Origin of the sequence: Cytobacillus sp. FSL K6-0129, assembly GCF_038007625.1 — a bacterium.
Lineage (GTDB): Bacteria > Bacillota > Bacilli > Bacillales > Cytobacillaceae > Cytobacillus > Cytobacillus kochii.
The window spans coordinates 4,208,006-4,265,676 of sequence record NZ_JBBOXM010000001.1; the positions used below are offsets into that span (position 1 = coordinate 4,208,006).

Below are 57,671 nucleotides of genomic sequence, written 5' to 3' on the forward strand. Positions count from 1 at the left end.
GACGGTTTTTCCTTTTATTTTACGTGGGGTGAGTCTCTTGGGAGTTGATTCCGTTTTTTGTCCAATGGAGATGAGGAAAGAAGCTTGGGAACTATTAGCGGAAGAAAGTGATAAACTTCCGTTTGATCAGTTTATTTTTCAAGAAGTTTCATTGAGTGAAGTTGAGCATGTCTTGCCATTGCTTTTAAAAGGAGAAACGAGAGGAAGAGTACTTGTACACATATAGTATCTACTCACAATAACTTATAAAAAGGCGGTCCTAATTTCTGATAGAATGGAGCGAAAGACATGCAGTTGAAAAGTAACCGTCTCGTCATTCGATCGTATATGTATGAAGATTACGAAGCTTGGATAGCGGGATTAAAGAACCGTTTAGTATCGCAATCACGTCATGATGAAGGACGCCCACAAGATTTACCTGCTTATACTAAAGAAAAATTCAAGAAGAAAATCGAGCAATGGAGCAAGCAAGATGATGCCTGGCAATTATCTGAGTTTGGTATATTTAGAGAAAATGATGGTGCACATATAGGAAAAATAGAATTGTATCGAACACAGAGGAATGGCAAGGAGTTAGTACTACTTGGTTATGCAATTCACAATCAATATTGGCGAAAAGGATATGGAAAAGAAAGCGTAGTAACGATCATACCTTTTATTTTTGAATATTTACAACCTGAAAGAATAGAATTACATATTGATAGTGATAACCTCGCCTCCATTCATTTAGCAGAATCTATTGGTTTTAAATATGAAGAGAAACAGTCTCAATTTTCATTTGATAGTGGAGAATGGAGCGAATTTTTTATCTATTATTTAGAGAAATAAGGAGAGGCCCCCGATTATGAAGGAGCCTCCCTGATATTAAGCGTTCAATTTTTCTTTCTCGTAAACAGGTACCCAACCTTCTGGTGTAACAAACAGGCGAATAGCAACAACTTTTCGATCATCAGATAAAGTAAAATAGTGGCGCGTGTTTACGGGTACAGAAATTAAATCACCTGGATCTAAATGGACTTCAAAAAACGATTCATCTTTTCCTTGGATAATAAAGACTCCATGCCCACTTACGATGAAGCGGACTTCATCATCGGTATGATGGTGTTCTCTTTGAAAGTTAATTAATAATTCATCTAAATTTGGCGTACTGTCTGAAAGTGAAATAACATCTGCAGCTTTGTAGCCGCGCTTTTCAGAAATGGTTTTGATTTCAGTTGAAAATGCATCTAGTATGGCTTGCTTTTCATCATCAGATAAATCGTATTTTTCGTGTAATGTCACTTCTAATTGCTCAATGTTCCAATTTTCATAGATGACTTCTTGTGCAGTTAAAAATGTAGATACCTCTTGTTGATCAGTAATCACTTTTTCTTCGTTTTTGAATTTAATAATGGCCATGTAAAACGCCTCCTTTTAATTGAATAAGAGATAATTTATATTGAAATAAAAATTCGCAAGCCTCTAATAATTTTTTCGCTTCAAACCCATCGACTCCCCAAACAGTAATCCCGTGGTTGTGAATTAAGACTGCACCTTTCTCTTTGCTGACGTAAGCAGAAAAGTGATCCGCTAATGTAGGGATATCCGCATCATTGCGAATGATCGGGATGGTGAGTATATCATCTTCTCCCCATAGTCCAAATGCTTTAATTAACTCTTGATGCTGAAAAGATACTACACCTTCTTGATAGAAAAGCTCAGAAATAACATTATTAGCAACTGTATGAACATGAAGACTTGCTCCTGATGACGTTTTCTTATAAATTTCACAATGTAATAAAGTCTCAGCTGAAGGTTTAGATGACGTGTTTTCTAGGGGCTTTCCTTCTAAGTCTACTAATAAAAAATCATTAGCTGTTCTCTTTCTTTTATCAAGTCCGCTTGAAGTGACTAAAAAGCTGTTTTCATCTACGCGAATGGATAAATTACCACTAGTACCCATAAACCAATCTCTGGCTGCTAATTCATCTTTAATATCAGCTAATGTATCCCACTTTGTTTCATACGTTGTCATGATTTCGCACCAACTAGTTCATCGAGGTATTCAATGCAATCATGGAAGGTTTCGAAAGGTGTATAAGAAATACCAGTTTCTTCACATTTTTGAATTAAGAAATCTCTAGCAAGTACGGCATCTGCTATTTTGGCTGCTTCAAAGTCTGTAATCGAATCTCCAATAAGAATATTAAAGTGTTCAGGAGAAGAGTGTTTTCTAATAATGGTTGGTTTACAACAGCCGCAACCTTGTGAAGAACATAGTTCATCACACTGGTGTGGATAGTGAATATCTATTGTTTCTAAAGCAAAGCTTGCGTGATTGCAAAATACTTTCGTAAATGGCCCATAAGGTTCAAGTACTGGTTCTAAAAAAAAGTCAATCCCACCACTAACAATATAAAGAGGGATACCGTTTTCATGTGTATATCTAACAAAAGCTGAAAATCCTTCACGAATTTCTGCACTATTTAATACAAAATGGATAATCTCTTCTTTTTTACTTGTTGGTAAAAGTGAGAAGAGATTTTTAACACCCTCTTGGATAGAGATATTTTGAGCTAAAATATCTTCCTTGATCTGTTTTGCCTCAATAGGACCGAAATGCTCCATAATCTTTACAATGTTGTCGTTATTCGTAATTGTTCCATCGAAATCACAAAAAATCATTGGTTTTGTCATCTTTTATGACGTACCTCCCCATTTTGCTAATGCTGCTTCTAATTCTTGCGCTTTTGTTGCACGATGAGTATTTTGTTGTATGACGTGATCAATGGCTTGCCTAAAAGCTCTCACGCCAGCTGCTGCTCCTTCAGGATGACCATGGACCCCGCCGCCAGCATTAATTATACAATCATTGCCAAAGTCATGATAAAGCAACGGCACTAAACCTGGATGAATGCCTGCTGAAGGGACCGGGAATGCCTGATTCAAGCCATTTTCTTCGGTTAACTGTCTAGCGATAGCTAAGGTTTTTTCTTTTTCCATGGCAACAGAACCATATGGAGAAGGAAATAAAGAGAAATCTGCGCCTGCTAAGCGAGTAAGATTACCGAGTAATAAATCAGGAGCCACACCATAGAAGTTTGAAGAAGTATAGGCCCCACTATATGCAGGATGTGCCATGATAGGTAACTGCACTTCATTGTTTTCAGCTAGTGTTTGGAGCATATCTAGACCGTAAGTGTGAACATTGAATAATAATGCATCCGCACCTAATTCGCTCGCATGTTTTGCTTTATCTACTAAATCCATTGTTCTCCCAGATAAATTGACTGCATAAAGTGTCCTTTTTCCAGTCTTTTCATAGACTTCATCTAGTATTTCTTTACCTGCGATAATTCGGTCTTCAAAAGAGATGTTGACATCAAAAAGAATTTCATCATCTTTTACAATATCAACGCCCCCCATAGCCTGGTCTCTTAACTGTTCTCTTAAAAAGTGAATATCCCTGCCGATAATGCCTTTAAATATACTCATAAGTAATGGGCGGTCTTGAATATTTAGTTTCGATCTTATATTTTTTATACCGAATTTTGGTCCAGGAAAACGGGAAAGATCCTCATTATCAAATTCCAGATTTAATAATTTTACTTCACCATCTAGAGATAACTTTCCAAATACAGTTGTTAAGATTGCTGGAATATCAAATGTGAAATTATATGTAGGGTAGGCGATACTAATTTCGCACCTTACTTCACCGAATCGATTGGGATGTTCATCATCATAAAATTCTTGTAGTGCAGTGACTCTGCCTTTATGTTTTAGTAATTGTTTTTGCTCAAGTAATGGTAACGCTGTCCACGAGCCTATCGTTAATCCTAAAGCGATATCCTCTGCTTTTTTCTCTAATGAACCGGGTCTTGCGTATACTTGATAAGTTGCAATTACATCTCCCATATGAGAACCCTCCCTGATGATTTCGAATTAACATTGACAATAAAAAACCCTCTTCTTAATCAATAAGAAGAGGGTTAGTTCGCAGTGATAGAACCTTCTCCTTATCTGTCAGCATGATTGCTGCAAGAATTAGCACCGTGTTCATTTAGAATCGGTTGCCGGGCTTCATCGGGCTCGTCCCTCCGCCTGCTCTTGATAAGAAAATTTATGATTATCGTTTTAAATTTTTGCACAATTGTATTATGTCACCAGGTGTTTTATCTGTCAACAGAGAATTTTTTACGTTATATGACAAAATTCTTTTAACCTTAAAAAGATGAAAAGTTTTAAAAAAAAGATTGACACTTTTTTATAAACGGTGCTAGTATTTGCTCAAGATATTTCAAAAAATGAATCTTTTATACTCTTATCAAGAGCAGGTGGAGGGAAATATGGCCCGATGAAACCCAGCAACCGACCGTAATATCGTTGTGAAACGAGGCGCAGCTAGAGAATTTCTGCGCCTAATGTAAGGCACGGTGCTAATTCCATTCAGAAGTTATTCTGAAAGATGAGAGGCAAAATCGTAATGACGAATGCCTCTTTCTGTAAAGGAAAGGGGCATTTTTGTTTCTGTAATGACAAAGCAGGTCCGACTACATCTCTTCATGTAGTCACCCCTGTTTTGTGCCACAGATAAATAAAGAAATAAGGGGGAAGAGATATGGCTGTTTTAGATAATATAGGTTATCGCGCTTTGACAGAGGAATCAGCGTGTGAATACGTGAAGAGTTTAAAACTGTTTTTACCGGATGAAAAAATGACGGTGGAAGAGATTGGTGATGGTAATTTGAATTATGTTTACCGTATTACTTCTAATCATAAAAGTGTAATTATTAAGCAAGCACTCCCTTATGCAAAAGTAGTCGGAGAAAGCTGGCCTCTAACACTTAAACGTGCAAAACTGGAGGCAGAAGTGCTTAAGAAGCATGGTGAATTCGTTCCTCACCTCCTCCCAGCAGTACTAGCATCAGATGAAGAGCTAGCATTAACTGTGATGGAGGATCTTTCCCATTTGACAATTGTAAGAGACGGATTGATTCAAGGGGATCATTATCCGAATTTATCAGCTCATATTGGTGAGTACTTAGCAAAGACATTGTTTTCAACTTCAGATTTTGCTCTTCATCCGTTTGAGAAAAAGAAATTGGTCGCTAAATTTTCAAATCCTGAACTATGTAAAATCACTGAGGATTTAGTATTCACCGATCCATTTTTTGATGTGGAAACGAATGATTTTGAAGCTGAGTTGGCTGAAGTGGTTCAGCAACTATGGGCTAATGACAAGTTGAAACTTGAAGTAGCCAAAATAAAATATGCTTTTCTCACAGAAGCAGAGAGCTTACTACATGGTGACCTACATACAGGGAGTATATTTGCGAGTAAGAGTGAGACGAAGGTGATCGATCCTGAGTTCGGCTTTTATGGTCCGATTGGATTTGATGTCGGTCAATATATTGCCCATCTCATTTTCCAAGTACTTGTACGAAACGAAAACGATAGAATCGTTATTCTTCAACAGATAGAAGAAGTATGGGATGTGTTTTCTCAATATTTTTCAGAAGCTTGGCAAAATTCTGTTGTTAATCCTTTTACGAAAGTACCAGGCGCTCTAGAGTCTTTTCTAGCTAAAGTATTTAAAGATGCTATCGGAGTAGTAGGGTGTGAATTAATTCGGAGAACAATCGGATTGTCGCATGTGAAGGATCTTGATGGAATAGAAGATAGTTCAATTAGATTATATGTGAAGAAGGCAACGATTCAATTAGGTTCATCCTTGATTATTAATCGCAAAAACATAGTAACAATCTCGCAACTTCTTAAGGAACTGGAGGCGTATACATCATGAGTATACCAACACCAATTGAATGGCAAGAAGGTAGATTGAAAATTCTTGATCAAACCTTATTACCCCATCAAACAAGATGGATAGAACTCGAAACCATTGAAGATGTCTTTGAGGCAATTATTCAGTTGAAAGTAAGAGGGGCGCCAGCTATTGGAATTACTGCTGCTTATGGTTTAGCGATTGCTGCAAAAAAATACGAAGGGGTCGACATTGAAACTTTCCATCTTAGAATTCATGAAGATTATCTTTATCTAGCGGGCTCTAGACCGACAGCTGTTAATTTGTTCTGGGCTTTGGATCGAATGATGAAAGTAATAGAAACGCTGTATTCAACAGAGGAGACAATTATCAGTTTGGAGCAAGAAGCAAAGAAAATACATCAAGAAGACGAGGAGATTTGTCGCCAAATTGGTGAAAATGCACTAAGTCTATTGAATGGAAGGAAAAAGGTATTAACGATTTGCAATGCGGGGACGATTGCTACGGGAAAATATGGTACAGCGCTAGCGCCGTTTCATTTAGGCAAGGAGAAGGGTGTTGACTTTCAAGTATATGCTTGTGAAACGAGACCGGTTCTTCAGGGAGCGCGCCTAACTGCTTGGGAGCTTCAACAGTCCAATGTGGATGTGACGGTCATTACTGATAATATGGCTGCTCATACCATAGCAACCAAGGGGATTGAAGCGATTATAGTCGGGGCCGATCGTATTGCCAGCAATGGAGATACAGCGAATAAAATCGGTACATGGCAACTAGCTATTTTAGCAAACTATTTTCAAATTCCTTTCTATGTAGCTGCGCCATTATCGACATTTGACTTTTCTATCGCATCAGGGGCAGATATTCCGATTGAGGAGAGGTTGGCAGAAGAGGTGACTCATATTGGGCCAAACCAGATCACACCAGAAGGAACGAAAGTGTTTAATCCGGCGTTTGATGTGACAACGGCTAATTTAATTACTGCAATTATTACTGAAAAAGGCATTTTTGAAGCTGATCGAAACAAATTGGCACAATTGAATAAAGCAGAAGAGGGAGTTAGGGCATGAAGAACAATCGTATACTATTAGCGTTTCTTATTATTTTTATTTTAATTTTGGCAGGCTGCCAGCCAAAAGGAAGCAATTCAAGTAGTGAAGCAACTGCATCAACTAAAGAGAATAGTGTACATCCGTTAGCTAATAAAAAGATCGCACTAATCATGCAAATTAATTTAGGAACTTTTTCTGCACAATATATTGAAGGGGTAAAAGAGCAGGTAGAAAAGTTTGGTGGAACCGTTCAAGTATTTACTTCTGAAGGTGACTTAGCAAAAATGGCTTCCAATTTAGATGCAGCGATTAATCAAAAATTTGATGGGATATTAATTGATCATGGAACGAAGGAAGCGTTAACGCAAGGAGTAGAAAAAGCGGCTGCACAAAATATACCTGTAGTGGTCTTTGATGCTGATATTGCAGTGAAAGATGTAACTGTACTTCAACAAGGCGATGAAGAAATGGCGAAGTTGACATTAACCAAGCTTGCTGCAGATGCAGGAGGGAAAGCAAATATTGTTAAGATTTGGGTAGCTGGATTTGCACCGATGGAAAGAAGACAAGTAGCTTATGAACAATTTTTAAAAGAGAATACAGATATTAAGGAAGTAGCAGCATTTGGTGCTGCCACCGATAATACAGCATTAGATACTCAAGCACAAATGGAAGCAATCCTAAAACAATATCCAAATGAAGGTGAAATAACAGCAGTTTGGGCAGCTTGGGATGAGTTTGCTAAAGGAGCTGTCAGAGCGCTAGAGCAGGCAGGAAGAGAAGATATTAAAGTCTACGGGATTGATATGAGTGACGAAGACCTGCAACTGATACAAAAAGAAAACAGTTCATGGGAAGCGACAGCTGCCGTTGATCCAAAAGATATTGGTCGTATTCAAGTTCGATATTTGTACCAAAAATTAAACGGTGATTCGCCTAAAGAAAAAGTTATCCTTGATCCTGTTTTTGTAGAGAAAAGTCAATTACCTGATGAGGCAATTACAACAAACGAACTGCATGAATATATAGATGGTTGGGGAGAAAGTGAACAAGGCTATACGGAAGAATTAAAAGCACTTGAGGGCAATTGAATGAAATGGTTTGTAGCTAGTCAACCGACTTTTAGAGAGTCGGTTTTTGTATCTATGAAGGAGGTCTCCTTTAAGTGAGTGAAGTTGTTTTGGAAATGAAAAAGATTAGTAAGAGTTTTGGAAAAGTTACGGCATTAAAGAACGGGGAGTTAGTGGTTCATAAAGGAGAAATACATGCCTTGCTTGGAGCAAATGGAGCTGGAAAAAGTACATTAATGAAAATTCTCTCTGGGGTATATAGACAAGACCAAGGAGAAATTTTGATTAACCACGAAAAAGCAACTTTTCAACACCCTAGTGACGCGAAAGAAAAAGGAATATTTTGCGTTTATCAGGAGGTTGATACAGCCATTGTTCCACAGCTTACTGTAGCGGAAAATATTATGCTTGATCGCTTTTCACAAGAGAAAGGGTGGTACTTCTCTCGTAAGGATCTACATCGTCAGGCACAGGAAGCATTAACATTACTCGAGGTGAATGATATTGAGCTAAATCAAGCAGCTTCAAATCTAAGTCTTGCTAAAAAGCAATTGGTTCTCATAGCTCGGGCGTTAGTGCAAACGACTAAAGTCATTATTTTTGATGAGCCAACCGCTCCATTATCACATATAGAAGCAGAGAAATTATTTCATGTAATTAGGCAACTGAGAGTAAAGGGAATTGGTTGTATTTTTATTACACATCGATTACCTGAAGTATTCGCCATTGCAGATGTGGTAACGGTTATGAGAGACGGATGTCGGATTTCAACCGTACCAATTGCTCAGATAACGCAGGAAATGGTAATTGAACAAATGCTTGGAGAAGTATGGCATGAGGAAAGAAACGTTATGCACAGTTATAAACGAGGGGAAGAGGTTTTAGCACTTAAGAATATCAATCTAGGAAAGTTACAAAATATTAGTTTAAATGTATATGAAGGTGAAGTTGTAGGAATTGCGGGCTTGGTAGGTGCTGGAAAAACAGAACTAGCGAAAACAATATTTGGAAATACACCAGCCACTTCAGGAGAAATCAGAGTCTCTGGTAAGAAGATACAGGTGAAGCATCCAAAAACAGCTATTGCTTGTGGTATCACTCATATTCCTGAAGAAAGGCGGAAAGAAGGTCTATTCATTAATGAAACGATATCGAAGAATGTAACTTTCCCACAGCTGAAAAAGTACGTAAAAGGGGGTTTTATTAACAGAAAGGCTGAGAGAAAAGCTACTGAAGAAGTGATTTCCACTTTGCAGGTGAAAGCAAATGATGTGGACGTAGAGGTGAATCATTTAAGTGGGGGAAATCAGCAAAAGATCGTTATCGGTAAGTGGTTATCAAGTGAAGCGAAGGTTTATTTATTTGATGAGCCTACTAAAGGCGTGGACATCGGTGCGAAAAGAGAGATTCTTAAACTAATTCAACAGCTTGCAAAGGAAGGCAAGGCCATTTTGTATTTTAGTAGTGAAATCCAAGAATTATTAACAGTTTGCCATAGAGTATTAGTGATGTATGATGGCAAAATCGTGAAAGAATTTACGCAAAAAGAGGCAACGCAAGAAAAGATTCTGTTATATGCAAGTGGTGGAAAGGAAGTCAATCATGAAGGACCAATTGATCGCATTTCTATTTAAATACGGGGCAATTACTTTACTTATTCTTATTATTTTTTATTTTACAAGTGTGAGCCCATTCTTTTTAACCTATGATAATTTTTCGGATATATTACGTTCCATTTCGATTGTCACTGTGCTCGCGCTCGGGGTCACATTTACATTAGTAGTTGACGGTTTTGATTTATCTGTTGGCTCCACGATGTCATTAGCAACTGTTTTTACAGCTTCATTGATGGTTTGGTATGATTTACCGCTATGGTTAGTTCTACTATTACCAATTATCGTTGGAGTGGCAGTTGGATTATTTAATTCGTTCTTAATTGTTGTGATAGGTATTCCCGATTTATTAGCAACATTGAGCAGTATGTACATCGTAGCGGGATTACATCGGACTTATACAGAAGGATACTCAATTTATAACCATATGCCACTGACTTCTGGTGGGACAGCAATTGGTGAGTTTTCTAATGCCTTTCTATGGATTGGTCAAGGCCATTTATTAGGTATCCCTGTACCTGTATGGATCATGATCATTCTAGTGTTAGCTTCCTACTGTTTTTTGAATTATACGAGATGGGGTAGAATCTTTTATATGACAGGAGGGAATGCCGAAGCTGCGACCTTATCTGGTGTAAAAGTAAAGAAAATCAAATGCATGGCTTATGTAATTTCAGGAATTTTTGCTAGCATAGCAGGCATTTTATTTACTGCTAGGGTAGGATCAGGGCAAATCGATGCAGGTGCACCACTACTGATGGAGGCTGTTGCAGCTGTATTTGTTGGCTACTCGGTACTAGGGGCTGGAAAACCAAATGCGTTAGGTACATTTTTTGGCGCAGCAGTCATCGGCGTATTATTAAATGGTTTAACTATTTTGAATCTACCTTATTATGGTTTTGATATTATTAAAGGGACTGTACTCGTTTTAGCATTGGCAGTGACTTATATGTATGCGAAAAATAAGTTTTCAACAAATAGCTTATAGAAGTAGTAGTAGTGGGTGAGGCACTTTTGTAGTTGCAGGTAGGCTAATCGCTTACTTTGGAAGATACAAATATTTGTTTTAGTTGATAAGGCAAAGGTGGTTTGTGTCTCATTTAAACGGAGAAATAGTGATGAAAGTTTTAGCAAATGCCGTTTACGAGTGGCTCAGATGAGAAAAAGGAGATGAGAGGAGAGCAATGGCGATAGCGAGTCGCTCAGATGGAAAATAGGAGACGAGAGGAGAGCAAATGGCATTTGCAAGTCGCTTAGATGGAAAACAGGAAACGAGAGGAGAGCAAATGGTGTTTGCGAATCGCTCAGATGGAAAACAGGAAACGAGAGGAGAGCAAATGGTGTTTGCGAGTCACTCAGGTGGAAAACAGGAGACGAGAGGAGAGCAAATGGTGTTTTGTGAGTCACTCAGGTGGAAAACAGGAAATGAGAGGAGAGCAAATGGTGTTTGTGAGTCACTCAGATGAGAGACAGGAAACGAGAGGAGAGCAAATGGCGATAGCGAGTCGCTCAGATGGAAAACAGGAACCGAGAGGAGAGCAAATAGCGATAGCGAGTCGCTCAGATGGAAAACAGGAACCGAGAGGAGAGCAAATGGTGTTTGTGAGTCACTCAGGTGGAAAACAGGAAATGAGAGGAGAGCAATGGCGATAGCGAGTCGCTCAGATGGAAAATAGGAAACGAGAGGAGAGCAAATGGCGATAGCGAGTCGCTCAGATGGAAAACAGGAACCGAGAGGAGAGCAAATAGCGATAGCGAGTCGCTCAGGTAGAAAACAGGAACCGAGAGGAGAGCAAATAGCGATAGCGAGTCGCTCAGATGGAAAACAGGAACCGAGAGGAGAGCAAATAGCGATAGCGAGTCACTCAGATGGAAAACAGGAACCGAGAGGAGAGCAAATGGCGATAGCGAGTCGCTCAGGTAGAAAACAGGAACCGAGAGGAGAGCAAATGGCGATAGCGAGTCGCTCAGGTAGAAAACAGGAACCGAGAGGAGAGCAAATGGCGATAGCGAGTCGTTCAGATAGAAAATAGTAAACGAAAGCAGAGCAAAAGTCATTTGCACATTAAGTTGACCGGAAACCGGTGCTTGAAATAAGAAAACAGATAAGACAACATAGAGGTGAGAATAGATACAGAGGAGTTCGCTGGAGGTAAGTATTTGTCCTAGTTTTAACTGGAGCAACTTTTTCTTGTTACCTCTCTTAATAGGTGCAGATATTTACTTTGAAGATTCTCCACCAAGTGAACGAGCAAACGGGTTACCATAGCTCACCATTTTAGAATCTGCACCCGAGAAAACACAAGTCGTTTCTTCTATATTTTTTATCGGAATTTCACTCTCCACAATGGTTCAACAATTAGCATGCAGCTGATATAAAAAAGGCCGCTGAACATTTTTGGGTTCAGCGGCACTTTGTTGATTATTTTTCTTCTATGGATGCTTCAATATAGTTATTCATTTCTGTTTCGATTAGCTCAGCTAGTGATTCTGCCCCTGTTTTTCCTACATGGACGCCATCACCTCCGAAGTATTCGGGATGATTTTCTCCGAGTTTGTGCCAATCGACTAGTGTGACATGGTCTTCAACTTCCGCTTTTTCCAATAAAGCTTTATTTACATCTTCTTCCCATGAACGTGGTACCTTTGTATTTACAAGGTAAATATCTGCTTCACTAAATAAATCAACCAGTTCATCTAAATGCTTTTCACGGAAAAAGCCGTTTGTACCTAGCATGAAAATGATCGCATTTCCTTTTTGGTTAAAGGAAGTGTATTGCTGGCTAACATCGACTGCTTGATGAACTTGACGCCCTACCTTTGCATCAATCGTAATAGCAGGAAAGCGTAACTGTAGACTTGGTGCAACATCAAGCATTAATGAATCACCAATGGCAAGAATTTGGTTATAATGCTCAGCGGCAGGGAGTGGCTCTGCCTGTTTTTCTGCTTCATTCTCAACTTCTTCCGTACCTTCTGTATTCTCCTCTGGAGCTTCTTCAGAGGAGTCATTTTTCTCTGGAACATTCGAAGCTTCTTCTTTCGTTTCTTCTTTCGGTTGATCTTCACTATTTTCTTGGGAAATAACTAACTCTGTTGGTTTCTCTTCTTGCTCTTCTCCCTTGACAACTCCCGTCATACCAGCAATAAAGATAATAGCTACTAATGGGACAAAAGCTGCACCAACTCTACATTGTACATTTAAACTTTTCCATTTGAGCGGATTTATTTTCTTGAAATTTTTAAAGAATGCTCTAAAACCATACTTTCTAATCGGTTGCTCTAAGAATCGGTAGGAAACTTCTGCTATTGCAAAAATAGCAATGAGCTGTAATAGCACTCTCCATAACTGCGGTGCCGCTATTTGGTCGAGAGGCGTTGTTAAAATAATAATTGGATAATGCCATAAATAAATACCATATGAGCGAGTACCAATCCACCTAAGGGGTTTCCATGATAGCCATTTGCTTAATATACTTGATGGGTGACAGACACAAGCAATAACAACCGCTGATAGGAGTGCAATAAGGAACAAGCCCCCAATATATAGAAACGGATTATATTCATTAATGGTAAACATGCATAGTAACAAAATCACTAGCGCACCGACACTGGTTACATTAAGTGTTTGTTTTAGTTGGGGTGATAGCTTTTTAGCTGATAGCCTTTTCATTGGCCAAACAAGTGCTAGCCAACAACCAATTAATAATTCAAATGAACGTGTATCAGTCCCATAATAAACTCTGCTAGGATCACCATTGGGATCATATTGTAATGACATCCATAAACAAGATAATAAAGCACCTAAAAAGATAATCTTTGAAACAGTTGCTCGATGCTTGAAGATATAAATTAGAGCCGTTAGGGCAAGTGGCCATAATAGATAGAATTGTTCTTCAATTGCCAGTGACCATAGGTTTTTTATTGGAGATGGAGCAGCAAAACTATCAAAATAGGAAACCTCGTGGAAAATAAACCACCAGTTACTTACATAAAATAGAGAAGCTAGCGCATCACCACGCATAACGGATAACAAGTTTTGATGAAAAAGAACGACCCACACAAAGGTAATAAAAATCATTGCATAAGAAGCGGGTAATAAGCGGCGAGCACGGCCAACCCAGAACTTCTTCAAATCTAATTTCATGCTTTTGTTTTGATCCGGTAATAGAGTGGAAGTAATAAGGTAGCCAGATAGAACAAAGAAAAGGCTAACGCCTAAAAATCCACCTTCTGCCCAATCAAAGCGAAAGTGATAGGCGATGACGGCTAAGACTGCAATCGCTCTCAGTCCGTCGAGCCCGGTAATATAATGTGTGTGTGTCTTTTTTTTCATATGTACGTCCTCCATTTTTGATGCAATTAAACTCTAGCTGACGGAGGGAACCTTCCTCCGTTTTAAAGTGAACCTCTAAATTATTTACGTATTTTCTATTAAACTTTATGTATATAAAAATAGACGATGATTATGTCGTAATTAGTTTCAAAAAGCTTGTAAAAAAATTTGCAGAATAGCGATAAAAAAGCACTACAATTATTCATTTTACTCTTATTATGTAATGATTTGGATAGGTGGAAAGAATGATATATTATAAGGGGGAAAAGTCCTGTTTAATAGGGAAAAATAAGCAGTTAACAGGAGAAAAGAATCTTGAAATGATCAATGATATATTAGAAAAGGTCATTTAAAATTCAAGTTTACAATTATGGCTTCTTCCCAAAAAGTAAGACCCCTCTTTTTTAAGTAGGAGAGGCCTCATTTCTATTTATTCAAATCATACTTAGTTTATATAACGGTCACTTACTAGTATTTCATCGATGATCTCAGTTGGAATTTCAAACTGAACAACGCCCATATAACCAGGTGCCACTTCATATTCATTAAAAGACATGATCAGGTGGTTATCTTCGTTGATAAAGAATGATTGATCGCGATTAATCGTAGTAAATGATTCGACATCATCTAGCCAATAAATAAGATTTTCATCATTGGCCATATTCTGCTTCATTTGCTTTTTAATTTCTTCACTTATTACCTCTACATATGCTTCTGAAGTAAATAAACTAGGTAAAGTAATAACGGTTTGTAATTCTTTATCAATCGTAAGGTAATCTTTTTGTTCATATCCAGATGCTTCAGCTTTAAACGTATTAAGTTCAATAGAAAGTATCTGATTATTTTCATTCACAATGGAGTAATCACTTTGAATAGCTAGGTGACCATTACTATCCATATATTCTTGATATAATTGCTTTCCTTTTTCTAGAAAAGCTTGATTTAAATGAGTTTCTAGTTGGTGATTTTCTAGACCAGAGATTTCTGGTATCTCTACATCAATGGATTTACTTTCTTGTTCCTCGTGTATTTTATCAATGGTAATAACCTCAATAATTTGTTTTAAAATAGGTACTTCTGACATTGCTTTTGCCGCCTGAGGGCTAAAGTTTACTGTTGCTGTAAAAATACTCGCAGCTGCCACAATACTAGTTGGCCATATCCAACGCTTTTTCGTATGCTTTTGTTGAGTGTGACTAGTTAGTGCACTTTCTATAATATCATCTAACTCTGTTGGTATAGGTATATCATTATATTGTCTACGCCATTCTTTCAGTCGGTTACTCATCCATTTCATCTCCTTCTGTCAGTTCAAGCTTTAATAATTTTAAGCCGCGATATAATCGAGTCTTGACTGTATTGACATTTTCATCTATTACAGTAGCAATTTCTTGAATCTTTAAGTCTTCAAAATAGCGTAGTAAAATGACTGTTTTATATTGTAAGGGCAATTGTGCCAATGCATCATGTAAGTCAAAATGCATATAATCATCATGTTCTCCACTTTGCAAATAGGTGATTGTGTCATGATCTGATACAGTCATGCGTTTATGCTTTTTTAAGAAGTCGAGCGATGTACGTACGATTATCTTATAGAACCAACTTCTTAATGCATCTACATTTTCTAATTTATTTATTGAAAGCAATCCTTTTTTAATGGATTCACTGACAATATCTAAGGCATCTGCTTGGTTTCTAACATAACTATAAGCAAGCCGGTAGTAATCTTGTTTATGCTCTTCAATCATTTGTACAAACAAATTTTGGTTATTCATCTTTCAAGGAGCTCCTTTTAAAAAACTTTGTACAATGGATAGACGATTGATCTCATAGAAAAAGTTTGTGCGGAAAAAAACTTTTTATTTATTAATTATGCTAATGTTTGTTTAAGAATAGAATTCGTAATGTAAAAGAAAAGTTGAAGAAACGGGGGGAGTGTTTATGGATCAACATTTATTTTTATTTGGTGGAAGTCCGCCCTTTGGAAGAATTCATGGAAAGCAGTTTGCTAGTCTCTGTAAATCAAAAAAAAATGGACATGTGGCGATATTTTGTTTAAATCGTAAAGGCTGGCAAACTTATATGCCTAAATATCAGCATATTTTAGAAGAAGAAGGTGTAACTGATTTTCGCTATTATTTATTAGAAGAGACGAAATCAATCCGTAGTGAAAAAATAACTGGCATTATTATATGTGGCGGCGACACACTTTCCTATCATCACTATATCGTAACTAAAAGGGTAGGGGAGGAAATAAAGCAACTCTTTCAAGAAGGAGTGCCAATCGCAGGCTTTTCTGCCGGTGCTTTGATCTGCTCAGAATATTGTATGGTTTCCCCGAGCGATTATAAAGGAGATAAGCTGATGGTTTTAAATGGCTTAGGTATCTTACAAGATTATATTATCGCTGCTCATTATACAAAATGGAATGAAAGGCAGAACCTACTTGCTGTGATGACTGAAACGAAGACAGAGAAGGGGTTGGGCTTGGATGATGAAGCAAGTGTATATTTGAAAAATGGCCATATTGAATCGTTAGAAGGTAAGAATGTACATATCGAGAAAGGTTGGAGTTTTGAATGATAATCAAAGAGCTTTCCGTAGATGATGCGAAACAACTTGTACAATTAATGGAGGATGTAGAGGCAAGCAGTCCTTATATGTTGATGGAAGCAGGGGAAAGAACATTAACAGTTGAAGGAGCAGAGGCCATTATTAATAGAGATAATATAACGGTTATTGGTGCCGAAGATGAAGAACGATTGATTGGGTATACACTTGTGATCAAAGAAACGGTACGAAAGAAAAAACATTGTGCGAGTATTGTTGTCGGTGTTCATAAAGATTACAGAGGAATGGGAGTTGGAGGGCAATTATTACAGGAGGTACTAGCATGGGCCAATCATCAAGCTATCATGCGGATTGAATTGACAGTAGTATCAGAAAATGAAGCAGCACTTGCACTATACAAAAAAATAGGTTTTGAAGTAGAAGGGGTGAAGCGAAGATCGTTATTAATGGACGGAGAATATTATGATGAGTATTATATGGGGAAATTATTTTAAAAGAATTGAATAAAAAGAGAGAGATGATAGAACTCAACCTAATATAATTCAAGACACTTGAAAACATAAGAGATAGGTAAATAGAGAATATCCACTCAAGTGGATACACCACAATAGAAAAAGCAAGTCCACATAACTCTTGGCGATTGCTAAAAGATATGTGGACAAGATATTATGCTATGATTCAACTTTTGATTATACTAGAGCCGATTTGCTTCTTATCTTTCTAATTCGGCTTCCGTAACCCATTTATGGTTTTTGACTTTTTCCACACCAGTGGTTGGCGTATAGTCAATCATATAAACGGTTGTGTCTTCACTTGAAGCGATTTCTACTTCTGCGCCCTTCATACCTTCCATATGATCAGCAGTAGTCACAGCGGTTTCTCCCTCTTGTAATGGTGCTTCACCTGGTTCTTCAAGCTCTTCATGAATAATCCATTTGTGATTTTTCACAGGGTCACCACCAGAAGTAGGGGTATAGTTTACTGCATAAGCTGTTGTATTATAGGCGCCAACAATCTTTGCCTCCGCACCTTCCATGCCTTCCATATGTCCATTTTTTATTGTAACTGTAGAGCCCACAGCGTAAGTGGGTTCATCCGCTTTTTCTAGGCCTTCCGGGATTTCACCATCACTAGAATGATCCATTCCTTCATGGTCCATCTCTTCATGATTCATTTCTTCTTGTTCGTTCGTTTCATCATTAGTTGGTGATGAATCATTGTTGTTAGTACAAGCAGCTAAAAATACCATTGCCAACAAGGCAATTATTCCAACGGTTAGTTGCTTTTTCATTTAGGTCATCTCCTTTAATGGATTTGCAATTATTATAAATCGTAAATTTGCAGATTATATGAAGGAATATTGTCTTCTTCATTCTGAACAAAAGGAAAGATTATGATACCCATTTATATCCAATTCCCCATACGGTTTGTAAATGCTGATCAATAGGGAAGTCGACTTCACGTAGCTTTTCTCTTATATTTCGTATATGTGAATCAACTGTTCGATCTTCGATATATACACCGTATCCCCAAATTTTCGTAATGAGATGTTCGCGAGAGAAAACATGATTTTGATGAGATAAAAAAAGCTCAAGTAACACAAATTCTTTTTGCGTGACAGGGATTTTTTTCTTTTGATAGTAAAAATCATAGGATTCCTTATTTAACTGTAGTTCTTTAAATATGATTTCACTGCCAATTGATTTTGTTCTTCTTAAGACAGCTTCGATTCTAGCGATAAGTTCTTCTTCATCAAATGGTTTTGCAATATAATCGTCGGCACCAATGGTTAGCCCCTTGACGACATCTGGTTTACTTCCTTTCGCTGTTAACATAATAATCGGCACATCACTTTGTTGTTTAATCAATTGACATAGATCCCACCCGTCCATATCAGGCATCATTACATCAATGATAACTAGTTCAATAGCGTGATCTTCCATATAATTAAGCGCACATGCACCGGAAGTTTTTTTTATACAAGAAAACCCGTTCTGTGATAAATATAGGTCTAATAAATCAAGCATCCGCATTTCGTCATCTACTAAAAGTATCTTTCTCATTTAATACCGCTCCTTTTAACATGATAGTAAAAGTTGTCCCGGTTTTTGAGTTGCTTATGACAGTAATCTCACCATTATGGGCGTTGACTAATTCTTTCACAATCGAAAGACCAAGACCAGAACCTCCTTTACCTGAATCGTTGCTATATGTTCCACGATAAAAGCGTTTAAAGATATGTGGGAGATCTTTTTCTTGAATGCCACTTCCGTTATCAATAATTCTTAAGTATAAATCTTTTGTATTCGTCCATATTTTTAATGTTGTTTCCGTAGCTGTTTGACTATATTTCAAAGAATTATCCAAAAGGTTATAAAGCATTTGTTCTACTCTAGCAGAATCGATATTCACATTAATATCTTTTTGGGGCATTTCCACATGTAATCTCATGGATTGATGCAAGAAAGCTGGTTCAAATTTATGATGTAAATGGGCTATGAATTCGCTTAACTGAATGGTTTGTTTCTTCATTTCAAAGCCGTATTGATCTATTTTTGCTAATTCAAATAAGTCTTCTACTAGTGTATTTATTCTTTTGGCTTCTTCCTGAATGATGGATAAATATTTATCACGTTCTTCAATGGAGAGATTCTTTCTTTGAACAATGTCAGCATATCCTTTAAGGTAAGTGAGCGGTGTTCTTAATTCATGAGAAATAGTAGCTAAAAATTGACTGCGTTCTTCCTTTAAATGCATTAACTCACTTGCAAGTAGGTTGATGGTTTTTGCTAGTTTACCAAGTTCATCATTTCCTATATCAGGTAGAGATATGGAGAAATCGCCACTTTTTATTTGTATCGTGGCTTCTTTCATCTTATTAAGCGGTCGAACTAAAGCGATAGAAAGCAATATTATAATCACAATCGTTAAGATAGCTGTGATTAATCCGGTAATAAAAAAATGATTATTTAAACGATCAATCAGTGTTTGAATAGAATCAGTGTTTTGGAACATGAAAACGTATCCTTGATTAGGAATAGAGCTTACAGTAACAATATAGGGTTGATTTTTCCAATCATTTTCTACGACACCGTTTTGTAGCTTCATTCCTGATGAAATTATTTTTTTTAAATCAATTGAAAGTGAGGAAGCAAGTACACTTCCCTTTAAGTTTGTAACCATCACATCCGTATTGGCTTCCTTTTCCATTAGGGCTACATGCTCAATTGTATCTGCTTCAAAACTTGTCTTTAACGTATCTCTATGAGCGTCTCCCCTAGATTGTAAGGCAAAAAGTTCCTCTTCCACTCGCGACTCAACTAAGGAAGAGTGAAGAAAGAAAAATAGAAAGAGTTCTAAAGTAAATATAATCAAGAAAAATATAAGTCCTAGTTTTACGGATAAATTCTTCATAGCATCACCTATCGCATATTATAGAGAATAGTTGTGGAGAATGTGTGCAGAGTGACTTGTCATATCTTAGCTTGTTTCGTACATAAGTATAGAGCAGAAAGCAAAAGAATAGTCACTTTCGGAGTGGAAGGTTGTGAAATGATGTACCGTGGTAAAAATAAATTCACCTCAATTATTATCGTGCTTGCTTTAACACTAATGATATATTTAATTATGAATGTATTTAAGCATACCGATGTCTATATCGTATATCGAGCAGGAATTGGGACATTTGTAATCACGGGGTTTATCATTACTGCAATTGTTGTTCTATATATAAAGGGAAATTCATTTGGTAAAAGACGATAGAAAGGGAGAGGTAATTCAAGTTTAAAAATTTAAGTACTTCCTGTATGCCTAAGTTCCTTTTATTGTCCTTGCATACTTTATCATATGCTGGTTGAAGATTGGCATGGAGAATAAGTAACGGAGATTTACTCAAAAGGGTTTGTATTTGTTCAGAACTCAAGAAGAGAAAAATAGCTAGAAGTTTTAGCATATTGGCACACGAGAAAAGGAATGTACGACATGATACGTGGTGTATCATATGCATATCTAATCTAATACAAAGCAAGATTTTGTCTTGCCATACTTAGAGGCTTCCAAATATTTAGTTGGAAGCCTTTTTTGTGTAGATATAAATTAATCTTCAACAATTATAAGGGGTTCAATCTATGTATGAAAGGTGTGATTCTGGAGACATTATGTGAATACGATGCAGGGGCTAGGAGGATTGTAGATATGTTTGGATTACCGATAAAATGTTTGCCTCTTTCAACATTTTTTTATTATCCCTATTTAAATTCAATTAGCCAAAAAGGTTGCTATAGACCCACTCGACTAGTGATTGCTATGATAAATATAGCTATTGAAGGGTGTGTTTTTTAGTGGATGAACAAAAATATAAGAATTTAAAAATTGGTGAAAAAGGTGCAAAGTTAAGTATTATTGTCTATATAATACTATCGGTTTTTAAGTTGACCGTTGCCTATATGACAAACTCAGCTGCGCTAAAAGCAGATGGATTAAATAATGTGACAGATATTATTGCGAGTATTGCCGTATTGGTGGGCTTAAGAATTTCACAACGGCCTCCCGATAAAGATCATAAATATGGACATTGGAAGAGTGAAGCAATTGCCTCCTTGATTGCTGCTTTTATTATGTTTGCTGTAGGTGCAGAGGTAATTATTGGAGCGTTTTCCTCTTTAGTAAATCAAACATCCGAAGCTCCTAATGCGATTGCTGGATATGTGGCTTTATTGGCTGCTGCAATAATGTTTGTTGTGTCTACTTACAACCAAAAGTTAGCAAAAAGCATTGATAGTAAATCACTATATGCAGTGGCAATGGATAATCGCTCTGATGCTCTTGTTAGTATTGGTGCTGCAATTGGTATATTTGGATCTCAACTTGGATTACCTTGGTTAGATACTGTGACAGCTGTAATAGTTGGGTGTTTGATTGTTAAAACAGCTTGGGAGATCTTCAGGGACTCTACACATCAATTAACAGACGGCTTTGATGAGGATAAGATTGAGGAATATGAAAATGCCATTCATGCGATTGAAGGTGTGAAAGAAATAAAGGAAATCAAAGGGCGTTTGTATGGAAATAATATCGTTGTAGATGTGATTATTTGTGTAGAAGGAACGATGGATATTAATCTTGCCCATGATCTTGCTACATTAGTTGAAAAAGAATTAATCGAGAATCATCATGTTTATGATGTCCATGTTCACGTTGAGCCTCATGAAACTTGTGAAGATGGGGGCTAATCGTAAATAAAAGAAGCTCATCTGAATAAATTCGGGTGAGCTTTTTTACTATTGTAGAACAAAACAATTTACAAAAGGGGAAATTCTAATTGACCAAATACAGTCAGTAAGCGTTAAAATAATTAAGTTAGAACAACAAGAAATAGAGGAGAGAATGGATGCAATCATTTGGAAAATTATTAAATTACATAAAGCCATATTGGTTTTTTGCTTGTTTGGGCCCTTTATTAATGTTTATTGAAGTAAGTATGGATTTACTTCAGCCCACAATCATGCAACATATGATTGATGACGCAATTGCTAATAATAACACGGAGCTGACGATTCAGCTTGGTATTTCTATGATCATTGTCGCCATCATCGGATTAATTGGTGGGATTGGTTGTTCTATTTTCAGCACAAAAGCTGCTGTCCATTTTTCAACAGACATAAGAAAGGATGTATTTAATCGTATTGTCCAATTTTCAAGTAGGGACGTGGATCGATATGGTTCGGGTAAGCTCATAACGATTGTAAGTAATGATATAAGTGTTTTACAGCGTGCGATATTAATGACGTTGAAAGTTTTTGTAAGGGGACCATTATTGTTCATAGGTAGTGTCCTAATCGTCTTTTTTACTGCAAGAGAACTCTTTCCAATTGTTATGATTGCTGTGCCGATCTTATTTATTATTATTATTTATTTCACAAAAAAATCAGCAGCTTTATTTAAAAAAGTGCAAGAAGCAATCGATGTCATCAATACGCGCTTACAAGAAAATTTAGCCGGTATTCGCGTTGTTAAAGCATTCGGAAGGGAAAACTTTGAAAAGAAGCGCTTTGCCGAAAAAAACAGCATGTTAACGAAGGTCAATATTTCAGCAGAACAATTGATTGCTCTCATGATGCCATTGTTGCTTTTTATTGTGAATTTAGGCATTGTGGCTGCTTTATGGCTTGGTGTAATAAAGGTTGATGGAGGAGCAATTGAAGTGGGAGCAATCCTTGCTTTTATAAACTATATGACAATTATTATGAATGGCTTGATGTCCAGTAGCCATGTGTTGATGTTGATAACAAGAGCTTTCCCTTCAGCTAATCGCATACAAGAAGTACTCACGGTTGAGCAAGATATGGTTGACGGTGAATATACCATTGTTAATCAAAAAGAGGATCATTTACTATTTAAAGATGTTGCTTTTAGTTATAGCAAAAATGGGGAGTATGTGCTGAAAAATTTGAACTTCACTATTCAACGAGGTAAGACATTAGGAATCATCGGTCCAACTGGTAGTGGAAAGACAACGATAGCCAAACTAATTCCTCGATTGTATGATGTCGATCATGGGCAAATCTTTTTGAACGGTGTTGATATAAAAAATTACACCAAAGAAACGTTACGGAAACAAATCGGTTTTGTCAGCCAACGTGCACTATTATTTTCTGGTACTATTGCAAACAATTTAAAAGATGGGAAAACCGATGCATCACTAGAAGAAATGAAACAAGCGGCAAATGATGCATGTGCAGTCGAGTTCATTGATAAATTGGATGAAGGTTATGAGTATGAAGTGGCGCAAGGAGGGAAGAATTTTTCCGGTGGTCAAAGACAAAGACTTTCCATTGCTAGAGCATTTATTAGGGAGCCAGACTTGCTCATTCTTGATGACTCAACATCCGCCGTTGATGCACTATCTGAAAAGAAAATTCAACAAGCATTAAAGCAGCGTCATTCGACGAAAATTATTATTTCATCAAAGATATCTTCCATAAGAGAAGCTGATGAGATTCTTGTTCTTCATGAGGGTGAGGTTGTGGCTAAAGGTAATCATGATACGTTGTTAGAAGAAAGTGGAGTGTACAAGGAGATTTACCAAACACAAGGGGGAGCCGGCCATGAATAATCAACCAAAAGAACAAAAAACACTAGATTTTGGCCGAGGACCTAGCCGCATGAATGGGAAAGGTGCAACACCGAAAAAATTTACAGGGACATTGCTACGTATATGGCAGTATATGAAACAACAAAAGTTAAGAATGATACTTGTTGTTTTTATGGTGTTATTATCAACTTTATTTACATTAGCTGGTCCTTATTTAATCGGTGTCATTATTGATGATTATATTTTAAAAGGTGATATTACAGGTACCATTGTCATGTCCGCCATACTTGCATGTATATATATCCTTATATCTATTACCACATGGGCACAAGCGCTCATAATGGTAAATGTGTCATTATTAACAATAAAAAAAATCCGCCAGGAATTATTTGATCAGCTCCAAAGTTTATCATTGAAATTTTTCGATAAGCGTTCTTATGGCGAATTAATGAGTCGAGTAACAAATGATATTGATCAATTACATGCAGCACTTAGTCAAAGTGTGATTCAAATAGTTTCATCCGTTTTAACAATTACCGGGGTAGCGATAGCGATGATTGCTTTAAATGGTGTGATGGCCATTGTGGCATTCTTGGTGATTCCACTTATGTTTTTAGCAACTAAAGCGATTGTGTCTTATAGCAGTCGTTATTTTTCTGCGAGACAGCGAGATCTTGGCGAAGTGAATGCGAAAGTGGAGGAGTCCATCTCTGGATTGGAGATCATTTCATTATATGGCAAAGAGGATGATGTTCTTACTTCTTTTAATTATCAAAATGAGTCGTTACGAACTTCTTCTATTCGTGCTGAAATATCTTCAGGATTTCTTGGCCCAGTGAATAATTTTGTGAATAACTTGGGGTTAGCCTTTATTATATTTACAGGCGCGTTACTAGCGATTGTAAATATGGCTTCGATAGGGATGATTGCATCATTTGTGACGTATTCTCGCAATTTTTACCGTCCAATTAATCAGTTGTCAAATTTGATTACCACCTTCCAATCCGCCATTGCTGGTGCAGAGCGTGTATTTGAAGTTTTAGATGAAAAAACTGATATAGTTGATAGGCCCAAAGCTTTGAAGGTGTCTGCATTGTTAGGAAATGTTGAATTTAGGAATGTTTCTTTTGCTTATGAGAAGAAAGAGGTTTTATCATCGCTTAATTTTAGTGTGAAAGCTGGAGAGACCATTGCCATCGTTGGTCCAACTGGTTCGGGTAAAACAACAATCATTCAATTACTCGCTCGTTTTTATGATGTTACAAAGGGTGCAATCTATATTGATGGTGCAGACATAAGAGACTATGAAATCCGTCTACTTCGTAAAAATATCGGAATCGTCCTACAAGATTCTTATTTATTTTCTGGAACAGTTATGGAGAATATTCGTTATGGGAAGCTTAAAGCAAAAGATACAGATGTAATAGAGGCAGCCAAGCTTGCGTCAGCTCATGCCTTTATAAAACATCTCCCTAAAGGATATGATACGTTAATAGAAAGTGGCGGCAGCAATTTAAGTCAAGGTCAAAGGCAGCTTCTTTCTATCGCAAGAGCTATGCTTTCGAATCCCAATATTCTAATTTTAGATGAAGCCACATCGAGTATTGATACACAAACCGAAATTCATATTCAAAAGGGATTAGCACAATTAACGAAGGGGAAAACGACATTTGTCATTGCCCATCGCCTCAAAACAATTGAGAATGCCAATCATATTATGGTCATTAAGGATGGAGAAATCGCTGAACAAGGGACTCATCAGCATTTGTATAATCAAAATGGTGTTTATGCAGAAATGTATAACCAGCAGTTTTTAAGTCACTGATGTTATATACATACAATAATAAGGTGAAGGATTAAACGAGCACAAATGATAAACTTGTGTTATTTAATCACATATTGTATGAATGCGAATTTAAGGTGTCTTCATCTTAATCAATATCTTATGTAGAGAGGATTGTTCGTCCAAAGGAGGACCAACATCCTCTGTTTTATTTAGAACATGCTATTAGTCATGTTAAACGGTGTTTTTTTATCCTGTATTGTAGATTTTGTCTACTCATACCAAGTTCTTTTGCCGTATTGGTAATATGGTGCTGGTTTCTTATAAGTGCTTGTTGAATAAAATGGCGCTCGGCTTTTGTTAAATAGTCATTTAAAGTGTGGCCAATGTGTTCTTGCTTATTACTGTCGACAGGGTGATCGAATACTTTCTCTTTTTTTAAGAATGGTTGGGATTGTAATCGATGTCGATAATGAAAAGGTAAGTGATGATAGGTAATCGATTCTTCATATTCGATTAAGTTCATTGCGCCTTCAATAAGATGCTCTAGCTCTCTGACATTACCTGGCCATTCGTAATGAAAAAGGTTTGATAAAAGGGATGAATCAATATCTTTTACGCCCATTGCAAACTTCTCATTGTACTTATGAATGAAATGGTATACCAGTTCCTCTATGTCTTCTCTGCGCTCTTTTAACGGAGGGATGGATAAAGAAACAACACCTAACCGATAATATAAATCTTTTCTTAAATGTCCATTCGTAATTGCATCAATCGGATCCTCATTGATTGTAGCGATAATACGGACATTAAATGAACGGTCTCGTGTATCTCCCACCCGCCTTACTTTTTTCTCTTGTAGAACTCTCAATAATTTTGCTTGTAAGTGAATATTTAAAGAATTAATTTCATCCAGTAGAAGTGTACCACCTTCTGCTTCTTCAAATAATCCAGGCCTTTCGATTGCTCCGGTAAATGCCCCTTTTTTTGTGCCAAAAAGCAAGCCTTCTATCAGATTATCTGGTATGGCTGCACAGTTTTGCGAAATAAATGGTTTATGTGCCCGCTCACTTGCGTTGTGAATACTCTGAGCAAATAGTTCTTTTCCTGTACCTGTGTCACCGATGATTAAGATAGAAGAATCCGTACGCGTTGCTCTTTTGCTTGCTTCGATCACTTCAGTTATGGCTGGACTATGACCAATGATACTTTGGAAAGTAAAGCGAGTTTCTTCTCTTTGTTGTCTATTCTCTCTGATTAACTTTTCTAATCTTGTAATATCACGGGCAATCTCCATTGCGCCAATACGCTCGTTTTCGAATAAAATAGGTAAAGTATGATTAACCGTAGTAATTTCTAGTCCTTGATTATTGTAATAACTTTGCTTTGCGTTCTCGATTTTAATGCCTTTTTCAACAGCTTCAAGCAAACGACTTTCTTCATTATGTTCAAATGAAAAAACATCATGTAAGTTTTTATATAGTACTTCGGCTTTAGCCATCCCTTCAATTTCAGCCATTTTCCGGTTATAAATGACCGTATTTCCGCCTTCATCAACGACATGGACACCAGCGTCAATTTCATCTAAGACTTTATCATAATAGTAATTCATTCGTTTTAGAAAGTTGTTCATGAATGTCCCCCCTGTAATTATTTATTATACACATTCGCAAAAATATTTTGCAGAAGATAGAAAAATATTTTTGCGAAAAGAAAAATATTTTTGCACCCAATAGGACGAAAATATTGTTAATTCACATTTTTAGTAATTGGCACGTTATTTGCAATAATAATGGGGAACGATAAAAATAGAATAAGAGAAATACAATATAGAGTAGGAGGAATTTCGAATGGTACAGCCATATAAACATGAACCATTTACTGATTTTAGCGTAGAAAGTAATCAAGCGGATTATTTAAAAGGACTCGAAACGGTTAAATCCTATTTAGGTCAAGACTATGATTTATTAATTGATGGCGAAAGAATCTCTACAGATGAGAAAATCGTATCTATCAATCCAGCAAATAAAGAAGAAGTTATTGGTCGTGTGTCAAAAGCAAATCAAGCATTAGCAGAAAAAGCAATGCAATCGGCTGTGAGGGCATTCCAATCTTGGCGTAAAGTAAAGCCAGAAACGCGTGCCGATGTTTTGTTTAAAGCAGCTGCAATTATTAGAAGACGTAAACATGAGTTTTCCGCTCTTATGACAAAAGAAGCGGGTAAGCCTTGGAATGAGGCAGATGCTGATACAGCAGAAGCCATCGATTTCTTAGAATATTATGCACGACAAATGCTAGCGATTAAAGATGGTGTACCTGTCAATAGCCGACCGAATGAATACAATCGTTATGACTATATTCCACTTGGGGTAGGAGTTATTATTTCTCCTTGGAACTTCCCGTTTGCCATCATGGCTGGTACAACAGTCGCTGCAATTGTGGCGGGTAATACAGTGCTTTTAAAGCCAGCTTCAACTACACCAATCATTGCGGCTAAATTTGTAGAGGTATTAGAAGAAGCTGGATTACCTAAAGGCGTACTTAACTTTGTACCAGGAAGTGGTGCAGAGGTAGGTGACTATTTAGTTGACCATAAGGATACTCGTTTTATTTCATTTACAGGCTCAAGGGATGTGGGTCTTCGAATTAACGAACGTGCATCGAAACTAAATGATGGTCAAATCTGGATTAAACGTGTGATTGCTGAAATGGGAGGTAAAGACACGATTGTTGTTGATAAAGAAGCTGATTTAGAGCTTGCTGCTCAATCAATCGTCGCTTCTGCTTTCGGATTTTCAGGCCAGAAATGCTCAGCCTGTTCGCGAGCAGTCATTGTAGAAGATGTTTATGATCAAGTACTAGCAAGAGCAGTAGAAATCGCGAAAGATAAACAAGCGGGTAATCCTGAAGATCGAAGTAACTTTACAGGGCCGGTTATTGATCAATCAGCGTTTAATAAGATTATGAGTTATATTGAAATTGGAAAAGAAGAAGGAAAGCTTATGCTCGGTGGAGAAGGCGATGATTCTAAAGGTTATTTCATTCAACCAACGATATTTGCGGATCTAGATCCACAGGCGCGTATCATGCAGGAAGAGATTTTTGGTCCAGTAGTCGGTTTTACAAAGGCAAAAGACTTTAATCATGCAATCGAGATTGCGAACAATACAGAATATGGCTTAACCGGAGCTGTTCTCACGAATAATCGTGAACATATCCAACAAGCAAGAGAAGATTTCCATGTGGGTAATCTTTACTTTAATCGTGGTTGTACGGGTGCAATTGTTGGTTATCAGCCATTTGGTGGTTTTAATATGTCAGGTACAGATTCAAAAGCAGGCGGACCAGATTATATTATGCTTCATATGCAAGCAAAAACAACGTCTGAAATGTATTAAAGTCAATCAAGGTTAGAAAGGGATGATCATCCCTTTCTAGCAATCTATTAATCAAAACTGGAAGGATGTCGATAAAGATGAAAAATACAGTACAAACAAAACACCTGATCGAACAATCTGAAAAATTTGGTGCGAATAACTATCATCCACTACCAATCGTAATTAGTGAAGCTGAAGGGGTCTGGGTAAAAGATCCTGAGGGTAACAAATACATGGATATGTTAAGTGCTTATTCAGCAGTTAACCAAGGGCATCGCCATCCGAAGATTATTCAAGCGTTGAAAGATCAAGCAGAACGCGTGACATTAACATCAAGAGCTTTCCATAATGATCAATTGGGTCCTTGGTATGAAATGATTTGTGAGTTAACAGGCATGGATATGGCTTTGCCAATGAACACAGGTGCTGAAGCAGTGGAAACAGCTATAAAAGCAGCTCGTCGATGGGCTTATGATGTAAAAGGAGTAGCTGAGAACCAAGCAGAAATCATCGCTTGTATAGGAAACTTTCACGGCAGAACGATGACAGCTGTCTCCCTTTCTTCAGAAGAGGAATACCAAAAAGGTTTTGGCCCGATGCTTCCAGGAATTAAGCTAGTTCCTTATGGAGATATTGCTGCGTTAAAAGCTGCTATTACGGAAAATACGGCAGCATTTTTAATTGAACCGATTCAAGGGGAAGCTGGAATTGTTATTCCTCCAGAAGGGTTCTTAAAAGAAGCGCGTGAATTATGTAAAGAGAAGAATGTCTTGTTCATTGCCGATGAGATTCAAGCTGGGCTTGCACGCTCTGGAAAAATGTTTGCTTGCGAATGGGAAGGCGTAAGTCCTGATATGTACATTCTAGGTAAAGCTTTAGGTGGAGGAGTCTTCCCTATTTCTTGTGTAGTTTCAAGCAAGGAAGTTTTGGGTGTCTTCAATCCGGGCTCACACGGCTCAACTTTTGGTGGGAACCCGATGGCATGTGCGGTTTCTATGGCTTCCATTGAAGTGATTAAAGAAGAGAAACTTGTAGAGCGCTCTTTAGAGCTAGGTAACTATTTTGTTGATCAATTGAAGGAAATTAAAAATCCAATGATTAAAGAAGTGCGTGGACGTGGGTTGTTTATCGGGGTTGAGCTTACTGAACCTGCACGTAAATATTGTGAAGCGTTGAAAGAAGAAGGGCTTCTTTGTAAAGAAACACATGATACGGTTATTCGTTTTGCACCGCCACTTATTATTTCTAAAGAAGATCTTGATTGGGCAATTGAAAAAATAGTAAAAGTTTTAGGATAAGACAGTTTTTAATAAATTATTAGAATAATTTTTCTATATATGATATTATCTTAATAATCACTTTAACGCTGTAAGAGGAGAAAGATACAATCAATCACTTTTATCTTTCTCCTAAACCTTTATTTCATGGAAGTTATCAAACTTTTAAAAACGTAAACGCTTTCTTTTTTTAGAAAAATCCTGTTCGCATTTGTTTATTGGTAAAGAGTATTCATTAATAAAACATGATAGTAATATAACTTATTGCAAACAAATTCAGCTAGAGATTTCTCACCAAAGAAGAACTGGCCATACTGTTCATTCGTGAGAAGTCCTTGTACATATGTACAAGGCTTTTTGTGTATCTATAGAGTCAGTCAAAGGTGAATTTTTGTAAAATTTTCTAAAGTCTAAAAGGGATGATTTTATGAACTATAAAGATCAAATTCAAGAATGGTTTAATGAATTTCATAACCATCCAGAACCTAGTTTTAAAGAGTATGAGACAACCAAAAAAATTGTGTCTATACTGAGTGATTTAGAGGTTGATTATCAAACTTTTGGGGATTTAACTGGTGTAATAGCAGAGGTGGGAAGTGGAGATGAAGTAATTGCTGTTAGGTCGGATATAGATGCCCTCTGGCAGCAAGTAGATGGTATGTATCGTGCTAATCACTCATGTGGGCATGATGCACATATGGCTATTGTTTTAGGTAGTATTCTTTATTTGGATAAGCAAGCTTTAAGTAAGCGCATACGTTTTATTTTTCAACCAGCTGAAGAAAAAGGAAATGGATCTCTAGAAATGATTAAGCATGGCGCGATGGAAGATGTCACACATTTGTTTGGCATCCATCTCAGACCACATGAAGAATTATCTTTAGGACAAGTATCCCCATCCATCCATCACGGAGCATGTGTCACATTAGAAGGGAAAATTAGTGGTGAAGATGCCCATGGCGCCAGGCCTCATCAAGGAAGAAGCGCAATTGATGTAATTGCTACGATTTATCAATTTTTAAAGAATATCTATTTGTCTCCGTTTGATGCGTATTCTGTCAAATTAACTAATATTCAAACAGGTGGAGCAAGCTTAAATATCATTCCAGGTCATGCCACCTTTGGTATCGATATAAGAGCGCAAAAAAATGAACAATTAAAAGAGCTACAAACAAAAGTGAGTAAAGGGTTAGGCGATATTGCGACATTGTTTGATGTCGATATTTCATTTGATTGGATAGATTATACCCCTGGTGCAGTCGTCTCTCAACAAGCAGAGGAGATGGCAATACAGGCAATAACAGAGGTATTAGGTTCAGAAAGTGTGGCTCCCCCACTCATTACCCCGGGAAGTGATGACTTTCATTTTTATACGATCAAACATCCAAATGTCCATGCAACAATGATTGGTTTAGGTGCTGACTTAAAGCCGGGATTACATCACCCGCAAATGAATTTTAACCATACAGTATTGGACCAGGGTGCTCGAATAGTAGCAGCCTTGTTGAAAGCATAATTAAAGTGAAAAATATAAATGGGAGGATTTCTATGAAACAGGATCAAAAAATGACATTCGGTATGGCGCTAATTCCATTAGTTGTCATGATAGTAACAATGATGATTGCGGTTATTTATTTAGATCAAGGACCTCATATTCCATTAATTATTGGAACAATTACGGCTGCATTAGTTGCTTGGAAAGCAGGATATAATTGGAAGCATATTGAGGAATCGATGTATAAGGGGATTAAACTGGCATTACCTGCGGTCATAATTATCATGTTAGTTGGTTTAGTCATCGGTTCTTGGCTTGGTGGTGGTATTGTAGCAACAATGATTTACTATGGATTAAAGATTATCACCCCATCTTTGTTCCTCGTCTCTATAACGATTATATGTGCAATCGTTTCTTTATCAATTGGCAGCTCTTGGTCAACAATGGGAACGATAGGTGTAGCGGGAATGGGCATAGGCATGAGTATGGGCATCCCAGCTCCGATGATAGCTGGTGCGATTATTTCAGGCTCTTATTTTGGTGATAAGATGTCTCCGTTATCAGACACAACAAATTTAGCATCCGGCTTAACAGGTACTGATTTATTTGATCATATCAAACATATGTTATTTACAACCGTTCCTGGTATTATCATTGCATTAGCGGTTTATTGGTTCTTAGGCAAAGACTTTGGTAAAGGAGGAGCCAATCCAGCAGAAATTAATCAAACAATCCTTGCCTTACAAGATTCTTTTGTTATTTCACCATGGTTATTACTTGTTCCCCTTGTAGTTATTATTATGGTAGCAAGAAAAGTTCCGGCAGTACCAGCATTAATTGTAGGTATCCTCCTAGGCGTTCTTTGTCAAATCTTTGTACAAGGTGGTTCGCTATCTGAGGCAGTATCAGCTTTACAATCCGGTTACAAAATGGAAAGTGGAAATGAGATGGTTGATGGTCTCTTTAATAGAGGAGGTCTCGATTCGATGATGTACACCGTCTCCATGACGATTGTGGCCATGACGTTTGGTGGAATATTAGAAAATACAGGTATGCTACAAGCGATAGTCAATCAAATCTTAAAGCTAGCTAAGTCAGCAGGTAGTCTTGTTGCAACCACTATTGTATCTGCCTTTGCAACAAATGCGACGGCATCAGAGCAATATATTTCAATTGTTGTTCCTGCAAGGATGTTTTCCAAAGCATATCGCGATAAAAATCTGCATTCAAAGAACCTATCCAGGGCCCTAGAAGATGGGGGAACTTTAACCTCTGTATTTATACCATGGAATACATGTGGAGTGTTTATTCTTGCCACACTCGGAATAGGTGCATTAGAGTATGCACCCTATGCTATCCTGAATTTCATCGTTCCGATTATTTCTATCATTTATGCTTTTATAGGATTTACCATTGTTAAAATCACTGATGAAGAGAAAAGGGCATTGGAAAAAGAAGAAGAAGCATCATTAAATGCATAAACATAATGAAAGAGGGAGCCGAGTTTTTTCTTCGGCTTTCTTCTTTTATTGATAAGGAGAGAGAAATATGAAGATTACATCCATCGCTATCTATGCGATTCGTCTACCATTAAAACAGCCGTTTGTCATCAGTTATCATACATATAAAGATATGCCATCCATTATCGTAAAAGTGGAAACGGATGAAGGTCTCATAGGCTACGGAGAAGCAGTACCTGATGAGCATGTGACAGGAGAAACATGGGAAGGCACTTATCAAGTAATTAAACATACACTTGGACCTGCCATATTAGGTATCAATCCAATGGAAATTGAAAAGGTACATGAAATCATGGACAAGCTCATTTATCAAGCACCTGCTGCTAAAGCTGCGATCGATATTGCTTGTTACGACTTAATCGGTAAAAAACTACAAGTGCCCGTGTATCAGCTCATCGGTGGACGTTACCATGTGCAATTTCCCATCACGCATGTGTTAAGTATTGGTGAGCCAGAAAAAATGGCGACAGAAGCACTGGAACAAGTCTCTAAAGGTTATACATCATTTAAAATTAAAGTAGGTAGAGATGTGAATGGGGACGTAGCAAGAATTAAGGCAGTTGCTGATAGCGTTAAAGACAAAGCCGTTATACGAGTGGATGTAAACCAAGGTTGGCAAACAGCGGCTGCTACTTTAAAAGGAATTAAGGCATTAGAAACGGTAGATATAGATTGGCTAGAGCAACCGGTAAGAGCAGATGATATTGATGGTATGGCATTTATTAGGTCTCATTCAACAGTTTCCCTTATGATTGATGAAGGACTAAAGGGAGCAAGAGAGTTGAAAGAGATTATTCAGAAAAATGCCTGTGATCGTATAAACATTAAGTTGATGAAGTGTGGTGGTATATTGCCAGCAGTTAAGCTTGCATATCAGGCAGAACTAGCCGGGATTGAGTGCCAGGTCGGATCAATGGTAGAATCATCGATTGCTTCAAGTGCAGGTTTTCATGTGTCATTTTCTAAAAAGAATATTACAAGTGTAGAATTAACCGGACCACTGAAGTTTACTAAGGATATCGGTGACTTACATTATGATATTCCTCATATTTCTTTAAAAGATCAACCTGGATTAGGCGTAAATATTGATGAAGAGATTCTAAAAGAATTGACTGTATTTGAAGATGTATTAAAGGAGAGTTGAAGAGATTGAATGTAATCATGAGAGAAATGACAAAGCAAGGCCCATCTTATGAAGTTACAAATCTAGAAGAACAGCATATTGAACAAATTTTACAATTGCAACAAAAGGTTATCCATGCCCTTCCGGATAAAAAAGTATTACAGCCTTTAGCGAAAGAGGAGTTCCTCAATATTTTAAGGGGAAATGGAAAAATGGTTGGTGCTTGGGTCAAAGAGCAATTAATTGCCTTTCGCGCATTGCTAATTCCACCTGAAAATGATCCTGAGCACCTTGGTCTAGATGCTGGTGTAACGGATTTATCCACGGTTATCTATCAAGAAATATCTAATGTAGATCCTATGTATAGAGGGAATAAATTACAGCAAAAGCTTGCTCAAATTTTAATGGAACAATTGAAAAAAGAATCACATCAGTATAGATATGTTTGTTGTACAGTCGCTCCTTTTAATTACCCTTCACTTAAGGATAAGTTTGCCCAAGATATGCAAATCATTGATCTTAAGGAGAAATATGGGGGTAGCCTTCGCTATGTTTTTATGAAAGATTTGCAAGCTACTAAAGTTGTCCAACAAGGAGAAGTGATTGAAATAAAGATGGATGATATCACCAAACAACAGCAATATTTACAGTCTGGTTGGCGCGGGGTGAAAATGATCATAGCAGAACAGGAGACAAAAGTGGTTTACACCCGTTTTAATGAGGCAGATTTATAAACGAAATAGTTTGACATTTAGGGTGAAGCGATGTATCTTAAATAATAATATTCGAGAGCGTTGAGTTGGAGGAGTAGTTTGACACCCTTATTTATAAGAGAGCTGCTTATTTTAGCTGAAAGAGTGGCGATAAGGAGTTAGATGAAAGACACCAATGAGTTCCATCTGAAAAGTTTTTACTAAGTAGGCGTGGACGGTGGCCACCGTTAACGGGCATATAAGAGATTACATTGAATGATGTAATAATTAGGGTGGTACCGCGAGAACCGAGCCTCGTCCCTTCTGGGATGAAGCTCGGTTTTTTTGTGTGATAAGAAAGGGGTGATTCACATGGATAGTGATGATGACGATAACGAAGATACAAACAAAATAATAAGGAGTGTGAATGATGATGTTCAAGATCAATGATGGAATAAGCCGTGTGAATTGCTCCGATGTAATGAAACATGTGAACAGAAAGATTACACTATGTGGGTGGGTTCACCGTGTTAGACATTTAGGAAGAATTACTTTCTTACAGTTACGGGATCGTAGTGGCATCATTCAATGTGTATTAGAGAATGAATTGGCTGAAATGAAACTTTCATTAGAGTCAGTTATTTCTGTACAGGGTCTTGTTGTAAAGACAATGAAAACCGATACGGGTGTAGAGGTAATTGTAGATAAGCTTCAGTTATTAAACACTGCTAATGCACCTTTACCAATTGAATTAAATCAAAAAGAATTAGATGTCCACATGGACATATTATTGAATAATCGTGTTTTATCACTACGGAACCATAAAGAGCATCTCATGTTTAATATAAAGTCGGCAATTGTTGACGCCTTTTCATCTTTTTTACGAAATGAGGATTTTATCCAAATTTTCACACCGAAAATTGTAGCAGCGGGTGCTGAAGGAGGGGCGAACCTTTTCTCAATAGACTATTTTAATCAACCTGCTTATTTAGGGCAATCACCACAATTTTATAAGCAAATGATGGTAGCAGCAGGGTATGAACGAGTATTTGAAGTAGCTCCTGTTTATCGAGCGGAAGAACATGCGACATCTAGACATTTAAATGAATACATTTCCCTTGATTTAGAGATGGGTTTTGTATTTTCGAGCAAAGAGTTGATGGAATTAGAGGAGAATCTATTACGGTTTATTTTTAACACCATTCGGGACGGTTATCAAAAAGAGCTACAAGAAGTCGGTGTAACAATTCCTTTAATTGAAAGAATACCCAGTATATCACTTCATGAAGCAAAGCAAATTTTAGCTCATGAATATCATAAATCCACTAGTGAGATGGAAGATTTGGATCCTGAGGGAGAACGGTTAATTTGTCAGTATTTTTCTGAAAAGGAAAACAGTGAATTAGTTTTTATCACACATTATCCAAAGACAGTTAGACCAATGTATGCCAAGCCATTAGAAAATCACTCATTATACACAGATTCTTTTGATCTATTGTTCAAAGGGATAGAGATTACAACTGGTGGCTTGAGGATTCATGACTATCAAGAATTAATCACTTCAATAGAAGAAAATCACTTAAAAGTTGCAGATTTTGAAAGTTATACGAATGTCTTTAAGTACGGTATGCCACCACATGGCGGTCTTGCAATAGGCTTAGAGAGACTGACAGCTAAAATAATGAATCGTCCTAATGTCCGCTTTGCGTCGGCATTCCCGCGAGATCGGCATCGATTAACCCCATAAGAAAATGCACGAACAAATGCTAAAGGTATAAGTATTTGTTCGTGCTTCTTTATAGAAGGCAAGCTATGACATGACAGAAAGAATATCAATCACTATCTACTGTCGTATCAGCCATCTCCACTAAATGTTGAGCGTTGCGACTAATTTCTTGAATCGTCGCTGAAAACTCCTGAATGGAGGCTGCTTGGGTATCTGTTAATTGATGAATTTGTGAGAAAGATTGATTAAGCTCAGTGAGTAACCCCGCTATACTTTTCGTAATTTGATCTATTTGCGAAACATGGTCTTTACTATTACTTGCAAGTTTACGAATCTCTTCCGCTACTACAGAGAATCCTCTTCCAGCGTCCCCAGCTCGTGCTGCTTCAATTGCTGCATTTAAACCTAAAAGGTTACTTTGATCAGAAATACTTTTTACAGCAGTGGATATTTTTCCGATTTCATCTGCACTATGGCTAACAGTCCCCATTTGTGAAGACATATCAGTCACTTTATCTGCAAGAATAGTCACTGATTTACTTATCTCTTCAATGGCTGCAGCTGTTTGTTCTGATACTGCTGAAAGACTTTCTGCTACATCGAAGAGCTGATTGGACTTTTCTAAACTAATTCCAATACCTACTCCACCGATTACTTCACCCTTCTCATTATGAAGGGGGATGGCTTTTGCAATAAGGGGAAAACCGAATAATTCTTTTGGTACCATAGATGTTTTGGTGCTATTTGTACGTATGGATTCTGTAATAATGTCACCGTCTATTAGAGGGTCCCCAGGAGAGACATTTAATGAAAATGTCTTTCCTGGATAATTAATGATTAATTTCTCTGTATCATATATACCAATAGTGATATCATCATGAATTAATGTATTTAAGTAAGGTGCTACCTTTAGAAAAGCGTCCATTACGTTTATTGATTGCTGTTCTGTTTCAATCATATTTTTATCTCCCTAATTATTAATATGGCAATTGTCTTTGACTATAATTAACAGAAATCCATTTCATTGTTGTAAACTCATCTAAACTCCAATCTCCATTTAATCGACCAAGTCCGGATTGTTTTTCACCACCAAAAGCAACAATAGGCTCATCGTTAATCGTGACATCATTTACATGAATCATACCCGTGTGAATTCTTTTTGCCATTTCAACACCGCGTTCTACATTGGCAGTATGAAGCGCCCCGCTTAATCCGAGTTGTGTATTGTTGGCAATATTAATGGCATCTTCTTCTGTATCAAAAGTCATAATACAAACAACAGGACCAAAGAGTTCTTTTTGTGCGACTGTCATTTCAGGGGTCACATTTGTTAAAATCGTTGGTGCAACTAAATTCCCGCTAATTTCTCCTAATAGGATAGGTTCTGCACCTTCTTGAATGCCCGTATGAATTAAATCCTCTAATGTTGATGCTTGTCGTTTATTAATAACAGGACCGATAACGGTTTCAGGGTCGCTAGGATCCCCGACTTTAAGTGCTGCTACCTTTTCTTTAAATTTGTTCATAAACGTTGGGTAAATTGATTTTTGAACGAGAATACGATTCGCAGACATACAAATCTGTCCTTGGTGTGTGAAACGGCTAAATGTTGCTGCATTAACGGCATAATCAATATCTGCATCTTCCATGACGATAAAAGCACTATTACCGCCTAACTCTAGTAAAGGTTTTTTAAAGTTCTTCACTGCTACTTGACCGATGTAACTACCTACTGTAGTAGAACCGGTAAAAGAAATGATTCTTGGAATCGGATGTTCTACAAAGCCATCGCCAATTTCCTTAATATCACATAATACAACATTTAGTAATCCTTTAGGGACACCAGCTTCTTCAAATATCTTTCCTATTAATGTACCACCAGTTACCATTGAATCTTCATGAGGTTTGAGGACTACTCCACATCCCGCGCCAAGTGCAGGAGCAACTGATTTCATAGAAAGGAAGAAAGGAAAGTTAAATGGACTAATGACTCCAACCACACCAGCTGGAACACGATATAATCTATTTTCTTTATGGTCTTCTGTAGACGGCAGAATTTTACCTTCCATACGAAGTGGGTAAGTGGCTGCCTCTTTAATCATATTTTTTACAAGGCCAATTTCAAAAGCCGCTTTTAATCGAGTACCTCCAAGTTCAGCAATAATTAACTGGACAATTTCTTCTTCATGTGAGTCGATAATGGCTACCGCTTTTTCTAATATGTCTCGTTTTTTATAGGGGTTGACACGATCCCATTCTAGCTTTGCCTTAGCACTTGCTTGATATGCTTCATCAATATCTTCTAATGTAGCACCATTTACTTCTGCAAGGATGTCTTCATTAAATGGATTAATATTTTGTAAGAGAGTTTGACTTTTTCCTTGGCGCCATTCTCCATTTATAAACTGCTTATTTAATACTGATAATTGAAAACTCATGGAAAAACCTCCTTAGAATATATGAATCTAAGATGTTTATCGACTATAAGAGTCGAAAATGATAGTTAGTAAATGTAAAATATATAGGTAATTATATCTAATGTTGTTCATGTTTCGTTGAATTGTCACAAACGGTAGTTTTGTAAATATTTCATGAAATCAATTTGTTGGTTATTTTCTTTTTTCATCCAAGCGTACGTATGGGCTTGGGGTAATGTGATTTTTGATTGGGGGACTTCTAATAACCATCCTTCCATTAATTCTCTTCTTACAGTGGACAGCGGTAAATAGGAAACACCCAATCCCTCAATAATGAACCGTTTAGAAATGTGTATTTGCGATACTTTCATTGTTTTGATAAAGGCATACTGATAGTGAAGATCATTTTTTAGTTTAGACCAGTATATGGGATGATTGTCGGTTATTAAAAGATGATGAAATAAAATATCTTCCTCTTCCAATGGTGGTGCGCTCTCAGCATCTTTTCCATCATGCGCGATGATTAATTTAACATCTTCAGAGTATAGTATTTGATATTGCACCTCTCTTGAATTAGGCAGATTACAGCTCAAGCCGATATCAATATCCTCTTCGAAGAGAGCTTTTTCCATTTCCTCGGATTCTAGTACATGTACAGCTACTTCAACAAATGGATGCTTTCGCATATAATTTTTTAATGCGAAAGGTAGAATCGTATCAGCGATAATAGGAGAAATTCCTATGCTTAGCGAGGAAGTATATCCTTGCGTATAATGACTAAGTGCTTTTTTACCATCTTCAAAACTTGCTAGAATTTGTTTAGCATACGGAAGAAATTGTTTCCCGGCCTTTGTTAAACGCATGGAACGTCCCTCTTTCTTGAAAAGAGTGGTTGCTAATGCTTTTTCTAAATGACGGATATGAACAGTAACTGACGGTTGCGAAATATAAAGAGCTTCTGCTGTTTGTCTATAGTTTAAATAGTTTGCTGCTGTAATAAAGGTTTTTAACCATTGGAACTCCAATTTCCTCACCATCCTATCAATTAATATTATTAAATGAATTGATAAAAAATATTTAATTTTCTTAATTATACAACGAGCGTATACTAAAAAAAAGAAGAAAGGAGAATGAAAATGTTCAGGAAAGGCTTAAAGGGTGTCGTTGCGGTTGAAACAAAAGTGGCTTCTGTAGATGGAGAAAAAGGAAGATTAACTTATCGAGGTTATGACGTTGGAGAATTGACGAAAACATTAACATTTGAAGAAGCAGCATTTCTACTGTGGTATGGGGAATTGCCAACGGATAGGGAAGTGAAGAAGTGCATTCAAAAGATCAAAGATAATAGAGCATTAAGTCCTTTGCAATGGGAAGTGCTGCAGGCATTACCAAGAGATATGAGTTTAATGGATGTCATTCGAACGCTTATTTCATTAGAAGGTGATCAAACTTACAGCGGTCCCCCTACAGTGGAACAAGCCATCAAGCTAACAGCGGTAATTCCTACGATTATTGCTCACCGTACGAGACTATTAGCAAACAAAGATGTGGTCCATCCAGAGCTACAATTGTCACATGTTGAAAACTATTTATATATGCTTACTGGAAAAAAACCGTTAATAGCTCATGTTCAGGCATTAGAGACGTATATGATTTTAACGATGGAACACGGTATGAACGCATCAACATTTGCCGCTCGTGTGACCGCTTCTACTGAGTCAGATATCGTTTCTAGTATTGTAACAGCAATTGGTACAATGAAAGGACCACTACATGGTGGTGCGCCTACAGGTGTTATCGCATTATTAGAAGAATTGAAGGTTAGTAACGATAGAAAGAAAACGATTAAACATAAGATACTAAGTGGTGAAAAATTAATGGGGTTTGGCCATCGTGTATATAAAACGGTTGATCCAAGAGCCGAGGCTTTAAAAGAAAAGTTACTATCGATGCAAGTAGAGGATTCTTGGCTTCATTTTGCAATTGAAGTTGAAAAAGAAGTGGTTACAATACTTGCTGAGTTAAAACCTGATAGAAAACTATATACCAATGTTGAATTTTACGCAACAGCAATTATGAGAGCGCTCTCAATGGATCCTACTCTTTTTACTCCCACCTTCACTGCTGCTAGAATGGTAGGCTGGACAGCACATATTCTTGAACAAGCTGAAGATAATGTCATTTTTAGACCACAATCGACGTATGTTGGATCGGAAAAATAATCTCTGTATGTAAATGACAAAAAAGTTGCCCGAAAAATGGGCAACTTTTTTTGTGTAATTTTACATTATTACCCATATATTAATGATTTAGAATAAAGTATATTAAGCGTATGTAATTTTGAAAATGATGGATGGGAGGGAAGGGATGAAGTATATTTATTCTTTTAGTGTGTTTATATTGGTTTTGTTAATGTGTTTTTATTTAGTTGCTACAAGCATTGTAGGTAGTTATCTTATTGGTGATGAGTTGTATAAGAATCATCTTATTTTTCCAACTGCACAAGATGGAACACCTACTGTGGTGGATCAAGCGTTGTATGCATTTAAAGTTTCAGGCTATCCCTATTATGCCCTTCTCTGCTTTATGATGATTATATTTACTCTGTATAGAAAAAAGAGGAAAAGTAAGTAGTTACGACTTATTCAAAATACTTCTCAATAAAAGCTTCTTCTTCTTCTGGGGATAAGATTCCAGTTGCCTTACCAATTGTGCCATTTTGCAATGACCAGAAATAATTGTGGTCATTATCTACATTAGAGAAATCCTCTTTGCTCCATTTATCTAAAATAGTTAAAAGCTCTTCTTCATGTTCAAATTGATTGTTTTCAATCGTTTTTTTTACTTCTTCAATTGCTTGTTCTGACATTCGAACAGAACCCCACTTTTCACTTGCCTTGACTTTTTGATGTGTCATTTTATGCATCACATCAATTACTTCACTTTGAGTCGAATTTGTACTTAATCCTGTGTTTTCCGTATAGGCATTCATATCCCCATCTATACTAGCTTTTCTTGATGCTTTATTTGAAGTATCACCTTGAAGATTAGCTACTGAAAGAGAATCATTACTGAGATAACTTGCAGTAAACCAGCCTCCGCTAATAATCACAAATCCACTTATTATAATAATTACGAGCCATTTTTTCATATTAATTTGATCCCCTTTCAAAGTAGGAAGGTTTGTGAAGGTGGAAACTTTCTTAGAGAATTGATTTTAATACAGATTATTGTGAATATTTTACCATAACTTAAAAACATTTGTATATTTATCGTATTATACGATATAATCTTATTATAAGATGAAAAAGAATGAGGTTGATTATATGAATCCAACTGAACTAAATAAATACTGGACAGACATCTATTTTTACTTACGTTATCAAAATCAAAACGAGGATAAGATATCCCATCAAGGTGTAAGGATTTTGCAGCTTTTAGATAAGTGTGAACATATTGGAATAAAAGAAGTAGCGAAAAATATTGACGTCTCACACAATACTGCGTCTGAACATGTGAAGAGGTTGATTCATAAGTCATGGATACATAAAGAAAGATCAACAGTAGATGAGAGAATGGTTATATTAAGGCTAACTGAACAAGGGAGGCAAGTACTAAAGAGAAATGCGAATCTTGACGAGGGAAAATTAGCGCATATTCTTGCTAGTATGACGCCTTCGGAGAAACAAATCATTGATTCAGCCTTACACTTATTAAGTGAGCGAGCGAAAAATGCAACTAATAGTTAAAATACTTCTTTCAGCAATCATTATTGGCGTTGTTACAGAAATGGCTAAACGTTTTCCTACATATGGTGGTGTCATTGCTGCATTGCCACTTGTCAGTTTATTAAGCCTTATTTGGCTCTGGGTAGAAAAAAATGATACAGGAGTGATGAGTGAATTCACACTTGGGGTTCTTTTAGGTTTACCAAGTACGATAGTGCTTTTGGCTATTGTCTTTTTTTCGCTAAAGTCTGCTTTTTCTTTTGCTGTTTCTATTCTTTTCGGTGTCATAGGTTGGGCAGTTTTTCTCGGGGCACAATTTGTCTTACTTAACCTATGGAAAAACATTAATTAATCAACGAGCTTTTTTCTCTTAGCGGTTTGCGTTATAATAATCAATGAATATTTAGTGCATCTAAAAAAATGATGATTAGATAAAAGTTGAAAGAGAGTGGGACATATGGGCCGTAAATGGAATAATATAAAAGATAAGAAAGCGGCAAAGGACGCCAATAATAGCCGTATTTATACGAAATTTGCCCTTGAAATCTACGTAGTGGCAAGACAAGGGGAACCTGATCCAGAATCGAATCAGGCATTAAAACAAGTATTGGAACGTGCAAAAACATATAATGTACCGAGAAATATTATCGACCGCGCGATTGATAAAGCGAAGGGTGGCGGGGAAGAAAAGTATGATGAACTTCGTTACGAAGGATTTGGTCCTGGAGGTAGTATGATTATTGTTGATGCCCTTACCAATAATGTCAATCGCACAGCATCAAATGTGCGTGCTGCATTTGGTAAGAATGGTGGAAATATGGGTGTAAGTGGCTCTGTTTCTTATATGTTTGATGCAACAGCTGTTTTTGGTTTAGAAGGAAAAACAGTGGATGAAGTGTTAGAAATATTGATGGAAGCGGATATTGATGTGCGTGACCTTCTTGAAGAAGAAGAATCAGTGATTGTTTATGCAGAACCTGACCAATTCCATGCTGTTCAAGAGGCGCTAAAAGGTGCTGGCATTGAAGAGTTTACGGTTGCAGAACAAACGATGTTACCACAAACAGAAGTGAACTTAGAGGAAGAACAACTCGCACAATTTGACAAATTAATTGATGCCCTAGAAGATTTAGATGATGTACAACGTGTTTACCATAATGTAGACATGAGTGAATAAATATAAATGATGGATGCGATTTTTTGTTTCGCATCCATTTTATTCTATTTTTAGGAGGTGGTCACAAAATGCAAATCACCTTTTTGCTAAATAATGAAACAGCTCACGCAAAGCCTATAGAGAAGGCGATACTTTGTGTGAGGTAGAATAAAAGCAATCGCCATGTCTCTTCATTAGGCTTTGCGTCCTTATTATCTACAAACAATAAGGAGCGAGCGTAAGATGAGATATCAAAAAGCAAAGAATGTGTTACCACCTGAATTATTAAAAGAGATACAAAAATATATTCAGGGTGAATCGATTTATATCCCTAAACCCGTTCACAATAAGGATGGTTGGGGAATGAAATCAGGAGCAAGACTCAAAATCAGTCAAAGAAATGAAGAAATTAGAGCATCCTATAGTATGGGGAAAACAATGGATGAGCTAAGCGATGAATACTTTTTAGCTCACGAGACAATAAGGAAAATTATTTACACAAAATAAATGATTTATGCCGACTTTAATTTTTATTTAAATTCGGCATTTTTTTATGTTTACATATAGGGTAAATTAATAAGGAAGAAACTAAGGCAGGAGTGAAAATAATGATAGCCTTTATGACCAACGAACAGTATAATCTTGTGAAAAAACAGGTGAATAAAATAATAAATGCCAAGGCCTCTGTCAATGATCCAACGATCTTAAAAACAGTAAAAACATTGGCATGGGAAGCGGTTCAGCAATCATTACCTGATATGGCGGAGGAGGAGGCTTCCTTACTGGGACAAATGCAATTGGTTGACGATCGATTAGCTGCAGATAAATTCTTCTATGAATTAAAGCGTTACGTTATCCCCTTCCCAGCTCTGTCAGAAACGAAACTAAGGAAGTTATTTCCAAAAGTGAAGAAGCTGAAGTTCCCATTAATTGATGCAGAAGATTATCAAACAATGACCTATCTATCTTGGGATGAAAAGGGTAGTCAGTACCGAATGATTGTTGCCCCATACGAGCAAAGCTATATTGGTTTAAGAGGAACTTTCCAACCTTCTGAACAAAAAGGGCTTTGTCATATTTGTCACCGTTTTACAGATATAGGCATGTTCATAGTCGAGACAAAGGGTGAAGTGGTTGGTACTTTTACCAAAAGAGGTAATACGGTGTGTAAAGATATGAAAGATTGTAATCATCATGTAGAAACTTTGCTTCATTTGTCAAAATTTATTCGACATATAAAAGGAAAATAGATAAATGTAGCGAAATACTTAAGTGGATATTGATTTGATTTTTAAGCGGCACTTCAGCGATGAAGTTGCCGTTTTTCTTTTGGTTGAGAAAATATAATTTGTCTAGTAAAATGCGCACATGCTGAAGGCTTCTAGGCTGACTGTATGTGTTTTTTTCTTCAAGGTATGAGAAGATTAGGTTTTTTCTCTTTTTATCTTGTCAATTGAGAGATGTTTTATTATAGTAAATGATAACGATTATCATTTTCGCCAAGAGTTTAGGTGGATTTTTTACATAGAAACAAAGACGGTAGTATCTTAACTATTTCTATACATTTTAATAGAAAAATAAATAAAAAGAGTTGTGGGGATTGTGAAGAATAAAACAAGATTAGCAAAAATGATTATATTGATATCACCTATACTTATTATAATAACAACTATTTTATCTGTTATTTACGGAACTAAAGGGATATCTTTAGCAACGATTTGGGAAGCTTTTACTGCATACGATGAAGGTAATACCGATCATGCGATTATTATTACCTCAAGGTTACCGAGGGTATTAACGGCCATGTTAGTTGGTGCATTTTTAGCTGTATCAGGTGCGATTATGCAAGGGATGACAAGGAATTATTTAGCTTCTCCTTCCATTATGGGTGTAACAGATGGTTCGGCTTTTGTTATCACTATTTGCATGATTGTATTGCCGAATATGACTTCAATTGAAATGATACTGTTTTCAATGGTTGGCTCCGCATTAGGTGCAGGGATTGTCTATGGGTTTGGCTCATTAATACCAAAAGGTTTGACACCCGTTCGATTAGCGATTATTGGGACCGTCATAGGTACCTTTTTATCAAGTACTTCTGCTGCATTAGCATCGTATTTTCAAATTTCACAAGATGTTAGTTTTTGGTATAATGCCAAACTACATCAAGTAGATGTAGATACATTTCTTTTGGCCATTCCATTTGGTGTCATTGGTTTGATTATCGCTCTCATCACTTCTGGACATATTACCATTCTTTCTCTAGGAGAAGAAATTGCTGTTACTTTGGGGCAAAAGACGAAATGGGTGAAAGCACTTGCTTTATTGGCAGTCATTTGTCTGACTGGGACAGCAGTAGCCCTCGTTGGTAAGGTTGGTTTTGTAGGGTTAATTATTCCTCATATTGCGAGATTTTTAGTTGGTGTAGATTATAGATGGCTCATTCCATCTTCCGCAATAATTGGGGCGATATTTCTAGCAGTATGTGATATCATTAGCCGGTTTGTCAATCATCCGTTCGAGACACCAATTGGTGTTGTGACAGCACTCATAGGAGTGCCATTCTTCCTCTACCTGATTTATAAGAGAGGGGGCGAAAAGCATGCGTAAAACCGTTCTTATTGCGATTGCTTTATCTATTCTTATTTTAGTGAGTGCTTATGTAAGCTTAGTTTATGGAGTTATAAATGTAAATTTTACTGATGTCATCAATACTTTATTCCGTATTGATCCGTCTGATCAGCTTGATTTAGTTATTTTTGATTTTCGCTTGCCTCGAATTGTCATTGGAGCACTTGTTGGATTTGGTTTAGGTATAGCAGGTACGGTCATTCAAGGTGTAACAAGGAATGGATTGGCTGATTCCGGAATTCTAGGAATCAATGCTGGAGCAGGGGCTGCAATTGTTATATTTATGTTGTTTTTCCAAGGGCAGCTGGATTTAACTGGTTGGCTATCGATTATGATTATGCCGATTTTTGGATTGATTGGTGGACTACTTGCAGCGGTTATTATCTTTTTCTTCTCTTGGCAAAAGGGGACATTTGATACTGGTCGGTTAATTCTAACTGGAATTGCCATTAGTTCGGGTTTTGGCGCGCTTTCTATGTATATCTCTTTAAAAATGAATTCTTCTGATTATGAGATGGCTGCTGTTTGGGTATCTGGGAGTATTTATAATGCGAATTGGATTTATATTATTTCAATGATACCTTGGCTAGTTATTCTTATTCCATTAATTATCCGGAAAAGTTATTTATTAGATCTTTTTCGACTATCTGACATTAGTTCGAAGGGTGTAGGAGTACCTGTTGAACGTGAAAAGATTAAACTCATTATTTTAAGCATTGGGTTAATTAGTGCTTGTGTATCTGTTTCAGGAAATATTAGCTTCATTGGTTTAATGGCACCACATATTGCACGACAATTGGTAGGAATGAAGCATCAATATATTTTACCGATTTCGGGCTTGATTGGTATGTTTCTTGTGGTCATTGCTGATTTTGTTGCCAAAAATGTTTTCACGCCAGTCGAATTGCCGGTAGGAATTGTCATATCAATGATTGGTGTACCATATTTCTTATATTTATTAGTCAAGCAAAAAAGATAATGATGGGGGATGGGAAAGTGTTACATGGAGAAATACAACAATGGACAGTACATTCTAAAACAAAGCAAGACTATGTCATTTCAATTCATATGCCAGAGAGTCCACCCCCACCTGAAGGCTACGGTGTTCTTTATGTACTTGATGGTGATGCCTATTTTCAGTTGATAAAGGAAGTTATTCGGCTGCAGGCGAAACGGTCTGCTAAAACAGGCGTATCTGAAGTGATTATTGTAGGTATAGGATATGGAGCTAAAGATTTTCATTCAAGGAGGGTCTTTGATTTTACCCCACCTGCAGAAAGTGACCAATTACCACTACGACCAGATGGTAGTGCTTGGGGAGATACTGGGGGAGCGGAACAGTTTTATAACTTTATAGAAAATGAGTTAAAACCAGCTATTAATAAAGAGTTTCCGGTTAATCAAGAGAATCAATCCTTATTTGGTCATTCTTTAGGTGGGTTATTCACATTAATGACGATGATGAAAAATCCAACATCTTATCAGGCGTATTTCGCTTGTAGTCCTTCGATCTGGTGGAATGGTGAAGCTCTCATGCAAGAAGTGCCAGCTTTTATGGAACGATTTGAACAAAGGCATGAGAATCTTGACATTCGCCTTTTTCTAGCAGCAGGTGGGGATGAGAAAGAACATTTATTGATAGCTGTTAGAAAGTATTATGAGAAAATCAATGAAATGGAACAACTGTCAGTTATCTATAAGGAAATAGAAGGAGAAAATCACGCTTCTATTATACCAACAGTATTAAGTACAGGTTTGAGATTTCTTCGGTAATTCTATAAAAAGGGGTTTTGTGATGCTTTATCACAAAACCCCTTTTTTAAATTGTTGCGGTTGTAAAATCAAATATGTTTTGGAATAAAAACCAACTTCTTCCCTCATATTAAGAAAAAGGGAGGTAAGAGATGATGGTTCGAAGTATTACGGCTTTAAATTCATTTCCTGTTTTGGGCCTTGCCATAGGTTTGATGACCCATGTAATTGTATTGCCCTCTGTATTAAGCGTGGCAGGACGTAGTGCTTGGGTTAGTTTAATGATAGCTGGAAGTCTTTATATTATTTGGATTCCTCTCATTTACATAATAATAAAGAAAACAGGGCAACAAAACCTGATGAACTGGTTAAAAACAAACAGTCCTCCAATTGTGTATAATGCCATTCGAGCACTGATATTATTTCTTTTATTCATCAATGTCTTTGTTACATTATATACAACTTTTTCTTGGGTGAATACCAATTATATGATTCAAACACCTAAGTATGTTTTATTTATCATTTTAATCATTCTTTGTTTATTAGCTGCCCTCTCAGGTATAAAAGCAATTACAATTGCTAGTGGAATTCTATTTCCTATCGTTTGTTTACTTGGTTTTTTTATTATGATAGCCAATTTTAAGTTTAAAGATTATTCGTTACTTTTTCCCATTTTTGAAGAAGGATGGGCACCTATTCTTTTTGGTGTTGTTATTTTATCAGGAGGGCTTTTGGAGATTTTTTTGTTAGTTTTATTACAGCATCATATTCGTGATAACATATCTTTAAAATTTTTCATTCCGATATGTATTTTCTTCGTCTTTGTTAATTTTGGCCCTTTAATTGGTGCGATTACTGAATTTGGTCCTTCACAAGCAGCAGAGTTAACGAACCCTGCTTATGCACAATGGCGCTTAATAACCTTAGGGAAATTTTTAAATAAGTTAGATTTTCTTTCTATTTATCAATGGCTTTCTGGTGCGTTTATTCGTATTAGCTTGTCTATCTTTATCATTGGGGATTTATTTCATTTTAAGACGCAAAAAAGAAAGGTGATTTTATTAATTAGTGTGTGTCTTTTTTTAATAATCGGACTATCTTTACCGATTGATGGACCGACTTATAAAATCATGATTGATCATTACTTTTTTTCTATTACAGTTATTGGGATTCTACTTGTGACGCTCAGTATTCATCTAATCCTATTAATTAAAGGAAGAGTGGAAAAAAATGAAAACGCGATTAAACAATAAGAAAAGACTGCCGAAGACTGATAAATTGGATGAGCAATACTTAAGGCAGCAATTCGCAATCAATGGCGACGTGCAATTTGTTAATTATTCGTTTCAGTATTATCCACAACCAGGGAAAGTGGTTGTTCTCTTTTCTGAAGTAATGATCGATAAAGGTAAATTAAGTGAGGCTTTAGGTAGGTTAGAAGAAAGTTTTTTAGCAGACCGACGCCTAGAAGAAAAAAGGGAAGAAAATGAGCAATTACTGATGTATCAAGTGAATGTGGAGGAAGAAGATAAAGAATCAATAGCTGAAGATATTTTTTCTGGTATGGTTTTTGTTCTAGTGGAAGAATTAGATGAAATCTTTAAATTTGATCTCCCTCAAATTCCAAACCGATCACCAGAAGAGTCCAATTCAGAATTATCTTTTCGAGGACCAAGAGATGGTTTTGTGGAAGACTTGCATATTAACCTTGCGTTAATAAGAAAACGGTATAAAACCTCAACGTTAGTAAATGAAGCAATTGAGTTAGGGGTACGTGGGAAAACAAAAATTAGTTTATTATATGTGAAAGATATAATAAAGGAGCAATATGTCATTGATTTAAAAAGCCAGTTAGCAAAAATAGAAACAGATGTGATTATTAGTACAACCGATTTAGAAGAGGTATTGTCAGGTAAGTACTATACTCTTTTCCCCTTGTTTAATTATACCGGACGTCCTGATAACGTAGTTGCTAATCTAGATTTAGGTAGATTTGTCATTATTGTGGATGGTTGTCCTACTGTAATGGTTGGTCCAACTACATTATTTTCAGTATTAAAAACACCGGAAGATCGCTTCACAGAATATTATTATACGAATATGCAAATGTTTTTTAGGTTAACTGGTCTTGTCATATCAAGTATTTTGCCAGGATTTTATGTTGCTATGATTTCCTTTCATATGGATCAATTGCCTTTCCCATTTTTGGCGACTATCACAGTATCGCGAATGGGATTACCATTATCACCACCGTTAGAGGCATTTTTAGTCTTAGCTTTATTTGAGTTATTTAAGGAAGCAGGTAATACTCTTCCAAGGGCTATCGGACAAACATTAACGGTCGTAGGGGGGCTAATCATTGGTGATGCAGCAATAAGAGGTGGTTTAACAGCTCCCACCATGCTTGTTATTGCTGGTGTCACTTCTGTTGCTGCGTATACCCTCGTTAACCAGTCACTCGGTGCCTCCTTAAGCCTTGTACGTTTCTTTATCTTGCTTTTTTCAGCAGTACTCGGTTTATTTGGCTTTTTTATCAGTATTTTTTCAGTGATATTGTATTTATCTAGACTAGAGATGTTTGGTTTGCCTTATTTAGCTCCACTTTCTCCTTTGTCATTTAAAGATACATTTGCAAGTATTTTAGAAAAACCATATCTTTTACGAAAAAAAAGGTCAAGTACTATGCGACCTAAGGATGACACGAAGGGTAGGCTAAAATGAAAAAAATCCTTATACCTATTATCGTATGTGCTCTTCTATTAAGTGGTTGTTGGGATGAAAAGGACATGTGGAAATGCAATATATAACCGCCATTGGCATTGATTATGATAAGGAAAAAGAGGATTATATATTGTACGCACAGGTAGTATCTTTTGCAGGTGTAGCAAAGTCGGAGCAAGCAGAAACAGTGCCGTCGAAGGTCTGGGTTGCTAAAGGTCAAGGAAAATCAATGGAAGCTGCTATAAATATGATTTACGATAAATCCAATCAAATAGTATACTGGGCACATATAGGAATCATTATTTTTCATGAACGATTACTGCAACATGGGATTGATCAAATAAGTGACAGTTTGGCTCGTTTTCAACAGATACGGGAAACTAACTGGATGTATGGCACGAAAGATTCGATTGAGGATATCCTACTAGTAACAAGTCTCTTTAGCTCCGCGGTTCAAACAACACTTTTTAATCCAGAGGAAGCTTATCATGTACACTCTATCATTTCACCTATCAGAATGCATCGGTTCTATTCAGACTTTACTGAGAAAGCTACCACCACAAAACTACCGATGATATCAGTAAAAGAGGATGTTTGGAGAACTAAGGGAGCAACAAATGATTCAGCTAAAAGCTCTGGAGTCTTCCTTTTAAAGGAAAAGAAATATTTAGGGGGCTTACCAATAAGTCAATTCAGAGGCTTACGTTGGGTAACAAAGACCACAAAAAGGTCTCCGTTAAGAATCAAATTGGAAAATAATGATGAAGTAAATCTCATTATTACCCAATTAGACCCACATTTGAAAATAAATGAATTAGACAAAGATAAATTTGATATCGATATTAATGCAAATGGAGGAATCATTGAGGTTCATAAAGAAATTTCGTTACCCATTCTGAAGGAAAAAATTATCGAAAAAATGGAGAAGGAAATTAGAGAGACCTATGAGAATGCTTTAAACATAAAAGCAGATATATATAATCTTGAAGAACTTGTGTATAGAAAAGATTATGACCGTTGGAAGCATGATTACAAAGGAAGGTTTACACTAACAGAAAATTCTATTGCGAATATAAATATCGATATTACTATTACGAAAACAGGAGAGTACGATTATCAATTTTCTTATTAAGATTGGGAGAGGGGAAGCAAGACGAAATGGAATACTATAAAAAGATAAGAGAGTATGTAGGTAAGGAGCCATTACTTTTACCTGGAGCTGTTGTTGTTATCGTGAATGACCGAAATGAGATTTTGCTACAACAAAGGCCGGAGTCTCTTTGGGGCTTACCCGGAGGATTAATGGACTTAGGTGAAAGTATGGAGGAAGTAGCGAAAAGAGAAGTTAGAGAGGAAACGGGGCTTGTAGTCGAGAATCTTTCGTTTGTTCAGTTGTTTTCAGGTAAGGAATTCTTTGTACGTACAAAAAACGGTGATCAGTTTTATGCCATTACTGCGGTTTATATGACAAATGACTATAGTGGGAAATTAACTACAAATAGTGAGGAAACCTTGTCTGCACAATTCTTTCCTATTGAACAGCTTCCAAGTGGATTAATCGAGAATTATCAAAAGTATATAGAACCAGTTAAACAATTATTAAAGCAACCATAAAAAAACAAGGCTCTCATTCTATACTTGAAGAGCCTAGTTTCTTAATCGCCTATTTAAAATGTAACAGTGATTGTTTGTTTCTAATTTCTGTTATGAGTGATTCTGCTGCTTTTCTACTAAGTACAATTTTCCCGTCGGCTAGCACTAAATTATCGTTCTCGATTTCACCAGTTATTTGACAAGCTTTACTGGCATTATACTTTTGTAATATAATTCGATCATTTTCAACGAATATTTCAAGTGGATCCTTCTCATAAATTTCTAAAGTATTTCTTAGTTCCTTTGGAATGACTATTCTCCCTAATTCATCAACTTTACGAACAATGCCTGTGCTTTTCAAAATGACTACCTCCTATTAATGGTTGTGGATTCCACTTATTTTTTTTAATAGTTAATTATTATACAATGTTAGCAAAAATCCTTTATTAAACTGGTTACATTTATATTACTATTTTTATCGTTTTTGTCATAAAAGTTTTTTTCTGTAAAATGGGATAGAGCAATCATAATAAGTTGACAGAAAATCGAATTCGTGATAATTTTATCTCAAGTTAAAGATATTTTAATTCAAGATATATAAATACTTTTAAATTATTATGTAGATATTAATTCTAGAAGGGAATGATTCGATGTACGGTATAAAAGGCGTTCATCATGTAACTGCGATTACTAGTAGTGCAGAAAAGAATTATCAATTTTTCACCTATACTTTAGGTATGAGATTAGTGAAAAAGACTGTCAATCAAGATGATATTCAAACATATCATTTGTTTTTCGCAGATGATACGGGAAGTCCTGGAACAGATATGACTTTCTTCGATTTCCCTAATATACCCAAAGGTGTTCATGGTACAAATGAAATTTTTCAAACATCTTTCCGTGTACCTAGTGATCAGGCATTGGCTTATTGGGTGAAAAGGTTTGACCGGTTAAATGTTGCCCATAGCGGTATACAAGAGCAATTTGGCAAAAGAGTTTTGCCGTTTGTTGATTTTGATGATCAGCAGTATCAGCTTATTTCCGATGAAAATAATAAAGGTGTCGAAGCTGGGACACCGTGGCAAAATGGTCCTATTCCTTTAGAGTATGCGATTACTGGCCTTGGTCCGGTCTTTGTACGTGTATCTAATATTGATTATTTTAAAGAAATGCTGATGAAAGTATTAGAGTTTAGAGAAATTGCCCAAGAAGGTGACTTGTACTTATTTGAAGTTGGCGAAGGTGGTAATGGTGCACAAGTAATTGTTGAGTATAATACCGTTTTACCGATGGCACGCCAAGGATACGGTACCGTCCATCATGCTGCTTTTAGAGTGGAAGATAGGGAAGCTATTGATCATTGGACTGGGAGAATGGCGCAATTTGGCTACCAATCATCAGGTTTTATTGACCGTTTCTTCTTCGGCTCTTTGTATACAAGAGTTGCACCGCAAATTCTATTTGAGCTGGCAACAGACGGTCCAGGGTTTATGGGAGATGAACCATATGAGACACTAGGTGAATCGTTGTCACTGCCACCATTCTTCGAATCTAAAAGAGAACAAATTGAAGGCCTAGTCAGACCAATCGATACAGTTCGAAGTACAATTGACTTTAAAAAAGAATGACGCACTCTATTAGTATTAATTAGGATTAAGCAAACGCGATCTCATTTGATCGCGTTTTTTAATTTCGTTAAAATTAATTATGCTTAAAACAATACATACTTATCTGAGTTGATTATTTTTCAAGATGATACATAACACCCACCAATTAATAGGGATACTATTCATATGTTTTATCTAATTTGTGTGAAATACAATATTTATAACTAAAAGGAATAAGGGAATAACATGGAGGAGTGTTTTTTCAAAGAAATAAGAGAAATCAATTTTCATTTTGCATTTTCTAGTTTAGTATGGTTATATGTATAAAAAGTACGGTTAGGTTAGATGAAGGGGAAGATCGTTGCATGTCAGAAGAAAATATCACGAGAATACATATGTATGATAAAGAATATATCCTTATTGGTACAGCACATATATCCAAAAATAGTGCGGAGCAAGTAAAAGAAGTGATTGAAAGAGAGCAGCCTGACTCCGTATGTATTGAATTAGATAAAGGTAGATATGAGTCTATTACAGAAGGAAATAAATGGAAAGACATGGATATTTTTAAGGTGATTAAAGAAAAGAAAGCAACACTTTTATTAATGAATCTTGCTATCTCCTCTTTTCAAAATCGTATGGCTAAACAATTCGGAATTAAAGCAGGACAAGAGATGATTCAAGGCATTGAATCTGCTAAGGAAACCGGAGCAAAGCTTGTGTTAGCTGATAGAAATATCCAAATTACGTTTTCTCGTATCTGGAGAGGACTGGGTTTTAAGGGAAAAGCAATGTTACTTTCACAAGTATTTGCCGGTATATTTAGCAATGAAACGATAACTGAAGAAGAACTAGAAAAAATGAAAAATCAAGACTCAATTGATTCCATTTTAAATGATTTTACTGAGGTATTCCCACAATTAAAAGTACCTTTAATTGATGAACGCGATCAATATTTGGCAGAAAAAATAAAGAATGCGCCCGGTGAAAAGGTTGTTGCTGTATTAGGAGCAGCTCATGTTCCAGGTATTAAAAGGGAATTTGAGAAAAAACATGATCTCAAGAAATTAACGGAAGTACCACCAAAATCAAAAGCGCCAAAAGTAATTGGCTGGATGATTCCAGTAGCAATTTTAGTCCTTATTGTTCTTACTTTTCTCATGAATCCATCGGCTGGAGTACAACAAACAATTAGTTGGGCCCTTTGGAATGGAGGGCTCGCTGCTCTAGGGGCTGCTATTGCATTTGGACATCCTCTTACAATATTATCAGCATTTATTGCTGCGCCATTTACATCTTTAAGTCCGTTGTTGGCTGTAGGTTGGATCGCCGGATTTGTCCAAGCATTCATTAAGCGTCCGAACGTTCGCGATTTCGAAAACCTCTCGGAAGATGTATTTACATTGAAAGGGTTTTGGAATAATAAAGTAACTAGGATTCTCCTCATTATTGTGCTATCCAATCTCGGTAGCTCATTAGGAACTTTTATTGGCGGAGCAGATGTCATTCGTTTATTTATTGATCATTTATAAGTTATACTAGAATTAGTAATGTTCATTGAAAGGAAGTATGACGTTTGAAGAAATTCCCAACAATTATTATTGTTGCTATTGTAGTTGCGATAATAGCGTTTAATATGCTGGAAGCTGATTCAGCAGAATTAGTATTACGTGATCGAACGTTGATTTCAGCTGGTGCAGGTGTTTTGTCCGGAACCATTATGTGGATTCTTTTAACACTTGATAAAAAAGATAAAAAGTAATGTAAGAGCGCCTTTTCTTTTGAAAGGCGTTTTTTTATATGGGCTTTAGTTGTGATGTTCTCTTTTTGTCATAACAGTTGAGGTTGGTCAATACAATGAAATAACAACGAATGAAAGAGGGGACAGCATGAATACGAATAGGGTGATTACCAATGAAGTACTTGTACGCTATGCGGAGCTCAGCAGATTAAAAAAACAAATTGATGAAGAGTTAGGTGCTATGAAAAAAGTATTCAATGAATACTTTGATCAAGCGGTAGGGAGAAACGAAAAAGGTGAACTCATCCTCTCCCAATATAAATTACAGCGTCAAATTAGGGTGAAAGAGCAGTACGATAGAGAGAAGACGGTAAACAAATTAGAATCTATTAATCAGCATCAACTTATTCAAAAAATACCAGATGAGAAGAGAATTCAGTCTGCACTAGATTTAGAAATTATCGATGATAAAGATTTATCTGACTGTAAAACCACACAATATACGAAGGTGATTGTCGTTAAAGCAAAGGAATGAGGAGAAAAGATATATGGGATTTAGCATAGTTTAAAATATGTATTTTACACGAACAAATCCATTTTTTTGAATTTGTTCGTGTATTTGGTATTGTTCTGACTATTTTTTGAACCGGCTTGTCTTATTTAAAGATGGTAGAGATTTGCTCTATTTCTTCTCCGGAAAGTTGCACTTCTAATGTTTTTAAATTATTCAACACTTGCTCGGCTCTTTTAGCCCCTGGGATAATGGCGTCGATGCTGTCTTTTGTTAAATACCAGGCTAAAACTATATGGGCGACTTCCACATTTTTCGCTTGGGCAATACCTCGTAATTCATCTACTTTTGCTAAGTTATCTTCAAAAACCTCTTTTTGAAAATGTGGGGAGTTAGCACGCAAGTCACTGAATGTTGTATTTTTATCGTATTTCCCTGCTAATAAGCCAGATGCTAGTGGAAAATAAGGTATGAATGAAATATTGTTTTCTTTTGTATAAGGAAGTAAGTCTGCCTCGGCGTTTCTCTGTAATAAATTGTATTCCCCTTGGTATACATCTACATAACCATCTTTATTGGCTTCTTTTAATTGATCAATAGAAAAATTAGATACGCCAATAGCTCTTATTTTTCCCGCGTCTTTCAGTTCTTTCAACGCTCCAACTGCTTCGTCTTTTGGTGTTGATTCATCAGGAAAATGAATGTAATAAAGGTCAATATAGTCAGTTTGGAGTCTACGTAAGCTATCGTCTACAGATTGTTTTAAGAAACTGGGACTGTTATCCATCACCACATCTTCTTTAACGAATTTATGAGCGCCCTTGGTCGCAATGACTGCTTCTTCACGTTTGCCTCTTTCTTGTAAAACCTCCCCAATGAGTTCCTCTGACCGCTCAGGCCCGTAAATAAAGGCTGTGTCAAGAAGGTTCACGCCATTATTCAATGCTTCATGAACCAGTTTTTTTCCTTGTGCTTCATCAAGGTTGGAGTATAAATTATGTCCACCCACTGCATTTGTTCCAAGACCAATAGGATTAACAAAAAGTCCAGATTTACCTAATTGTTGTTTCGACTTCATTTACTTCACTCCTTCTTTTAAGTTAATCTGATCATAACAAATAATGTTAAGATAACAAAGAAATGCGTTTGTCATTCTTTCTTTTAAGTTGACATCTACTTGACATGAAGCAGAACGATAATGAATAGTAAAACATACGTCAGGAGATTATGGTGAGTGAAATGAGAACTGTTTTAATAGTGGAAGATGAATTACCAATTAGCCAAGTATTAAAAGTTTATTTACAAAAGGCAAACTTTCAAACTGT

Annotated in this window: 59 protein-coding genes, 2 riboswitches and 1 other annotated feature (2 of these 62 running past the window's edge); of the genes, 42 read left to right on the forward strand and 17 right to left on the reverse strand. The window is 36.6% G+C overall.

The genetic code is table 11. The features are described 5' to 3' along the window. Both MHI57_RS21460 and MHI57_RS21465 read left to right on the forward strand, forming a co-directional pair. Window positions 1-226: the 3' end of an acrylyl-CoA reductase family protein gene (locus MHI57_RS21460; protein ID WP_095370208.1), read on the forward strand. The gene continues 761 nt to the left of window position 1, outside the view; the window shows 226 of its 987 coding nt (coding positions 762-987); its start codon lies off the left edge, out of view; its stop codon occupies window positions 224-226. A gap of 62 nt (window positions 227-288) precedes the next feature. Further along, entirely contained in the window at window positions 289-828 is a 540-nt protein-coding gene (locus MHI57_RS21465) for a GNAT family N-acetyltransferase (protein ID WP_095370207.1), read from the forward strand. Between the two features lie 36 nt (window positions 829-864). Here MHI57_RS21465 and MHI57_RS21470 read toward each other — a convergent pair whose 3' ends face one another. From MHI57_RS21470 to MHI57_RS21485, 4 genes are read right to left on the reverse strand one after another with little or no spacing between them, the layout of a single operon-like run. Continuing rightward, entirely contained in the window at window positions 865-1,398 is a 534-nt protein-coding gene (locus MHI57_RS21470; protein WP_307319305.1) for a 1,2-dihydroxy-3-keto-5-methylthiopentene dioxygenase, read from the reverse strand. Continuing rightward, complete coding sequence (locus tag MHI57_RS21475; protein ID WP_095370205.1) at window positions 1,385-2,014, reverse strand: methylthioribulose 1-phosphate dehydratase; 630 nt, start codon at window positions 2,012-2,014, stop codon at window positions 1,385-1,387. The genes MHI57_RS21470 and MHI57_RS21475 overlap by 14 nt, the downstream gene beginning before the upstream one ends. Next, window positions 2,011-2,676, reverse strand: coding sequence for a 2-hydroxy-3-keto-5-methylthiopentenyl-1-phosphate phosphatase (locus MHI57_RS21480; protein ID WP_307319301.1), 666 nt, complete (start codon window positions 2,674-2,676; stop codon window positions 2,011-2,013). The genes MHI57_RS21475 and MHI57_RS21480 overlap by 4 nt, the downstream gene beginning before the upstream one ends. Window positions 2,677-2,679: 3 nt before the next feature. Next, window positions 2,680-3,894: a 2,3-diketo-5-methylthiopentyl-1-phosphate enolase gene (locus MHI57_RS21485; RefSeq protein ID WP_095370203.1), complete on the reverse strand. Its 1,215-nt coding sequence runs from the start codon at window positions 3,892-3,894 to the stop codon at window positions 2,680-2,682. Between the two features lie 98 nt (window positions 3,895-3,992). Beyond that, a riboswitch (SAM riboswitch) is annotated at window positions 3,993-4,096 on the reverse strand. Window positions 4,097-4,297: 201 nt separating this feature from the next. Further along, window positions 4,298-4,451: riboswitch (SAM riboswitch) on the forward strand. A 146-nt stretch (window positions 4,452-4,597) separates the two neighbouring features. Here MHI57_RS21485 and mtnK point away from each other — a divergent pair. The 8 genes from mtnK to MHI57_RS21525 all read left to right on the forward strand — a co-directional run bounded on the left by mtnK (window position 4,598) and on the right by MHI57_RS21525 (window position 11,529). Next, the gene (mtnK, locus tag MHI57_RS21490; protein WP_307319298.1) at window positions 4,598-5,782 is read left to right on the forward strand and encodes an S-methyl-5-thioribose kinase; all 1,185 of its coding nucleotides are present in this window, start codon (window positions 4,598-4,600) and stop codon (window positions 5,780-5,782) included. Next, on the forward strand, window positions 5,779-6,831 hold the full coding sequence (gene mtnA / locus MHI57_RS21495; protein ID WP_095370201.1) for an S-methyl-5-thioribose-1-phosphate isomerase: 1,053 nt from the start codon (window positions 5,779-5,781) through the stop codon (window positions 6,829-6,831). Before mtnK ends, mtnA begins: the two co-directional genes overlap by 4 nt. Then, complete coding sequence (locus MHI57_RS21500) at window positions 6,828-7,904, forward strand: sugar ABC transporter substrate-binding protein (protein ID WP_095370200.1); 1,077 nt, start codon at window positions 6,828-6,830, stop codon at window positions 7,902-7,904. The genes mtnA and MHI57_RS21500 overlap by 4 nt, the downstream gene beginning before the upstream one ends. 74 nt (window positions 7,905-7,978) lie before the next feature. Further along, a complete protein-coding gene (locus tag MHI57_RS21505) occupies window positions 7,979-9,517 on the forward strand; it encodes a sugar ABC transporter ATP-binding protein (RefSeq protein WP_095370199.1) in 1,539 nt (512 codons plus the stop codon). After that, the gene (locus tag MHI57_RS21510; RefSeq protein ID WP_340978162.1) at window positions 9,486-10,484 is read left to right on the forward strand and encodes an ABC transporter permease; all 999 of its coding nucleotides are present in this window, start codon (window positions 9,486-9,488) and stop codon (window positions 10,482-10,484) included. Before MHI57_RS21505 ends, MHI57_RS21510 begins: the two co-directional genes overlap by 32 nt. A gap of 247 nt (window positions 10,485-10,731) precedes the next feature. Then, window positions 10,732-10,962: a hypothetical protein gene (locus MHI57_RS21515; protein WP_340978163.1), complete on the forward strand. Its 231-nt coding sequence runs from the start codon at window positions 10,732-10,734 to the stop codon at window positions 10,960-10,962. Beyond that, a complete protein-coding gene (locus MHI57_RS21520; protein ID WP_340978164.1) occupies window positions 10,922-11,149 on the forward strand; it encodes a hypothetical protein in 228 nt (75 codons plus the stop codon). Before MHI57_RS21515 ends, MHI57_RS21520 begins: the two co-directional genes overlap by 41 nt. A gap of 41 nt (window positions 11,150-11,190) precedes the next feature. After that, window positions 11,191-11,529 (forward strand): hypothetical protein, encoded by a 339-nt coding sequence (locus MHI57_RS21525; RefSeq protein ID WP_340978165.1) that lies wholly within the window; start codon window positions 11,191-11,193, stop codon window positions 11,527-11,529. Between the two features lie 389 nt (window positions 11,530-11,918). On the opposite strand, the gene MHI57_RS21530 is transcribed toward MHI57_RS21525, so the two are convergent. The 3 genes from MHI57_RS21530 to MHI57_RS21540 all read right to left on the reverse strand — a co-directional run bounded on the left by MHI57_RS21530 (window position 11,919) and on the right by MHI57_RS21540 (window position 15,607). Continuing rightward, window positions 11,919-13,832, reverse strand: a complete 1,914-nt coding sequence (locus tag MHI57_RS21530) for an acyltransferase family protein (protein WP_095370194.1) — start codon at window positions 13,830-13,832, stop codon at window positions 11,919-11,921. Between the two features lie 445 nt (window positions 13,833-14,277). Further along, complete coding sequence (locus tag MHI57_RS21535) at window positions 14,278-15,120, reverse strand: DUF3298 and DUF4163 domain-containing protein (RefSeq protein WP_095370193.1); 843 nt, start codon at window positions 15,118-15,120, stop codon at window positions 14,278-14,280. Then, window positions 15,113-15,607, reverse strand: a complete 495-nt coding sequence (locus MHI57_RS21540; protein ID WP_340978166.1) for a sigma-70 family RNA polymerase sigma factor — start codon at window positions 15,605-15,607, stop codon at window positions 15,113-15,115. Before MHI57_RS21540 ends, MHI57_RS21535 begins: the two co-directional genes overlap by 8 nt. Before the next feature lie 166 nt (window positions 15,608-15,773). Between MHI57_RS21540 and MHI57_RS21545 the strand changes: the two genes are divergently transcribed. Together MHI57_RS21545 and MHI57_RS21550 are read left to right on the forward strand one after the other, a co-directional pair. Then, window positions 15,774-16,415 (forward strand): Type 1 glutamine amidotransferase-like domain-containing protein, encoded by a 642-nt coding sequence (locus MHI57_RS21545; RefSeq protein WP_340978167.1) that lies wholly within the window; start codon window positions 15,774-15,776, stop codon window positions 16,413-16,415. Further along, window positions 16,412-16,897, forward strand: a complete 486-nt coding sequence (locus MHI57_RS21550; protein ID WP_340978168.1) for a GNAT family N-acetyltransferase — start codon at window positions 16,412-16,414, stop codon at window positions 16,895-16,897. Before MHI57_RS21545 ends, MHI57_RS21550 begins: the two co-directional genes overlap by 4 nt. 218 nt (window positions 16,898-17,115) lie before the next feature. Here MHI57_RS21550 and MHI57_RS21555 read toward each other — a convergent pair whose 3' ends face one another. The 3 genes from MHI57_RS21555 to MHI57_RS21565 all read right to left on the reverse strand — a co-directional run bounded on the left by MHI57_RS21555 (window position 17,116) and on the right by MHI57_RS21565 (window position 19,817). Next, window positions 17,116-17,694, reverse strand: coding sequence for a YdhK family protein (locus tag MHI57_RS21555; protein WP_095370189.1), 579 nt, complete (start codon window positions 17,692-17,694; stop codon window positions 17,116-17,118). Between the two features lie 100 nt (window positions 17,695-17,794). Next, entirely contained in the window at window positions 17,795-18,466 is a 672-nt protein-coding gene (locus MHI57_RS21560; protein ID WP_340978169.1) for a response regulator transcription factor, read from the reverse strand. Continuing rightward, window positions 18,441-19,817 (reverse strand): HAMP domain-containing sensor histidine kinase, encoded by a 1,377-nt coding sequence (locus tag MHI57_RS21565; RefSeq protein ID WP_340978170.1) that lies wholly within the window; start codon window positions 19,815-19,817, stop codon window positions 18,441-18,443. The genes MHI57_RS21560 and MHI57_RS21565 overlap by 26 nt, the downstream gene beginning before the upstream one ends. Window positions 19,818-19,955: 138 nt before the next feature. Between MHI57_RS21565 and MHI57_RS21570 the strand changes: the two genes are divergently transcribed. The 4 genes from MHI57_RS21570 (at window position 19,956) to MHI57_RS21585 (ending at window position 25,321) form a co-directional block, all read left to right on the forward strand. Beyond that, a complete protein-coding gene (locus tag MHI57_RS21570; RefSeq protein WP_157733767.1) occupies window positions 19,956-20,165 on the forward strand; it encodes a hypothetical protein in 210 nt (69 codons plus the stop codon). Window positions 20,166-20,743: 578 nt separating this feature from the next. Further along, window positions 20,744-21,634, forward strand: a complete 891-nt coding sequence (locus tag MHI57_RS21575) for a cation diffusion facilitator family transporter (RefSeq protein ID WP_095370184.1) — start codon at window positions 20,744-20,746, stop codon at window positions 21,632-21,634. Window positions 21,635-21,792: 158 nt separating this feature from the next. Further along, window positions 21,793-23,517 (forward strand): ABC transporter ATP-binding protein, encoded by a 1,725-nt coding sequence (locus MHI57_RS21580; protein ID WP_307317663.1) that lies wholly within the window; start codon window positions 21,793-21,795, stop codon window positions 23,515-23,517. Next, window positions 23,510-25,321 carry an ABC transporter ATP-binding protein gene (locus tag MHI57_RS21585; protein WP_322910012.1) on the forward strand — a complete coding sequence of 604 codons (1,812 nt, stop codon included), beginning with the start codon at window positions 23,510-23,512 and terminating at the stop codon, window positions 25,319-25,321. Before MHI57_RS21580 ends, MHI57_RS21585 begins: the two co-directional genes overlap by 8 nt. 187 nt (window positions 25,322-25,508) lie before the next feature. Here MHI57_RS21585 and MHI57_RS21590 read toward each other — a convergent pair whose 3' ends face one another. Then, window positions 25,509-26,912, reverse strand: coding sequence for a sigma-54 interaction domain-containing protein (locus MHI57_RS21590; protein ID WP_340978171.1), 1,404 nt, complete (start codon window positions 26,910-26,912; stop codon window positions 25,509-25,511). Between the two features lie 217 nt (window positions 26,913-27,129). Here MHI57_RS21590 and pruA point away from each other — a divergent pair, with 217 nt between their 5' ends. The 7 genes from pruA (at window position 27,130) to aspS (ending at window position 36,510) form a co-directional block, all read left to right on the forward strand. Beyond that, window positions 27,130-28,677, forward strand: a complete 1,548-nt coding sequence (gene pruA, locus MHI57_RS21595) for an L-glutamate gamma-semialdehyde dehydrogenase (RefSeq protein ID WP_307317657.1) — start codon at window positions 27,130-27,132, stop codon at window positions 28,675-28,677. 77 nt (window positions 28,678-28,754) lie between these two features. After that, window positions 28,755-29,954: an ornithine--oxo-acid transaminase gene (locus MHI57_RS21600; protein WP_095370179.1), complete on the forward strand. Its 1,200-nt coding sequence runs from the start codon at window positions 28,755-28,757 to the stop codon at window positions 29,952-29,954. A 406-nt stretch (window positions 29,955-30,360) separates the two neighbouring features. Continuing rightward, entirely contained in the window at window positions 30,361-31,449 is a 1,089-nt protein-coding gene (locus tag MHI57_RS21605) for an amidohydrolase (RefSeq protein WP_095370178.1), read from the forward strand. Between the two features lie 32 nt (window positions 31,450-31,481). Then, window positions 31,482-32,909 (forward strand): Na+/H+ antiporter NhaC, encoded by a 1,428-nt coding sequence (nhaC, locus tag MHI57_RS21610; RefSeq protein ID WP_095370177.1) that lies wholly within the window; start codon window positions 31,482-31,484, stop codon window positions 32,907-32,909. 67 nt (window positions 32,910-32,976) lie between these two features. Beyond that, window positions 32,977-34,092 carry a mandelate racemase/muconate lactonizing enzyme family protein gene (locus MHI57_RS21615; RefSeq protein WP_095370176.1) on the forward strand — a complete coding sequence of 372 codons (1,116 nt, stop codon included), beginning with the start codon at window positions 32,977-32,979 and terminating at the stop codon, window positions 34,090-34,092. A gap of 5 nt (window positions 34,093-34,097) precedes the next feature. Further along, on the forward strand, window positions 34,098-34,805 hold the full coding sequence (locus tag MHI57_RS21620; RefSeq protein ID WP_370873372.1) for a GNAT family N-acetyltransferase: 708 nt from the start codon (window positions 34,098-34,100) through the stop codon (window positions 34,803-34,805). Window positions 34,806-34,856: 51 nt separating this feature from the next. Beyond that, window positions 34,857-35,089, forward strand: a binding site (T-box leader). Between the two features lie 116 nt (window positions 35,090-35,205). Beyond that, the gene (gene aspS, locus MHI57_RS21625) at window positions 35,206-36,510 is read left to right on the forward strand and encodes an aspartate--tRNA(Asn) ligase (protein ID WP_416337102.1); all 1,305 of its coding nucleotides are present in this window, start codon (window positions 35,206-35,208) and stop codon (window positions 36,508-36,510) included. Between the two features lie 85 nt (window positions 36,511-36,595). Here the strand turns inward: aspS and MHI57_RS21630 are convergent, their stop codons facing one another. The 3 genes from MHI57_RS21630 to MHI57_RS21640 all read right to left on the reverse strand — a co-directional run bounded on the left by MHI57_RS21630 (window position 36,596) and on the right by MHI57_RS21640 (window position 39,931). Then, window positions 36,596-37,447, reverse strand: a complete 852-nt coding sequence (locus tag MHI57_RS21630) for a methyl-accepting chemotaxis protein (RefSeq protein ID WP_095370175.1) — start codon at window positions 37,445-37,447, stop codon at window positions 36,596-36,598. A 19-nt stretch (window positions 37,448-37,466) separates the two neighbouring features. After that, a complete protein-coding gene (locus tag MHI57_RS21635) occupies window positions 37,467-38,927 on the reverse strand; it encodes an aldehyde dehydrogenase family protein (protein ID WP_095370174.1) in 1,461 nt (486 codons plus the stop codon). 125 nt (window positions 38,928-39,052) lie between these two features. Next, the gene (locus MHI57_RS21640) at window positions 39,053-39,931 is read right to left on the reverse strand and encodes a LysR family transcriptional regulator (RefSeq protein ID WP_095370173.1); all 879 of its coding nucleotides are present in this window, start codon (window positions 39,929-39,931) and stop codon (window positions 39,053-39,055) included. Window positions 39,932-40,036: 105 nt separating this feature from the next. Between MHI57_RS21640 and MHI57_RS21645 the strand changes: the two genes are divergently transcribed. Together MHI57_RS21645 and MHI57_RS21650 are read left to right on the forward strand one after the other, a co-directional pair. Continuing rightward, window positions 40,037-41,128, forward strand: a complete 1,092-nt coding sequence (locus MHI57_RS21645) for a citrate synthase/methylcitrate synthase (RefSeq protein WP_095370172.1) — start codon at window positions 40,037-40,039, stop codon at window positions 41,126-41,128. Between the two features lie 145 nt (window positions 41,129-41,273). Beyond that, entirely contained in the window at window positions 41,274-41,540 is a 267-nt protein-coding gene (locus MHI57_RS21650) for a hypothetical protein (RefSeq protein ID WP_095370171.1), read from the forward strand. Window positions 41,541-41,547: 7 nt separating this feature from the next. Here the strand turns inward: MHI57_RS21650 and MHI57_RS21655 are convergent, their stop codons facing one another. After that, a complete protein-coding gene (locus MHI57_RS21655; protein WP_340978172.1) occupies window positions 41,548-42,057 on the reverse strand; it encodes a DUF6241 domain-containing protein in 510 nt (169 codons plus the stop codon). Window positions 42,058-42,232: 175 nt separating this feature from the next. On the opposite strand from MHI57_RS21655, the gene MHI57_RS21660 reads away from it, so the two are divergent. The 12 genes from MHI57_RS21660 (at window position 42,233) to MHI57_RS21715 (ending at window position 52,508) form a co-directional block, all read left to right on the forward strand. Then, window positions 42,233-42,655 (forward strand): MarR family winged helix-turn-helix transcriptional regulator, encoded by a 423-nt coding sequence (locus MHI57_RS21660; RefSeq protein ID WP_095370169.1) that lies wholly within the window; start codon window positions 42,233-42,235, stop codon window positions 42,653-42,655. Next, window positions 42,639-42,986: a DUF3147 family protein gene (locus MHI57_RS21665; RefSeq protein ID WP_095370168.1), complete on the forward strand. Its 348-nt coding sequence runs from the start codon at window positions 42,639-42,641 to the stop codon at window positions 42,984-42,986. Before MHI57_RS21660 ends, MHI57_RS21665 begins: the two co-directional genes overlap by 17 nt. Before the next feature lie 105 nt (window positions 42,987-43,091). Further along, entirely contained in the window at window positions 43,092-43,811 is a 720-nt protein-coding gene (locus MHI57_RS21670; RefSeq protein ID WP_340978173.1) for a YebC/PmpR family DNA-binding transcriptional regulator, read from the forward strand. 222 nt (window positions 43,812-44,033) lie between these two features. Then, window positions 44,034-44,297, forward strand: a complete 264-nt coding sequence (locus MHI57_RS21675; RefSeq protein ID WP_095370166.1) for a CD3324 family protein — start codon at window positions 44,034-44,036, stop codon at window positions 44,295-44,297. Between the two features lie 101 nt (window positions 44,298-44,398). Then, a complete protein-coding gene (locus MHI57_RS21680) occupies window positions 44,399-45,040 on the forward strand; it encodes a FusB/FusC family EF-G-binding protein (RefSeq protein ID WP_095370165.1) in 642 nt (213 codons plus the stop codon). A gap of 379 nt (window positions 45,041-45,419) precedes the next feature. After that, a complete protein-coding gene (locus tag MHI57_RS21685; protein WP_095373509.1) occupies window positions 45,420-46,400 on the forward strand; it encodes a FecCD family ABC transporter permease in 981 nt (326 codons plus the stop codon). Then, window positions 46,393-47,400 carry a FecCD family ABC transporter permease gene (locus MHI57_RS21690; protein ID WP_095370164.1) on the forward strand — a complete coding sequence of 336 codons (1,008 nt, stop codon included), beginning with the start codon at window positions 46,393-46,395 and terminating at the stop codon, window positions 47,398-47,400. The genes MHI57_RS21685 and MHI57_RS21690 overlap by 8 nt, the downstream gene beginning before the upstream one ends. Window positions 47,401-47,417: 17 nt before the next feature. After that, window positions 47,418-48,194, forward strand: a complete 777-nt coding sequence (locus MHI57_RS21695; RefSeq protein ID WP_322910016.1) for an alpha/beta hydrolase — start codon at window positions 47,418-47,420, stop codon at window positions 48,192-48,194. Window positions 48,195-48,325: 131 nt separating this feature from the next. Next, window positions 48,326-49,426 carry an endospore germination permease gene (locus MHI57_RS21700; RefSeq protein ID WP_340978174.1) on the forward strand — a complete coding sequence of 367 codons (1,101 nt, stop codon included), beginning with the start codon at window positions 48,326-48,328 and terminating at the stop codon, window positions 49,424-49,426. Further along, window positions 49,404-50,894 (forward strand): spore germination protein, encoded by a 1,491-nt coding sequence (locus MHI57_RS21705; protein WP_328199577.1) that lies wholly within the window; start codon window positions 49,404-49,406, stop codon window positions 50,892-50,894. The genes MHI57_RS21700 and MHI57_RS21705 overlap by 23 nt, the downstream gene beginning before the upstream one ends. A gap of 73 nt (window positions 50,895-50,967) precedes the next feature. Then, window positions 50,968-52,026 (forward strand): Ger(x)C family spore germination protein, encoded by a 1,059-nt coding sequence (locus MHI57_RS21710; RefSeq protein WP_340978176.1) that lies wholly within the window; start codon window positions 50,968-50,970, stop codon window positions 52,024-52,026. A 26-nt stretch (window positions 52,027-52,052) separates the two neighbouring features. After that, window positions 52,053-52,508 (forward strand): NUDIX hydrolase, encoded by a 456-nt coding sequence (locus MHI57_RS21715; protein ID WP_095373508.1) that lies wholly within the window; start codon window positions 52,053-52,055, stop codon window positions 52,506-52,508. 49 nt (window positions 52,509-52,557) lie between these two features. Here MHI57_RS21715 and MHI57_RS21720 read toward each other — a convergent pair whose 3' ends face one another. Continuing rightward, window positions 52,558-52,848, reverse strand: a complete 291-nt coding sequence (locus tag MHI57_RS21720; protein WP_095370159.1) for an AbrB/MazE/SpoVT family DNA-binding domain-containing protein — start codon at window positions 52,846-52,848, stop codon at window positions 52,558-52,560. Window positions 52,849-53,137: 289 nt separating this feature from the next. Here MHI57_RS21720 and MHI57_RS21725 point away from each other — a divergent pair, with 289 nt between their 5' ends. From MHI57_RS21725 to MHI57_RS21740, 4 genes are all read left to right on the forward strand, one after another. Continuing rightward, window positions 53,138-54,115 carry a ring-cleaving dioxygenase gene (locus MHI57_RS21725; RefSeq protein ID WP_307317625.1) on the forward strand — a complete coding sequence of 326 codons (978 nt, stop codon included), beginning with the start codon at window positions 53,138-53,140 and terminating at the stop codon, window positions 54,113-54,115. A gap of 344 nt (window positions 54,116-54,459) precedes the next feature. Next, window positions 54,460-55,626 (forward strand): TraB/GumN family protein, encoded by a 1,167-nt coding sequence (locus MHI57_RS21730; RefSeq protein WP_095370158.1) that lies wholly within the window; start codon window positions 54,460-54,462, stop codon window positions 55,624-55,626. A 44-nt stretch (window positions 55,627-55,670) separates the two neighbouring features. After that, window positions 55,671-55,856, forward strand: coding sequence for a hypothetical protein (locus MHI57_RS21735; protein ID WP_095370157.1), 186 nt, complete (start codon window positions 55,671-55,673; stop codon window positions 55,854-55,856). 127 nt (window positions 55,857-55,983) lie between these two features. Then, complete coding sequence (locus MHI57_RS21740; RefSeq protein ID WP_307317619.1) at window positions 55,984-56,370, forward strand: hypothetical protein; 387 nt, start codon at window positions 55,984-55,986, stop codon at window positions 56,368-56,370. A gap of 121 nt (window positions 56,371-56,491) precedes the next feature. Here the strand turns inward: MHI57_RS21740 and MHI57_RS21745 are convergent, their stop codons facing one another. Beyond that, entirely contained in the window at window positions 56,492-57,424 is a 933-nt protein-coding gene (locus MHI57_RS21745; protein WP_251162923.1) for an aldo/keto reductase, read from the reverse strand. 161 nt (window positions 57,425-57,585) lie between these two features. Here MHI57_RS21745 and MHI57_RS21750 point away from each other — a divergent pair, with 161 nt between their 5' ends. Beyond that, on the forward strand, window positions 57,586-57,671 hold the 5' portion of the coding sequence (locus tag MHI57_RS21750) for a response regulator transcription factor (RefSeq protein WP_095373506.1). The gene runs 586 nt beyond the window's last position; only the first 86 of its 672 coding nucleotides appear in the window; the start codon lies at window positions 57,586-57,588; its stop codon lies off the right edge, out of view.

Coding starts and splice junctions, on each gene's coding strand:
- MHI57_RS21465 (WP_095370207.1), top strand. CDS start 289: ATGCAGTTGAAAAGTAACCGTCTCGTCATTCGATCGTATATGTATGAA.
- MHI57_RS21470 (WP_307319305.1), bottom strand. CDS start 1,398: ATGGCCATTATTAAATTCAAAAACGAAGAAAAAGTGATTACTGATCAA.
- MHI57_RS21475 (WP_095370205.1), bottom strand. CDS start 2,014: ATGACAACGTATGAAACAAAGTGGGATACATTAGCTGATATTAAAGAT.
- MHI57_RS21480 (WP_307319301.1), bottom strand. CDS start 2,676: ATGACAAAACCAATGATTTTTTGTGATTTCGATGGAACAATTACGAAT.
- MHI57_RS21485 (WP_095370203.1), bottom strand. CDS start 3,894: ATGGGAGATGTAATTGCAACTTATCAAGTATACGCAAGACCCGGTTCA.
- mtnK (WP_307319298.1), top strand. CDS start 4,598: ATGGCTGTTTTAGATAATATAGGTTATCGCGCTTTGACAGAGGAATCA.
- mtnA (WP_095370201.1), top strand. CDS start 5,779: ATGAGTATACCAACACCAATTGAATGGCAAGAAGGTAGATTGAAAATT.
- MHI57_RS21500 (WP_095370200.1), top strand. CDS start 6,828: ATGAAGAACAATCGTATACTATTAGCGTTTCTTATTATTTTTATTTTA.
- MHI57_RS21510 (WP_340978162.1), top strand. CDS start 9,486: ATGAAGGACCAATTGATCGCATTTCTATTTAAATACGGGGCAATTACT.
- MHI57_RS21515 (WP_340978163.1), top strand. CDS start 10,732: ATGGCATTTGCAAGTCGCTTAGATGGAAAACAGGAAACGAGAGGAGAG.
- MHI57_RS21520 (WP_340978164.1), top strand. CDS start 10,922: ATGAGAGGAGAGCAAATGGTGTTTGTGAGTCACTCAGATGAGAGACAG.
- MHI57_RS21525 (WP_340978165.1), top strand. CDS start 11,191: ATGGCGATAGCGAGTCGCTCAGATGGAAAACAGGAACCGAGAGGAGAG.
- MHI57_RS21530 (WP_095370194.1), bottom strand. CDS start 13,832: ATGAAAAAAAAGACACACACACATTATATTACCGGGCTCGACGGACTG.
- MHI57_RS21535 (WP_095370193.1), bottom strand. CDS start 15,120: ATGAGTAACCGACTGAAAGAATGGCGTAGACAATATAATGATATACCT.
- MHI57_RS21540 (WP_340978166.1), bottom strand. CDS start 15,607: ATGAATAACCAAAATTTGTTTGTACAAATGATTGAAGAGCATAAACAA.
- MHI57_RS21545 (WP_340978167.1), top strand. CDS start 15,774: ATGGATCAACATTTATTTTTATTTGGTGGAAGTCCGCCCTTTGGAAGA.
- MHI57_RS21550 (WP_340978168.1), top strand. CDS start 16,412: ATGATAATCAAAGAGCTTTCCGTAGATGATGCGAAACAACTTGTACAA.
- MHI57_RS21555 (WP_095370189.1), bottom strand. CDS start 17,694: ATGAAAAAGCAACTAACCGTTGGAATAATTGCCTTGTTGGCAATGGTA.
- MHI57_RS21560 (WP_340978169.1), bottom strand. CDS start 18,466: ATGAGAAAGATACTTTTAGTAGATGACGAAATGCGGATGCTTGATTTA.
- MHI57_RS21565 (WP_340978170.1), bottom strand. CDS start 19,817: ATGAAGAATTTATCCGTAAAACTAGGACTTATATTTTTCTTGATTATA.
- MHI57_RS21570 (WP_157733767.1), top strand. CDS start 19,956: ATGATGTACCGTGGTAAAAATAAATTCACCTCAATTATTATCGTGCTT.
- MHI57_RS21580 (WP_307317663.1), top strand. CDS start 21,793: ATGCAATCATTTGGAAAATTATTAAATTACATAAAGCCATATTGGTTT.
- MHI57_RS21585 (WP_322910012.1), top strand. CDS start 23,510: ATGAATAATCAACCAAAAGAACAAAAAACACTAGATTTTGGCCGAGGA.
- MHI57_RS21590 (WP_340978171.1), bottom strand. CDS start 26,912: ATGAACAACTTTCTAAAACGAATGAATTACTATTATGATAAAGTCTTA.
- pruA (WP_307317657.1), top strand. CDS start 27,130: ATGGTACAGCCATATAAACATGAACCATTTACTGATTTTAGCGTAGAA.
- MHI57_RS21600 (WP_095370179.1), top strand. CDS start 28,755: ATGAAAAATACAGTACAAACAAAACACCTGATCGAACAATCTGAAAAA.
- MHI57_RS21605 (WP_095370178.1), top strand. CDS start 30,361: ATGAACTATAAAGATCAAATTCAAGAATGGTTTAATGAATTTCATAAC.
- nhaC (WP_095370177.1), top strand. CDS start 31,482: ATGAAACAGGATCAAAAAATGACATTCGGTATGGCGCTAATTCCATTA.
- MHI57_RS21615 (WP_095370176.1), top strand. CDS start 32,977: ATGAAGATTACATCCATCGCTATCTATGCGATTCGTCTACCATTAAAA.
- MHI57_RS21630 (WP_095370175.1), bottom strand. CDS start 37,447: ATGATTGAAACAGAACAGCAATCAATAAACGTAATGGACGCTTTTCTA.
- MHI57_RS21635 (WP_095370174.1), bottom strand. CDS start 38,927: ATGAGTTTTCAATTATCAGTATTAAATAAGCAGTTTATAAATGGAGAA.
- MHI57_RS21645 (WP_095370172.1), top strand. CDS start 40,037: ATGAAAATGTTCAGGAAAGGCTTAAAGGGTGTCGTTGCGGTTGAAACA.
- MHI57_RS21650 (WP_095370171.1), top strand. CDS start 41,274: ATGAAGTATATTTATTCTTTTAGTGTGTTTATATTGGTTTTGTTAATG.
- MHI57_RS21655 (WP_340978172.1), bottom strand. CDS start 42,057: ATGAAAAAATGGCTCGTAATTATTATAATAAGTGGATTTGTGATTATT.
- MHI57_RS21660 (WP_095370169.1), top strand. CDS start 42,233: ATGAATCCAACTGAACTAAATAAATACTGGACAGACATCTATTTTTAC.
- MHI57_RS21665 (WP_095370168.1), top strand. CDS start 42,639: ATGCAACTAATAGTTAAAATACTTCTTTCAGCAATCATTATTGGCGTT.
- MHI57_RS21670 (WP_340978173.1), top strand. CDS start 43,092: ATGGGCCGTAAATGGAATAATATAAAAGATAAGAAAGCGGCAAAGGAC.
- MHI57_RS21675 (WP_095370166.1), top strand. CDS start 44,034: ATGAGATATCAAAAAGCAAAGAATGTGTTACCACCTGAATTATTAAAA.
- MHI57_RS21680 (WP_095370165.1), top strand. CDS start 44,399: ATGATAGCCTTTATGACCAACGAACAGTATAATCTTGTGAAAAAACAG.
- MHI57_RS21685 (WP_095373509.1), top strand. CDS start 45,420: ATGATTATATTGATATCACCTATACTTATTATAATAACAACTATTTTA.
- MHI57_RS21690 (WP_095370164.1), top strand. CDS start 46,393: ATGCGTAAAACCGTTCTTATTGCGATTGCTTTATCTATTCTTATTTTA.
- MHI57_RS21700 (WP_340978174.1), top strand. CDS start 48,326: ATGATGGTTCGAAGTATTACGGCTTTAAATTCATTTCCTGTTTTGGGC.
- MHI57_RS21705 (WP_328199577.1), top strand. CDS start 49,404: ATGAAAACGCGATTAAACAATAAGAAAAGACTGCCGAAGACTGATAAA.
- MHI57_RS21710 (WP_340978176.1), top strand. CDS start 50,968: ATGCAATATATAACCGCCATTGGCATTGATTATGATAAGGAAAAAGAG.
- MHI57_RS21715 (WP_095373508.1), top strand. CDS start 52,053: ATGGAATACTATAAAAAGATAAGAGAGTATGTAGGTAAGGAGCCATTA.
- MHI57_RS21725 (WP_307317625.1), top strand. CDS start 53,138: ATGTACGGTATAAAAGGCGTTCATCATGTAACTGCGATTACTAGTAGT.
- MHI57_RS21730 (WP_095370158.1), top strand. CDS start 54,460: ATGTCAGAAGAAAATATCACGAGAATACATATGTATGATAAAGAATAT.
- MHI57_RS21740 (WP_307317619.1), top strand. CDS start 55,984: ATGAATACGAATAGGGTGATTACCAATGAAGTACTTGTACGCTATGCG.
- MHI57_RS21745 (WP_251162923.1), bottom strand. CDS start 57,424: ATGAAGTCGAAACAACAATTAGGTAAATCTGGACTTTTTGTTAATCCT.